42 protein-coding genes, 1 pseudogene and 1 riboswitch are annotated in these 46,334 nt (G+C 67.0%); of the genes and pseudogenes, 23 read left to right on the top strand and 20 right to left on the bottom strand.

Annotated elements, in window-relative coordinates:
- Positions 1-315 precede the first annotated feature (315 nt).
- Together OC159_RS20370 and OC159_RS15500 are read left to right on the top strand one after the other, a co-directional pair.
- Positions 316-402, top strand: a complete 87-nt coding sequence (locus OC159_RS20370) for a small membrane protein YohP (protein WP_456095339.1) — start codon at positions 316-318, stop codon at positions 400-402.
- Positions 403-551: 149 nt separating this feature from the next.
- Positions 552-911: a hypothetical protein gene (locus OC159_RS15500; RefSeq protein ID WP_265502075.1), complete on the top strand. Its 360-nt coding sequence runs from the start codon at positions 552-554 to the stop codon at positions 909-911.
- 218 nt (positions 912-1,129) lie between these two features.
- Here the strand turns inward: OC159_RS15500 and OC159_RS15495 are convergent, their stop codons facing one another.
- The 5 genes and pseudogenes from OC159_RS15495 to OC159_RS15475 form a co-directional block, all read right to left on the bottom strand.
- The gene (locus OC159_RS15495) at positions 1,130-2,170 is read right to left on the bottom strand and encodes an HlyD family secretion protein (protein ID WP_265502074.1); all 1,041 of its coding nucleotides are present in this window, start codon (positions 2,168-2,170) and stop codon (positions 1,130-1,132) included.
- Positions 2,167-3,771 (bottom strand): efflux MFS transporter permease, encoded by a 1,605-nt coding sequence (locus tag OC159_RS15490; protein ID WP_265502073.1) that lies wholly within the window; start codon positions 3,769-3,771, stop codon positions 2,167-2,169. Before OC159_RS15490 ends, OC159_RS15495 begins: the two co-directional genes overlap by 4 nt.
- Entirely contained in the window at positions 3,768-4,196 is a 429-nt protein-coding gene (locus OC159_RS15485) for a MarR family winged helix-turn-helix transcriptional regulator (protein ID WP_265502072.1), read from the bottom strand. The genes OC159_RS15490 and OC159_RS15485 overlap by 4 nt, the downstream gene beginning before the upstream one ends.
- Before the next feature lie 137 nt (positions 4,197-4,333).
- Positions 4,334-5,362: pseudogene (locus tag OC159_RS15480) on the bottom strand (integrase core domain-containing protein).
- Positions 5,363-6,251: 889 nt separating this feature from the next.
- Entirely contained in the window at positions 6,252-6,983 is a 732-nt protein-coding gene (locus OC159_RS15475; RefSeq protein ID WP_265502071.1) for a helix-turn-helix transcriptional regulator, read from the bottom strand.
- Positions 6,984-7,050: 67 nt separating this feature from the next.
- Between OC159_RS15475 and OC159_RS15470 the strand changes: the two genes are divergently transcribed.
- The 5 genes from OC159_RS15470 to OC159_RS15450 all read left to right on the top strand — a co-directional run bounded on the left by OC159_RS15470 (position 7,051) and on the right by OC159_RS15450 (position 11,115).
- Entirely contained in the window at positions 7,051-7,647 is a 597-nt protein-coding gene (locus OC159_RS15470) for a glutathione S-transferase family protein (protein ID WP_265502070.1), read from the top strand.
- Between the two features lie 27 nt (positions 7,648-7,674).
- Positions 7,675-8,121, top strand: a complete 447-nt coding sequence (locus OC159_RS15465; protein WP_265502069.1) for a GFA family protein — start codon at positions 7,675-7,677, stop codon at positions 8,119-8,121.
- Positions 8,122-8,531: 410 nt separating this feature from the next.
- Positions 8,532-9,977: a cytochrome ubiquinol oxidase subunit I gene (locus tag OC159_RS15460; protein WP_265502068.1), complete on the top strand. Its 1,446-nt coding sequence runs from the start codon at positions 8,532-8,534 to the stop codon at positions 9,975-9,977.
- A 2-nt stretch (positions 9,978-9,979) separates the two neighbouring features.
- Positions 9,980-11,011 (top strand): cytochrome d ubiquinol oxidase subunit II, encoded by a 1,032-nt coding sequence (gene cydB, locus OC159_RS15455; protein WP_322626733.1) that lies wholly within the window; start codon positions 9,980-9,982, stop codon positions 11,009-11,011.
- Positions 11,011-11,115, top strand: a complete 105-nt coding sequence (locus tag OC159_RS15450) for a DUF2474 family protein (RefSeq protein WP_265502067.1) — start codon at positions 11,011-11,013, stop codon at positions 11,113-11,115. The genes cydB and OC159_RS15450 overlap by 1 nt, the downstream gene beginning before the upstream one ends.
- Positions 11,116-11,163: 48 nt before the next feature.
- Here OC159_RS15450 and OC159_RS15445 read toward each other — a convergent pair whose 3' ends face one another.
- The 6 genes from OC159_RS15445 to OC159_RS15420 all read right to left on the bottom strand — a co-directional run bounded on the left by OC159_RS15445 (position 11,164) and on the right by OC159_RS15420 (position 18,027).
- A complete protein-coding gene (locus OC159_RS15445) occupies positions 11,164-11,535 on the bottom strand; it encodes a DUF1850 domain-containing protein (RefSeq protein ID WP_407674140.1) in 372 nt (123 codons plus the stop codon).
- Entirely contained in the window at positions 11,535-13,658 is a 2,124-nt protein-coding gene (locus tag OC159_RS15440; RefSeq protein WP_265502066.1) for a TRAP transporter permease, read from the bottom strand. The genes OC159_RS15445 and OC159_RS15440 overlap by 1 nt, the downstream gene beginning before the upstream one ends.
- Positions 13,659-13,713: 55 nt before the next feature.
- The gene (locus OC159_RS15435) at positions 13,714-14,670 is read right to left on the bottom strand and encodes a TAXI family TRAP transporter solute-binding subunit (protein WP_265502065.1); all 957 of its coding nucleotides are present in this window, start codon (positions 14,668-14,670) and stop codon (positions 13,714-13,716) included.
- A gap of 75 nt (positions 14,671-14,745) precedes the next feature.
- Positions 14,746-15,435 carry a thiamine ABC transporter ATP-binding protein gene (locus OC159_RS15430; protein ID WP_265502064.1) on the bottom strand — a complete coding sequence of 230 codons (690 nt, stop codon included), beginning with the start codon at positions 15,433-15,435 and terminating at the stop codon, positions 14,746-14,748.
- Positions 15,428-16,945 carry an ABC transporter permease family protein gene (locus OC159_RS15425; RefSeq protein ID WP_265502076.1) on the bottom strand — a complete coding sequence of 506 codons (1,518 nt, stop codon included), beginning with the start codon at positions 16,943-16,945 and terminating at the stop codon, positions 15,428-15,430. Before OC159_RS15425 ends, OC159_RS15430 begins: the two co-directional genes overlap by 8 nt.
- A gap of 104 nt (positions 16,946-17,049) precedes the next feature.
- Positions 17,050-18,027, bottom strand: coding sequence for a thiamine ABC transporter substrate-binding protein (locus OC159_RS15420; protein ID WP_265502063.1), 978 nt, complete (start codon positions 18,025-18,027; stop codon positions 17,050-17,052).
- Between the two features lie 31 nt (positions 18,028-18,058).
- A riboswitch (TPP riboswitch) is annotated at positions 18,059-18,157 on the bottom strand.
- 64 nt (positions 18,158-18,221) lie between these two features.
- Between OC159_RS15420 and mutS the strand changes: the two genes are divergently transcribed.
- A complete protein-coding gene (gene mutS, locus OC159_RS15415; protein ID WP_265502062.1) occupies positions 18,222-20,840 on the top strand; it encodes a DNA mismatch repair protein MutS in 2,619 nt (872 codons plus the stop codon).
- A complete protein-coding gene (gene aroC, locus OC159_RS15410) occupies positions 20,837-21,937 on the top strand; it encodes a chorismate synthase (RefSeq protein WP_265502061.1) in 1,101 nt (366 codons plus the stop codon). The genes mutS and aroC overlap by 4 nt, the downstream gene beginning before the upstream one ends.
- On the opposite strand, the gene OC159_RS15405 is transcribed toward aroC, so the two are convergent.
- The 8 genes from OC159_RS15405 to OC159_RS15370 form a co-directional block, all read right to left on the bottom strand.
- Positions 21,925-22,803, bottom strand: coding sequence for a ribokinase (locus tag OC159_RS15405; protein ID WP_265502060.1), 879 nt, complete (start codon positions 22,801-22,803; stop codon positions 21,925-21,927). The two genes, aroC and OC159_RS15405, sit on opposite strands and share 13 nt — an antisense overlap.
- A 110-nt stretch (positions 22,804-22,913) precedes the next feature.
- Positions 22,914-23,678 (bottom strand): cytochrome c1, encoded by a 765-nt coding sequence (locus OC159_RS15400; protein ID WP_322626734.1) that lies wholly within the window; start codon positions 23,676-23,678, stop codon positions 22,914-22,916.
- Positions 23,679-24,309: 631 nt separating this feature from the next.
- Positions 24,310-25,632, bottom strand: a complete 1,323-nt coding sequence (gene petB, locus OC159_RS15395; protein ID WP_265502059.1) for a cytochrome b — start codon at positions 25,630-25,632, stop codon at positions 24,310-24,312.
- Positions 25,633-25,642: 10 nt separating this feature from the next.
- Entirely contained in the window at positions 25,643-26,206 is a 564-nt protein-coding gene (gene petA / locus OC159_RS15390) for a ubiquinol-cytochrome c reductase iron-sulfur subunit (protein WP_265502058.1), read from the bottom strand.
- 201 nt (positions 26,207-26,407) lie between these two features.
- The gene (gene radC, locus OC159_RS15385) at positions 26,408-27,178 is read right to left on the bottom strand and encodes a RadC family protein (protein ID WP_265502057.1); all 771 of its coding nucleotides are present in this window, start codon (positions 27,176-27,178) and stop codon (positions 26,408-26,410) included.
- Positions 27,179-27,221: 43 nt separating this feature from the next.
- Positions 27,222-28,388 carry a molecular chaperone DnaJ gene (gene dnaJ / locus OC159_RS15380; protein WP_265502056.1) on the bottom strand — a complete coding sequence of 389 codons (1,167 nt, stop codon included), beginning with the start codon at positions 28,386-28,388 and terminating at the stop codon, positions 27,222-27,224.
- A gap of 81 nt (positions 28,389-28,469) precedes the next feature.
- Entirely contained in the window at positions 28,470-30,386 is a 1,917-nt protein-coding gene (gene dnaK / locus OC159_RS15375; protein WP_265502055.1) for a molecular chaperone DnaK, read from the bottom strand.
- Between the two features lie 204 nt (positions 30,387-30,590).
- Entirely contained in the window at positions 30,591-31,412 is an 822-nt protein-coding gene (locus OC159_RS15370) for an ABC transporter permease (RefSeq protein WP_265502054.1), read from the bottom strand.
- Between the two features lie 158 nt (positions 31,413-31,570).
- Between OC159_RS15370 and cysQ the strand changes: the two genes are divergently transcribed.
- The 8 genes from cysQ to OC159_RS15330 all read left to right on the top strand — a co-directional run bounded on the left by cysQ (position 31,571) and on the right by OC159_RS15330 (position 40,437).
- Positions 31,571-32,368, top strand: a complete 798-nt coding sequence (gene cysQ, locus OC159_RS15365) for a 3'(2'),5'-bisphosphate nucleotidase CysQ (RefSeq protein ID WP_265502053.1) — start codon at positions 31,571-31,573, stop codon at positions 32,366-32,368.
- Entirely contained in the window at positions 32,368-33,168 is an 801-nt protein-coding gene (locus tag OC159_RS15360; RefSeq protein ID WP_265502052.1) for a 3-deoxy-manno-octulosonate cytidylyltransferase, read from the top strand. Before cysQ ends, OC159_RS15360 begins: the two co-directional genes overlap by 1 nt.
- Before the next feature lie 174 nt (positions 33,169-33,342).
- Complete coding sequence (locus OC159_RS15355) at positions 33,343-34,239, top strand: UTP--glucose-1-phosphate uridylyltransferase (RefSeq protein WP_265502051.1); 897 nt, start codon at positions 33,343-33,345, stop codon at positions 34,237-34,239.
- 3 nt (positions 34,240-34,242) lie between these two features.
- Positions 34,243-35,229 carry a UDP-glucose 4-epimerase GalE gene (galE, locus tag OC159_RS15350; RefSeq protein WP_265502050.1) on the top strand — a complete coding sequence of 329 codons (987 nt, stop codon included), beginning with the start codon at positions 34,243-34,245 and terminating at the stop codon, positions 35,227-35,229.
- On the top strand, positions 35,226-36,260 hold the full coding sequence (locus OC159_RS15345) for a glycosyltransferase family 2 protein (RefSeq protein WP_265502049.1): 1,035 nt from the start codon (positions 35,226-35,228) through the stop codon (positions 36,258-36,260). Before galE ends, OC159_RS15345 begins: the two co-directional genes overlap by 4 nt.
- 84 nt (positions 36,261-36,344) lie before the next feature.
- On the top strand, positions 36,345-37,373 hold the full coding sequence (locus OC159_RS15340; protein WP_265502048.1) for a glycosyltransferase family 2 protein: 1,029 nt from the start codon (positions 36,345-36,347) through the stop codon (positions 37,371-37,373).
- Positions 37,370-39,055, top strand: coding sequence for a DUF5927 domain-containing protein (locus OC159_RS15335; RefSeq protein WP_265502047.1), 1,686 nt, complete (start codon positions 37,370-37,372; stop codon positions 39,053-39,055). The genes OC159_RS15340 and OC159_RS15335 overlap by 4 nt, the downstream gene beginning before the upstream one ends.
- Positions 39,052-40,437 (top strand): hypothetical protein, encoded by a 1,386-nt coding sequence (locus tag OC159_RS15330; protein WP_265502046.1) that lies wholly within the window; start codon positions 39,052-39,054, stop codon positions 40,435-40,437. The genes OC159_RS15335 and OC159_RS15330 overlap by 4 nt, the downstream gene beginning before the upstream one ends.
- Before the next feature lie 34 nt (positions 40,438-40,471).
- Here OC159_RS15330 and OC159_RS15325 read toward each other — a convergent pair whose 3' ends face one another.
- Complete coding sequence (locus OC159_RS15325; protein ID WP_265502045.1) at positions 40,472-41,860, bottom strand: phosphohexomutase domain-containing protein; 1,389 nt, start codon at positions 41,858-41,860, stop codon at positions 40,472-40,474.
- A 133-nt stretch (positions 41,861-41,993) separates the two neighbouring features.
- Here OC159_RS15325 and OC159_RS15320 point away from each other — a divergent pair, with 133 nt between their 5' ends.
- The 6 genes from OC159_RS15320 to OC159_RS15295 all read left to right on the top strand — a co-directional run bounded on the left by OC159_RS15320 (position 41,994) and on the right by OC159_RS15295 (position 46,203).
- Positions 41,994-42,395, top strand: a complete 402-nt coding sequence (locus OC159_RS15320) for a ketosteroid isomerase-related protein (RefSeq protein ID WP_265502044.1) — start codon at positions 41,994-41,996, stop codon at positions 42,393-42,395.
- Positions 42,392-42,976 carry a GNAT family N-acetyltransferase gene (locus tag OC159_RS15315; RefSeq protein WP_265502043.1) on the top strand — a complete coding sequence of 195 codons (585 nt, stop codon included), beginning with the start codon at positions 42,392-42,394 and terminating at the stop codon, positions 42,974-42,976. Before OC159_RS15320 ends, OC159_RS15315 begins: the two co-directional genes overlap by 4 nt.
- The gene (locus tag OC159_RS15310) at positions 42,973-43,821 is read left to right on the top strand and encodes a carbon-nitrogen hydrolase family protein (protein WP_265502042.1); all 849 of its coding nucleotides are present in this window, start codon (positions 42,973-42,975) and stop codon (positions 43,819-43,821) included. The genes OC159_RS15315 and OC159_RS15310 overlap by 4 nt, the downstream gene beginning before the upstream one ends.
- Positions 43,822-43,899: 78 nt before the next feature.
- Positions 43,900-44,322, top strand: coding sequence for an alternative ribosome rescue aminoacyl-tRNA hydrolase ArfB (arfB, locus tag OC159_RS15305; RefSeq protein WP_265502041.1), 423 nt, complete (start codon positions 43,900-43,902; stop codon positions 44,320-44,322).
- Positions 44,323-44,345: 23 nt separating this feature from the next.
- Complete coding sequence (locus OC159_RS15300) at positions 44,346-44,774, top strand: NUDIX hydrolase (protein WP_265502040.1); 429 nt, start codon at positions 44,346-44,348, stop codon at positions 44,772-44,774.
- Positions 44,761-46,203: an inorganic phosphate transporter gene (locus OC159_RS15295; protein WP_265502039.1), complete on the top strand. Its 1,443-nt coding sequence runs from the start codon at positions 44,761-44,763 to the stop codon at positions 46,201-46,203. The genes OC159_RS15300 and OC159_RS15295 overlap by 14 nt, the downstream gene beginning before the upstream one ends.
- The last annotated feature ends 131 nt before the right edge of the window (positions 46,204-46,334 follow it).

The raw sequence follows: 46,334 nt of genomic DNA, 5'->3' as shown, positions 1-46,334 counted from the left end.
CGATGGTGGCGCGGACATCCGCCCGCAGGCGATCCTCGATCGGATCATACGCGCTTGCGTCACGCAGTAGCGAAAAGGACGAGCTGTCGGTATTCTGCTTCATGGCGTGATCTCCCTGGCGGTTGCCGCCGCCGGTCGGGTGGGTGAGTGTTCACCTGCAGATCACGCCGCCAGCCAATTTCCGCCAGGTCCGAGACAAAACCCAACTTGCGCCACCAAGGCTATGTTGGCGATACGACGGTTTATCCTCGGCCGGGCGACGGGAACTTTCGCTTTGGCAATGGGTTGTCCCGGCTCAACGCCAAGGAGCACGTGATGCTGAAATTCCTCGGAGGCGCCGTCGGCGTGATTTTCATCATCGGCCTTTTAGTCGTCATTGGACTGCTGGCGCTGATCTTCTGAATTCCGCCCTCGACACTCGCATTCTCGCCTGACGGCCAGATGATCGTTTCCAGCTTCCTGTTCGCCTGCCTGTTTGCGCTGATTCATGTTGTCATCGGCTGGATGCGCTTTCTGGACCGGGCGCCGCGCAGCCGCTGGTTGTCGGCGGCGTGGCGGTCGCCTACATCTTCCTGCATGTGCTGCCGGAGCTTGCCACGCACCAGCAGACCTTCTCGACCGCGCTGAACACCACCGAGGCGACGGCCGAAGGGTTTGTCGATTTCCTGTCGCTGGCCAACCTCGTGGTCTTCTACGGGTTGGAGCGGACGATCCGGGCGTTACGAAAACGCACCGACCGGCAAGGGGAATGCGGACTGCCGGAAGCGAGGGAATTCTGGCTGCACATCGGCCCTCTCGCTGTCTGCAACCTGATCATCGGCTATCTGCTTGCACCGGGAGGAATCGGGGCCGGGGCTGCATTTCGTCACGAACGACTTCGGCCTGCGCCAGGATCACCAGGTCCGGTATGACCGGATCGCCCGGTGGATCATCGCGGGGGCGGTGCTGGCCGGCTGGCTGCTGGGGCGGGTTGCCGATCTGCAAGACGAAGGATCGCGATGCCCTTCGCCTTCATTGCCAGGGGCGTCGTCCTGAACGTCCTCAAGGAAGAACTGCCAAAGGAGCGGGAGAGCCGGCTCTGGCCATTCGTTGGCGCGGACGCCGCCTATCGCGTGCTGCTGCTGACGGTTCAAGAGCCTTCGTCGTCCGACGCCCGCACAACCACGGACATGCCCGGACGCAGGCGTTCAAACCCCTCCTGATCGTCGTCGATCGAGATCCGCACCGGCAGGCGCTGCGCGATCTTGGTAAAGTTGCCGCTGGTGTTCGTGCCCGACAGCAGGCTGAACTCGGACGCGGTCGCCGGTGAGAAGGCCTGCACATGGCCGGTAAAGACGCGGTCGCGCAGGGCGTCGACGGTGAAAGACACGGACTGCCCCTCGTCCAGGCCGGCCAAGTTCGTTTCGCGGAAGTTCGCGATCACCCACAGGTCGGTCCCCACATGCGATACCAGCGCGGTGCCGGGGGTGACATACTGGCCCACATGCACCGACACCTGGCCCAACTGACCATCGGCGGGTGCGTGGATCACGGCATTGGCGAGGTCGATCTTGGCCAGTTCCACCGCGGCCTCGGCGCTGGCGATGTCGGCGCGGCGGGCATCCAGCGCCACCCGGGCCGAGCGGATGGATTCCTGCTGGACGTCCAACTGCGCCGCAGCCTGCGTTCGGGCGGATTCGGCCTGCTGCAGGGCCAGCCGCACCTGGTCGGTCGCCGACTGCGAGGTCACCCCGCGATCCAGCAACTGACCCGAACGTGCCGCTTCGGACCGGGCGGTCTCGAGGGACGAGGAAGCCGCGTCAAGCGCCGCCTGGTTGGCCCGCGCCACGGCCTCGGCCGACAGGACCCCTTCTTCGGCCACCTTCATCGCGGCGCGGGCCGCCTGAAGCTGCGCCTCGGCCTGCGCCAGCTTCTGCCGGGGGATGCGGTCGTCGATCCGCGCGATCACGTCGCCGGCCCTGACAGACTGAAAGTCTTGCACCTCGACCGCGGCGACATAGCCCGACACCTGCGGCGCGACCGAAGTGACCTTGCCGCGCAGATAGGCGTTCTCGGTCACCGGTTCGGCGGGCGCAAAGGGCGGCAGGTGCCAGGCGAACAGCAGCAGCAGGACGCCGGCCAGGCCAAGCACAAGCGCAATGGTGGTCGGCAGCAGGTTTTCCTTTTTCATGGCGTCGTCTCGGAGTTGCGGGTGGGGGCCGATCTGGCCAGGAAATCGCGCAGCAGGTGCAGCAGCAGGGCGGCGGCGGCGATCAGCGCCGCAGTCGCGGTCAGCAGATAGGCATCGCCATAGGCGCTGACCCAGGCCTGCGCCGTCGCCTGCCCGACCAGTTGCGATGCGGCCTGCGCGCCGCGCAGGGCCGCGTCGGGAACCTGAGCGGCCAGAGCCGCCGCGCGGCGCGCCAGCGCCTGCACCGTCATCGAGTCGGTGGGTGTCAGTTGCTCGGCCAGGACCTGAAGGTGCAGCGCCTCGCGGTGGGTGGTGAAGGTGGTGAAGAGGCCCGATCCCAAGACGGCTCCGATGCTCTGGGTCGAGATGAAGACGATGACGAAGGACAGCAGGTATTGCGGCCCCTTCGCCAGCGCCGCCATCAGCCCCGCCATCATCGCGGGGGGCATGAACAGCATGCCCGCGAACCCGATCAGCGCCTGGCTGACGATCAGCTGTTCGGGGCGGGTGTCGATGCCGGACTGCGCGTCCATCGTCGCCCCCGCAGCGATCAGCAGCAGCGCCGCAAGGTGAAAGGCGGGGACGCGTTCCGGCTTGATCCAGGCAACGCAGGCCAGGCCGCCCAGAAGGCTGGCCAGTGCGATGACGGCAAACAGCCCCGTCATCTGCCCCGGCGCGACGCCCAGCACCTGGAACATGCGTGGCGCCCCCGCAGCCTGTTCGGACAGGATCAGTCGGAACAGGAACAGCGTCGCGGTCAGGTGCAGGATCGCGGGACTGGCCAGCCAGCGGATGTCCAGAAGCGGCGCCTTTCGGTTCAGCTCGACCATGACGGCCAGCGTCAGCGACGCAACTGCCGCCGCCAGCAGCCAGCCGATCCAGGCGACATCTGTCCAGTTGTAGATCGGTCCCATGATGAAGGCGATGATCATGCCGCCGAAACCGAAGGCAATCAGCAGAAACACCAGGAAGTCCGTGGCCTGGATCACCTTCTGCCGCGGGATCGGGCGCAGCGGCAGCCAGAAGACCAGCATCAGCGACACCAGCGCCATTCCCAGCCCGGTCAGGTGAACCCACAACAGCCCGCCGTCCCCCAGCAGCGCCGGCGCGACCACGCGCGATACTGCGGGCCCCGACATCAGTACCACCATCGTCATCGGCAGCCCCAGCCGCATCTTCCATTGCGGCGACAGAGGCTCCAGCATGTAGAGGAAGGCCAGCGTCGACAGCGGTGCGGCCGCCATTCCCGACAGACCCTGAAGGATCAGCGCCGAGCGGAAGTCGGTCGCCCAGATCGACGCAAAGGCCACTAGCGCATAGATGACGATCCCCAGTTCCGCAAAGCGGCGCAGGCCGAACTGCGTGCGGATCTTGATCAGCATGACGGGCAGCGCGGCGCGCGGGATCGTGTAGGCCGCCAGAAGCCATGCCGCCGAGGTGGACGTGACCCCCAGGTCCCCCGCGATCTGCGGGACGTTTGTCGAAACAAGCCCCTGCTGCAAACCCTGCGACATCCCGACGAACGCCGCCGCCAGCATGTAGGCGGCGGCACGGGGCGCCGGCAGCGGCGGCAGCGGGGCGGGGGCGGCGGGGGCGCTCATGCCCGGTCGAGCCGGCTGACGTTTTGCGCCAGCCGGTCCAGAACGGTTCCGGCCGCCTGCAGATCACCCGCCGGGATATCGGCCAGCAGCTCGCGCCGCAGCCGCTGCGTGAAATCGACGATGGCGCTGTCGCGCCCCCGTTCAGTCAGGAACAGCGCCGACTTGCGGGCATCTCCCTCCAGCGGACGGCGTTCGACGAAGCCGTCGGCGACCAGCGCGTCGACCTGACGCTTCAGCGTCGGCGGTTCGATGTCCAGCAGGGCGGCAAGCTCGGCCTGGGTGGCACCCTCGTTGCGGGCAAGCGTCGTCAGCGCCCGCGCACGAGAGAGCGTCAGCCCAACGGCCTGCGCCTGCCTATCATAGCTGCGCCGCAGATCACGCATCAGGTGCAGCAGCACGTCCAGAAACTGATCTTGTTTCGCCATCGCCCTTAGCCTGTCTTCAGGTTAGTTAGCTAGCTAATGAATGTGGGGAACAGGATCAAGATTGCGTGCGGGATTGCATGCTTGCCATGCAGCCGGCGGTTGGCTTGCTGCGCCCGCCGCCACCAATGCGCAGTTCGTCAGGCCTCGACCACCGGCCGACCAAAGGCTGACAGGTTCACCGGCGTCAGGGAAACCCTCCCCGAATCGTCGGGGGACGACCGTAGATCTCGTCCGGCCATTCTCAGCTTCACGTCGGGTGTGATCCCGCGGATGCCCGTGTCGGGTCGCCCGGTGTTTGTAGCTCCATGGCCATTCGGTGGCGATCTGCTGCACCTCCTCGACGGTTGCATGGATGCAGAGGTCCGGCCATTCATGGCGGACCGTCCGGTTGTAGCGCCTGACGTATGGCGAGCCGGAGCGCCATCGCTCCGGGGGACGGCGAGATGGTTTTGCTGCGGCGTGCCGGGCTGGATGCAGGTCAGGGCGATGCCGTGCTTCTCGGCCCCGGTCATGAGCGTGGCACCGACGTATCCGGAGCCGTTGTTCACCAATCGCCAGCCGCGCCATTCGATGGTCTGGTTCAGCAATCGGACATCCCCTTCGGCAGGTGTGAGGGGAGGTCAGAGACGATCCAGTGGATCGTGGTCTTGACGACCGAAGAAATCGATCTCCATGCCCAGGCCTTGGCGATTGAAATCATCCAGCACGTTCAGCAGCCGGAACCGACGCCCGCCGATCAGCCGGTCCGCGATGAAATCCATCGACCAAACCAGGTCCGGGGCTTCACGAGCCACCAGTTCCCCGGGCTTCTCGCGCTTCAGCCCTCGCCGCGGCGTTCGCCAGCGCGTTCGGACCGATGGCGCCTTGATGGCTCACTCCGCAGGTGCAACTCCAGCTCGAAGTAGATCCTGTGGACCCGCCTGTGGTTCCAGACATGCCCCTTCACGTTCCGCAGGTGGAGGAAGCAGCCGTCGACCCACCCTTCGAGGGCGTTCATCTGGCTCTGCAACCGGTGGTATCCACCGCTCACTCCGGCTCATCATGGAAGTATCATGCCGCCATACTTCGCCCGCCATTTGTGAAACGTCGCGCTACTGATCCCATGCTCGCGACACCGCTCGGGTACAGCCAAAACCGCTCTCGGCCTGATGTGGCAGACCCGTGATCTGGGGTGAAAAACATCCACCTCCGCATTCCCCAGCCAAGGGGCGGATTTCCAAAGCACCAACTGGCCCGCGAACAGCGCCGGGATGTTGTCTGCAATCGGGTGCTCCACCGCATCCCGCGTCCCGACCGTACCAGAGGCACGGTTCGCTAGCAGCTCGGCTTGGCAGCGATTTTTGTGGCGAGGACGTCCAGCACCCCGTGCCCAAGCCGGCCCAAGCCAGTGCCGCGATCCGAGGCTCGTCCACCTGCTGCGGGCAACGATCACAGGCAGGGACAGCGCCTCCGTGACCTCGGCCAAGTCCAGGCCTCGCGTGCCATCGCTCCCCGGCAGCGCCGGCGACCTGCACGTCCAAGGCGTGCGCCAGCTACACCAGGTCGGGCTGGACCGCCCGAGGGCGGTCTTGTCGCGCAGGTTTCAGTGGGCGGTCTTCCTGCCCAGACCCTCGGTCCGGCCGCAGATCGTGCTGCAGGACCTGCACCGGCAGGACTTCGTCTGCGAGTCTATCGATCGCTGCGGTATTCTCGCCCAGATCATCCAAGGCTTCCTGCGTGCCCGCGGCGTCCCGGAAAAGGCCTTCCGGGGTGGCGCAGCAGCACACGAGCCTGATCCTGGTGACCGAAGGTTGAGGTCACGCCGGTTCCCGCCTCCGGCCGTCATTTGGACCCTGCCGATGTGGCCCTTCCCGCTATCGGCATCGGCCCGAACGAACGGCACTCCGATCTTCCATTCCGTGGCGCCCGAAACCGTCTCAGCCGCTGATCGCCGCCCGGACCGCGACCGGCCGCGACGACTACGTGGCATCTTGCTGCCCCGGCGGACCATGTCGATATCCGTCGAGTGTCCCGCCGGCTGATGCGGCACCCGCCTGGGGGTGCAGAACCGCTGGGTCACCCGCCGCGGTCGCCGGTCTTGCCGGTTGCCTGCCCTTGCGCCTCGCAGCGCTGCTGGCGCTGTCGATAGTCGTTCAGCAAGGCCACCCGCCGGGGGCGGAAGCTTTCGCCCGTCTCGTCCGCGCTTTCCATACGGTGGACGTGGAACAGCCGGAAATCCAGGCGCAGGCAGCAGAAAGCCAGAAGCATCAGCGTATTGTCGCTGTAGGATATGCCAAGCGGCCAGATCCGCCGTTCGGATGGGCGACCGTGCAGGTCGCGATAGCGGATATTCAGTTGTCGCTCGTCCCAACATGCACGGCGCAGAAGGTCGAGGTCGATGCCGACCGCCGGTCGTGCGGCGGGCCTGTGCCAGCTGCGCATCACGCAATGGGCCGCCTGACGCGCCTGGCTGTCGGGCAGTGTCGAGATGATGCGCGCCAGCGCGTCCTGGCCCGCCCGCAACAGCATCGGGTCGCCCATCTGTTCCAGCGCACCGACCGACAGCATCAGCGCCTCGATCTCCAGCCGAGAGAAGCTCTGCGGCGGCAGGGCCGGGTCCTCGGTCAGGACATAGCCCAACCCCGCTGCGCCGTCGATCAGCGCCCCGCCCGCGCGCAGCGTCACGATGTCGCGATAAAGCTGGCGCTGAGAGATGCCCGTCTCGGCCGCCAGCCGCAGCGCCGTCACCGGCGCGGGCAGCCGTCGCAACGCATCCATCAGCCGCATCAGGCGATCTGTCCGGGCCATCTGCTGCCGCCACGTTCTGTCAGGAGCACGCGCCCATGATGGCACGACACCACCAAGCGAGGTCTTCATGCCCACCCTGTATCATTCCCCCAACTCCCGCTCGTCGTCCATCGTCGCATTGATCGACGAACTCGGGGCCGATGTCGACATCGTCGAGGTCACGATTCCCCGGCAGGACGGATCCGGCGGCCCGGACCCGCGCAATCCGCATCCGGAAAAGAAGGTCCCCTACCTGGTCGATGGCGACGACCTTATCCGAGAGCGCGGCGCCATCGCGGTCTATCTCAGCGACATGTTCCCGGCGGCCGGAATGGGTCCCCTGCCGGGCACGCCAGGCCGGGGGGAATACCTGTCGTGGCTGTTCTATTACCAGGGCGTGATGGAGCCGGTGATCCTGCTGCACTGGGCGCAGATCGAGCATCCGGCGCTGCAGGCCAGCCTGCGGGACTTCGCGGCCGTGACGGCCCGGCTGTCCGAGGCGCTGCAGTCCCGGGCCTTCCTTCTGGGCGAGCGGTATTCCGCGGCGGACCTGCTCTGCGCCAGCCCGTTCATCTGGTTTCCCGACCTGACGCCCGATGACCAGGCGATCAAGGACTGGGTCCAGCGCTGCCGCGAGCGTCCGGCAACGGTGCGCATCGCCGAAAGCGACGCCCGCGCCCGCTGATCCCCACCTGCCGAAAGGAGAACGCCCGTGACCGACACGTCTTCGACCCTGACCGGGCACTGCCTCTGCGGGGCGGTCGCCCTCACCGTGCAGCAGGCAAGCCGCGACATCGAGGTCTGCCACTGCGAAATGTGCCGCAAATGGAGCGGCGGCCCGCTGTTCTGCCTTCACACGGTGGCCGAAGGCGATGTCGGCGTCACCGGAGAAGAGCATGTGGTTCGCTACCGATCCTCGGACTGGGCGGAGCGCGCCTTCTGCGGCAGGTGCGGCAGCAACCTGTGGTATCAGCTTCTTCCGGCGGGGACGCGCACGGTGACGGCGGGCCTGTTCGACCTGCCGCAGGACTTCGCCGTCACCCAGCAGATCTTCGTCGACGAACGTCCCCACTGGGCGCGCCTGGCCGGCGAGACGGTCGAGAAGACCGGCCCCCAGATCCATGCAGAGGCGGAGGCCGCCGGTTTGGTCACGAAGTGATGGTGCTTCGCTCGCAGTCCCGCAGCCCGCTTGGGGCGGGACTGCGGATTGCCGAACGCCTCCTGCTTCCGGTCAAGCATGTGCCATGATGCGGAAGCGGTCTTTCGTCACGCCGAGTTCTGCAAAAACGGCGCCACGAAGAATGCTCGCATGTCCGCTTGAGGTCATGGTCCCCCTTTGCCGGAGGGCATCGACCGACGGCAGATCCTTGCGGGACTGGGTCGGGATGGGTGCAGGTCCGGCTGCGTTGTTTGCGTCCCCTGCGACGACGCGGCGCTTGTCATCGGGGCGGGCGGCTGCCTACCTTGTGGCCACGAGGGAGATGTCCGGGCCGGTGCGACAGGTGATCGCGGCGGCCTTGCCAGAACCGGTCGTGTCCGTCGGGCGCGACCTGCCGCGAAAGGTCCGAGATGTTCGACACCGCCGATGCCGTCCTGCTGGCCCGCATCCAGTTTGCCTTTACCGTCAGCTTCCACTTCCTGTTCCCGGCCTTCACGATCGGCCTTGCCAGTTTCCTGGCGGTGCTGAACGGGCTGTGGCTTTGGACCAAGGACAGCAAGTACCTGGACCTGTTTCGCTACTGGGTGAAGATCTTCGCCCTGGCCTTCGCCATGGGCGTCGTGTCGGGCATCGTGATGTCCTATCAGTTCGGCACCAACTGGTCGGTCTTCTCGGACCGGGCCGGGCCGGTGATCGGCGCGCCCATGGCCTACGAGGTGCTGTCGGCCTTCTTCCTGGAAGCCGGCTTCCTGGGCATCATGCTGTTCGGCCGCGACCGGGTCGGCCCGACGCTGCACATGGCGGCCTGCGTGGCGGTGGCCTTGGGGACCGCGTTCTCGGCCTTCTGGATCCTCAGCGTGAACAGCTGGATGCACACGCCCGCGGGCTTCGAGATCGACGCCGAGACGGGACAGTTCCTGCCCACGAACTTCTGGGAAGTGATCTTCAACCCCTCGTTCCCCTATCGCCTGATGCACACGGTCACCGCGGCCTATCTGACCACGGCCTTCATCGTCGGCGGTGTGGCGGCGCTGCACCTGCTGCGGCACCGGCACCGCCGCGACAAGGTCAGCCCGGCGACGCGGACGATGTTTTCCATGGCCATGTGGATGGCCACGATCTTCGCCCCGGTGCAGATCTTCCTGGGCGACCTGCACGGGCTGAACACGCTGGAACACCAGCCCGCCAAGGTCATGGCGATGGAGGGGCACTTCGAAAGCCATCCCGACGGCGCGCCGCTTTACCTGTTCGGGCTGCCGAACCAGGACGAACAACGGCTGGACTACGCCGTGGGCATCCCCAAGCTCAGCTCGCTGATCCTGAAGCATGACCTGAACGCGCCGCTTGACGGGTTGAATACCATTCCGCGCGAAGATCAGCCCCCCGTCGCCATCGTCTTCTGGTCGTTCCGGATCATGGTGGCCCTGGGTTTTGCGATGCTGGGGATCGGGGCGTGGTCGCTGTGGGCGCGGGTGCGGGGGCGGCTGGACGACGGCCCGATGCTGCACCGCGCGGCGCTGGTCATGGCACCGTCGGGACTGATCGCGGTGCTGGCCGGGTGGATCACGACCGAGGTCGGTCGCCAGCCCTTCACCGTCTATGGCTTCCTGCGCACCGCAGACAGCGCCGCGCCGCTGGACGCGGCTGCGGTCGGCAGCAGCCTGATCGCCTTCATCGTGGTTTATTTCGCCGTCTTCGGTGCGGGCACCTATTATATCCTGCGCCTGATGAACCGCGCGCCGTCCAGCGCCGAGCCGCGGCTGAAGGACGTCACCGACAGTCCGATCCGCACGGCGGGCATCACGCCCGCCCCGCAGCAGGCCGCCCGCCACCGCAACGCCCATCCCGGAGAGTGACCATGCCCCTGACAGAAGGCATTTCCTTCGACCTGACCGTGATCTGGGCCTTCCTGATCGCCTTCGCGGTGCTGGTCTATGTCATCCTTGACGGCTTCGACCTGGGCCTTGGCATGCTGTTTGCGGCCGAAGCCGACACCCCTGACCGCGACGTGATGATGAACTCGGTCGCGCCGGTCTGGGACGGGAACGAGACCTGGCTGGTCCTGGGCGGCGGCGGGCTGTTCGCTGCCTTTCCGCTGGCCTATTCGCTGATCCTGCCGGCGCTCTACGCGCCGATCATCGCCATGCTGCTGGCGCTGATCTTTCGCGGCGTCGCGTTCGAGTTCCGCTGGCGCACGACCCGCTGGCGGCCGGTCTGGGACCTGGCCTTCATCGGCGGATCGGCCCTTGCGGCGTTGTCGCAGGGCATCGCCCTGGGGGGGCTGCTGCAGGGCATCGACATCGATAAGACTGCCCGGGAATATTCGGGCGGCTGGTGGGACTGGCTGACGCCCTTCACGCTGATGGTGGGTGTGGCAGTCATGGTCGGCTACATGCTGCTGGGAGCGACATGGCTGGTCATGAAGACGAGCGGCCCGCTGCAGGACCGGATGCGGGCGCGGGCCTGGGTGCTGGGGCTGGCGACGGTGGGCTTCATCGGCGTGGTCAGCCTGTGGACGCCGTTCCTGCAGGACGGGTACTACAGCCGCTGGTTCGGCGGCTTGCGCATCGTGCTGGCGGCGGGCGTCGCGGCGGCGGTGCTGGCGCTGGCCTTTGGCATGTTCCGCACGCTGCGGGTCAATCACCACGACTATTGGCCGTTCATCTTTGCTCTGGGGATGTTCGTGCTGTCCTTCGCGGGCCTCGGCTTCTCGATGTTCCCCTATATCGTGCCGACCGAGGTCACGATCTGGGAAGCCGCCGCCCCAAGAGCCAGCCAGATCTTCATGCTGGTCGGCGCCTCGGTCCTGATCCCGATCATCCTGGCCTACACGGCCTATTCCTACTGGGTCTTCCGCGGCAAGGTCGACCCGTCCGAAGGGTACCACTGATGCGGCAAGGCCTGGTTCGGCTTGCCTGGTTCGTCGGCATCTGGGTCGCCAGCGTCGCCGTCATCGGAACGGTGGCTTGGCTGATCCGGCTGTGGATCGTCTGATCCACGAGGCAACGGCCGGACCAGGCCGTTGCCGATGGGCGCCTTACCTCACTCTGGCGTGGCGCAATCCGCCGCGACCCACAGGCGCAGCGGCCCCTGATCCTCGGGCAGGCGGTGGCAGGCTCCAGCCGCGCACAGTCGCCAGCCCCGGCCGGTCGCCCCCGATGCGGCCAGGACGACCTGCCGCTGCGGCGGCACATTGGGGGTGAACCACCAGGCGCCGTCGCGAAAGGTGGCGTCCGGCGGCGGCTCCATCCCCGCGCCCGAGCCGCTGACCCGCGCCTCGACCGGTGCCATCCCCGCATCCGAGACGTGCCAGCGTTCCCACCACGCGGTGCGTTCGACCGAATGGGTCCAGTCCAGTGTGAACCCCCCTGCGGCCAGCGACAGCAGGGTGGCCCCGGCCCCGACGCAGAGCATCAGGCCGCAGCCCCCGCCCGCCGCGTGCGCAGGCCGTGGACGACCAGGAAGACGGCTGCCAGGGCAAATCCTGCCTCATCCGTCCAGGGCATCGCCAGGATCAGCGAGACGCCGGCCGCGAAGGCCAACATGCGCTCGACCAGCGTGGTGCGGTCCCAGAGGTACCCCACCACCGCCACGCCCCACAGCCCGACGCCCAGGACCGTCTTCAGCAGGATAAAGGCAACCTCGACCGGGTAACCCCAGGCCTGGGCGACCGGTCCGCCATCTTGAAGCATCAGCGACGGTGTATAGACGGCCATGAACGGGATGATGAATCCCGCCGCCGCCAGCCGGATCGCCTGCATCGAGATCTTGAGCCCAGAGGTCTTGGCGATCGGTCCCGCCGCAAAGCAGGCCAGCGCCACCGGCGGCGTCAGGTCGGCCATGATCCCGAAGTAAAAGACGAACATGTGGCTGACCAGCAGCGGCACCCCCAGTTCAAGCAGGGCGGGCCCGGCCAGGGACGAGGTGATGATGTAGTTCGGGATCGTCGGGATCCCCATGCCCAGCACCAGGCAGGTCAGCATGGTCAGGACCAGCGACAGGAACAGGTTGTTTTCGCCAATCGCGATGATCGCGCCGATGAAGGTGGACGCGATGCCGGTCAGGGTCAGCGTGCCGATGACGATGCCGACGATGGCGCAGGCCATGCCCACGGGCAGGGCGTTCCGCGCGCCCTGTGCCAGCGCATCGCGGACGATGCCGATGGTCGGGCGCGCGCCCCTGAAGGCGGCGCAGGCCAGCACCAGCGCGGCAATGACGATGACCAGCAGGTTGATGCCGTATCTGAGGAACGACGCGCAAAGCAGGCCAAGCGCCACCCAGAACACCACGCGGAAGGCATAGGGGCCGATCATCGCCGCCAGCGGGGCGCCCAGGATCAGCACCGTGACCAGCGCCAGCCCCATCGTGCCCGCAAAGATCGGCGTGTAGCCCGCGAACAGCAGGTAGACCAGCGCCGCCAGCGGCAGGACCAGCGGCCATTGCGCGCGGACGGCGGCCCAGGGGTTGGGCAGGCTGGTGCGCGGCAGGCCCTTCAGGTCGTCGCGCCCGGCCTGCAGCCAGACCATCCAGAAGACGACGCCGAAATAGAGAAGCGCCGGGATGATCGCGGCCTTGACCACGGCGGCATAGGGGACGTTCAGCGTCTCGGCCATGATGAAGGCAACGGCGCCCATTACCGGCGGCATGATCTGCCCGCCCATGGATGCCGTGGCCTCGACGCCCCCTGCGAAGGCCGACTTGAAGCCCGACTTCTTCATCATCGGGATGGTGAACTGCCCCGAGGCCACGACATTGGCCACCCCCGAGCCCGAGATCGTGCCCATCAGGGCCGAGGACAGCACCGCGACCTGCGCCGGCCCGCCCCGGACCCCGCCGACCATGCCAAGTGCGAAATCGTTGAACAGGTTCAGCATCCCCGCGCGTTCCAGGAAGGCCGCGAACACCACGAAGATGAAGATATAGGCGCTGCTGACATAGATCGGGCTGCCATAGATGCCTTCGGTCCCGAAGGCGAAATGCTCGACGATCTGTTCATAGCCATAGCCGCGGTGGATGAAGGGCGGGGGCAGGTGCTGGCCCAGGAAGCAATAGGCCAGGAAGATCCCGGCGATCACCGCCAGCGGCCAGCCCATCAGGCGGCGCGCGCCCTCGAAGACCAGCACGACCAGGATCGTGCCCATGACCAGGTCGGTCCCGGTCAGGAAGCCGGTGCGGCGGATCAGGTCCTCGTATTCGATCCAGTTGTAGATGCCGGTGGAAAAGCCCAGGATGCCCAGGGCCCAGAAGAACGCCTGGCCTCCGCGCGTCCGCGCGACCAGGTTGCCGACCAGCCCGAAGCCCAGAAGCAGCAGGAAGCCCACGTGCATGGCCCGCACCACCTGGCTGGGAAGCGTGCCATAGCCCGCCGCCCAGAGCTGGAACAGCGAAAAGGCGACCGCCAGCCAGAAGGCCACGCGGCCCATCGGGCCGTCGCCGAAGCCGGGGGGCAGGCCTTCGCTGACCTCGGCCTCGGCGTTGGGGTCCAGGCGGTTCTGGTCGGACGGGACAGGCCCGCCTGCGGTGGGGGATGCGGACATGCGCGTGGCTCCTGCCGGTCAGGGCCCGCGCCGCAGGGGGCGCGGGCCGGGGTACTTATTCCAGGATGCCGGCTTCGCGATAGTACCGCTCGGCCCCAGGATGCAGCGGGATCGACAGGCCGTCCAGCGCCGTTTCGGGCGTGATCCCTGCGGCCGCCGCATGGGCGGACCGCATGCGGTCGAGGTTCTCGAACAAGAGCTTGGTCATCTGGTAGGCGGTTTCCTCGGACACGCCCTCATGCGTGATCAGCATGTTGCCTACGGCTGCGGTGGGCACGTCCTGGTCCTGGCCATCATAGGTCCCGGCGCGGATGACGGCGGGGACGAAGGGCGCGCCGATGGCGGTCACGACCTCTTCGGGGATCGCGACGATGTCGATGTCATGCGTCGTCGACAGGTCCTTGATGAAGGCCACGCCCAGGCCCGACGATTGCAGCGTCGCCTGGAGCTGACGGTTCTTGATCAGCTCGCCCGATTCCGCGAAGGGCAGGTATTCGACCTTGCCTAGGTCGTCATAGCTCATCCCGGCGGCGGCAAAGATCGCCCGCGCGTTCAGTTCCGTCCCCGAGGCCGGGGCGCCCACCGACAGCGTCTTGCCCTTCAGATCCTCCAGCGTCGTGACCCCGGCCGAGGCATCGGCGACGATCTGAATGTAGTTCGGATAGATCGCCGCGATGGCGCGCAGCTCCTCCAGCGGGCGGGGAAAGCCCGCCTCCTCGTTGCCCTCCCACGCAGCCTGAACGCTGTCGCCCAGGGCGAAGGCGATCTCTCCGCGGCCCTGCGCCAGCAGGTTCAGGTTCTCGACCGAGGCCTTGGTGGCCTGCACCTGCGTCCGGGCCCCCTCGATCCCGTCGGCATAAATCTCGGACAGCGCGACCCCCAGGGGGTAATAGACGCCCGAGGTGCCGCCGGTCAGCACGTTGATGAAATCCTGCGCCTGTGCCTGCGGAGCCGAAAGCAGGGCGCCGCCGAGAACGGCCGCCGGAATGGCGGCTGCGATGCGGTGGAACATGCGGTATCCTCCCATGATGTTCTGGGGGCAGACTAGCAACAAATCGCGGCTTGGGAACCTTGCGCTTGGTGCAACTCAGCCCAGGTAGGCCCGCAGCCCCGGCGGCGGATCGTCCAGAAGCGGGCCGGTCGGACGGGGGGCATGGGCGCGGCCATCCTCGACCAGCACGGTCTGGGGGGCGAAGGCCCGGGCGTCGGCGGGGTCGTGGGTGACCATCAGCACGGTGGCGCCGGTGTCGGCGACGATGGCTGACAGCAGGTCCAGCATCTCGGACTTGAGGGCGGGGCCGAGCGCCGCGAAGGGTTCGTCCAGCAGCAGCAGCGGCCGGGCGCGCAGCAGCACGCGGGCCAGTGCCACGCGGCTTTGCTGGCCGCCCGACAGCGCGCCGGGCCGTCGGGCGGCGGTGCCGGACAGCCCAACCTGCGCCAGCACCTGGGCCACGCGGTCCTTCTGCGCCCAGTCCAGCCGCAGGTCGGGTCGCAGCCCCATGCCGACGTTCTGCGCCACCGTCAGGTGGGGAAACAGGTTGTGGTGCTGGAACAGCATCGACACCGGCCGCCGCCCCGGCACCATACCGGTGATGTCCTGACCGTCCCAGGCCAGCCGCCCCCGGTCCGGCGCGAGGAACCCGCCCACCAGCGACAGAAGCGTCGACTTGCCCGACCCCGAGGCGCCGATGACCGCGTAACGCCCCTGCGGCAGCGTGAAATCGGCCGCCAGGGCAAAATCGCCCTGCCGCAGCAGGATGTCCCTGAACTCAAGCATCCATACGCCCCCCGCGGTCGAACAGCCAGAACAGCGCAAAGCTGAGCGCCATCAGAAGGACCGACGCCGCCGCGGCATCCTCCATCCGATAGCTGTTCATCAACTGATAGAGCTTCAGCGGCAAAGTCGGCTGGTCGCCGGCGAAGAGCGTGATCACGCCCAGGTCCCCCATGGCCAGCGCCGCCGCCAGCCCGCCCGCAAAGCCCAACGGGCGCGCCAGCCGGGGCAGGACCAAGAGGCGCAGCCGGGCCAAGCCCTTCAGGTCCAGCGAGGCCGCCAGCTGGCCGTAATCTGCCTGCAGCGCCTGCGCCGCGGGGATCAGCGCCCGAAGCCCGAAGGGCAGGGCCATCGCGGCGTTGATCGCGACCGTCACCGGCAGGGCCATCTGCTGCGGCGTCGCCAGGTCGCGTAACAGGATGAAAAGCCCGGTCCCCAACACCAGGGGCGAGGCGACCAGCGGCAGCATCCCTGCAGCCTCGACCCACCGCCCGGCACCGCGCGCGACGGCCAGCGCCAGCACAAGGCAGGCGGTGATGGTCAGCGCGGCCGAGGTCACGGCCATCACGATGGATCGCAGCGCGGCGGACCAGACGTCCGCAGGCAGCGCGCCCACGCGCGGCAAGCCCGAGGCGGTGACCGACAGCAGCGGGGCCAGCAGGAACCCGGCCGCCAGGGCGATGACCAGCGCATCCGCGCCGCGCCGCCAGCCGCCGGGGCCGGGCGGCGCGCCCGTGGCGTCCATGCCCGTGCCGAAGCCCGCCGGCACCGCGATCCGGCGCGCCAGCAGTAGCGCCCCGACGGAAAGCGCGATCTGCACCAGCCCCAACGTCGCCGCCCGGCCAAGGTCGAAGTCGAACCGGAACGCCTGATAGATCGCCAGCTCGACCGTCGTGGCGCCCGGACCGCCGCCCAGTGCCAACGCGACGGTGAAGCTGGTCAGGCAGACCAGAAAGACCGCCAGCCACACGCCGGGAAGGACGTTGCGCAGCATCGGGCGCTCCAGGTGGCGGGCGATGTCGCGGGGGCCAAAGTCCAGGCTGGCGGCCAGGCGAAAGCGTTCGGCCGGGACGGCCTGCCAGCCCTGCAGGATCAGCCGCACCGACAGCGGCAGGTTGAAGAAGACATGCGCCAGGATGACGCCCTGCCAGCCATAGATCGACATCTCGGGCAGGCCGATGCCGCGCAGGCTGTCGTTGACGAGGCCATTGCGGCCGAAGATCGCGATCAGGCCCATGATGGCCACGATCACCGGCAGGATGAAGGGCGCGCCCAGCAGCGTGACCAGCAGCCCCCGCCCCCGAAATCGCCGCCGCGCCAGCGCCCGCGCCACTGGCACCGCGAGAGCCGCCGAAAGCGTCGCCGACAGCGCCGCCTGCCACAATGTAAAGCGCAGGGCGCGCCAGTCCCATTCCGTCAGCACCGAAAGCCCGCCCGCGGCCCAGGCCACCGCCCCCAGCGTGCCAAGGATCAGTGCCGTCAACAGGGCCGCGACGGCATGGCCGGCCCCCATCCCAAAGCCGTGCCGCCGATCGCCGGCCCTCTGCGCGGTCCTGGCAGCGGGCGGGGGGCGATGGTGGGTCGATGCCGCACCGATCCGCCGAGGCAGGTTCATCGTCACCCCGCGAAGGCGCGCAGCCATTCGTCCAGCGCGGGCTGGCGCAGGGCTTCGGCCTCGTCCTCGGAATAAAACAGCGTCTTGTCGGGGCGGGGCAGGTTGCGCATGACCTCGGGCCAGTCCTCGACCGGCAGCCTGGCGGGCAGCGACCAGTTGGCCAGCGGGATCGTCTGCTGGAACTCGGGCGTCAGGATCCAGTCCATGAACTGCTGCGCCAGTTCCGGCTGGTCGGTCGAGGCGACCTGTGCGGCCAGTTCGGCCATGAAGTAGTGGCCCTCGGGGAAGATGGCCGCCTTCTTGGTCGGGTCATCCTCGGCCGCGATGTGATAGGCGGGCGAGGTGGTGTAGGACAGCACCATGTCGGCCTCTCCCTCGGTGAACAGGCCATAGCTTTCCGACCAGCCGCGCGTCACCGTCAGCACCTTGGGCGCCAGCTTGGCCCAGGCTTCGGGCGCATCGTCGCCATAGACCTGCTTGACCCACAACAGCAGCGCCAGACCCGAGATCGAGCTGCGCGGGTCCTGGATCACGATCTTCAGGTCGTCGGGTGCCTCCAGCAAGTCAGCAAAGCTGGCGGGCGGGTTGTCCAGCCGCGTCTCGTCATAGACGAAGGCGGTTTCGCCCCAGTTGTAGGGCAGGAAGATGTCGTCGGTCCATTCGACCGGCAGCGACATGTCGGTCGTGTCCTGCCTGTGCGGCGCAAAGAGGCCCGAGGCCCGGGCGCGGGCCGTCACGTCGGTGTTCAGGCCGAAGACGACGTCGGCCGGGGTGCCCTCTCCCTCCATCAGGATGCGGGGCAGGATGTCGCCGGTCACGAATTGCAGGTCGCAGTCGCAGAAGGCCTCGAAGCCTTCCTCGATCTTGGGGCCGGGGCCCCATTCGCTGGCGATGTAGTCGCTGGCATAGATGGTCAGGACACGGTCCTGCGCCAGTGCGGGTGATGCCAGAAGCAGTGCGGGGATCAGGAACGTTTTCAAGCGTCCTCCTTTCGTCACGGGGTTCGAAAGAAAGGACATCTCGCACCTTCCCTCCGCCGGTGGTCAGCCGGATCAGGTTCAACGGGTCCGCTTTCGCGTCTCAGCCGGTCAGGCACCCCGAGGTGCCCCTGAATGTAGTGGTTTCGCCGCGCCGCGCAAGCCGCTAGAACCACGGCCAACACAAGGGACAGGACATGACCGACCAGCCCACACCGATGATGGCGCAGTATCTGGCGATCCGGGATGCGAACCCCGGCGCGCTGCTGTTCTATCGCATGGGCGACTTCTACGAGATGTTCTTCGACGACGCCGTGCAGGCGGCCGCCGCGCTGGACATCGCGCTGACCAAGCGCGGCACGCATGAGGGTCAGCCGATCCCGATGTGCGGCGTCCCTGTCCATGCCGCCGAAAGCTATCTGCTGACGCTGATCCGCAAGGGGTTCCGCGTGGCCATCGCGGAACAGATGGAGGACCCGGCCGAGGCCAGGAAGCGCGGGTCGAAGTCGGTCGTGGCCCGCGACGTCGTGCGCTTGGTCACCCCCGGCACCCTGACCGAGGAGTCGCTCTTGGAGGCGCGGCGCCACAACTATCTCGCGGCCTTTGTGCAGATCCGTGACGAGGGGGCGCTGGCCTGGGTCGACATCTCGACCGGGGCGTTCCAGGTGATGGAATGCCCGCTGCCGCGTCTGGCGCCGGAACTGGCGCGGCTGGCCCCGCGAGAGGTCCTGACCTGCGTGGCAGGGCTGGAGGACCTGGTCGCAGATGCCGGCGCTGCGTTGACCGACCTGCATGCCGGCGCCTTCGACAGCGGGACCGGCGCGCGGCGGTTGTGCACGCTTTTCGGGGTCGAGACGCTGGACGGCTTTGGCAGCTTCACGCGTGCCGAACTGGCCGCGATGGGCGGCATCGTCGACTATCTGGAGATGACGCAGAAGGGCAAGCTGCCGCTGCTGCGCCCGCCCATGCGCGAACGCGCGGGCGGGACGATGCAGATCGATGCCGCCACCCGCCGCAACCTGGAACTGACGCAGGCGCTGTCAGGCGGGCGCGAGGGTTCGCTGCTTGCCGCCATCGACCGCACGGTGACGGCGCCCGGCGCGCGCCTGCTGGAACGCCGCATCAGCGCGCCGTCGCGCGACCTGGCGTTGATCCAGGCGCGGCAGGATGCGGTCGCGGCGCTGGTCGGTTATCCGCGGCTGATGGCCGACCTGCGGACGGCGCTGTCGCGCGTGCCCGACATGGACCGCGCGCTGTCGCGACTGGCGCTGGACCGGGGCGGGCCGCGCGACCTGGCGGCGATTCGGGCGGGGCTGACGCAAGGGGCGGCCATCGCGGACCGCTTGCCGGCCGACGCGCCGGCGGTCCTGCGCGAGGCGGCCGCCGATCTGTTGGGCCATGATCCGCTGATCGACCTGCTGGACGACGCGCTGGTGGCCGAGCCGCCTTTGCTGGCCCGCGACGGCGGTTTCGTGGCCGAGGGGCATGACGACGACCTGGATCAGACCCGCCGCCTGCGCGACGAAGGGCGCGGCGTCATTGCCGGGATGCAGGCGGATTATGCTGCGCTGGTGGGCGTGAGCAGCCTGAAGATCAAGCACAACAACGTGCTGGGATACTTCATCGAAACCACCGCCACCCATGCCGAGCGCATGCTGGCGATGCCCGACCGCTTCATTCACCGCCAGACCACCGCGAACCAGATCCGCTTCACCACGGTCGAGCTGTCAGAACTGGAGACCCGCATCCTGAACGCCCGTGACCGCGCGCTGGAGATCGAGCGCGGCGTCTTCGACCGCCTGCGCGCCGCCGTCCTGGACCGCGCCCCGCAGATCGGCCAGGCGGCGCGGGCGCTGGCCGAAGTCGATCTGGCCACGGGCTTTGCCGATATCGCGGCGGGCGAGGGCTGGGTGCGGCCCCGCGTGGACGACAGCCGCGCATTCGTGATCGAGGGCGGGCGTCATCCGGTCGTGGAGCGCGCGCTGAAGCGCAAGTCCGACAGCTTTGTCGCCAACGACTGCCAGCTGACGGAAGGCGCGACGCCCGCGATCTGGCTGCTGACCGGCCCGAACATGGCAGGGAAGTCCACCTTCCTGCGCCAGAACGCGCTGATCGCGGTGTTGGCGCAGGCCGGAGCCTTTGTGCCCGCGCGGTCGGCGCATGTCGGGCTGGTCAGCCAGCTCTTTTCGCGCGTCGGCGCCGCCGACGACCTGGCGCGGGGCCGGTCCACCTTCATGGTCGAGATGGTCGAGACGGCGGCGATCCTCAATCAGGCGGACGACCGGGCGCTGGTGATCCTGGACGAGATCGGGCGCGGGACATCCACTTGGGATGGGCTGTCGATTGCCTGGGCGGTGATGGAGCATCTGCATGCCGCCAACCGCTGCCGCGCACTGTTCGCGACCCATTACCACGAGATGACCGCCCTGACCGCCAAGCTGGACGGTGTCGAAAACGCCACCGTCGCCGTGCGTGAATGGGAAGGCGAGGTGATCTTTCTGCACGAGGTCAGGAAGGGCGCCGCCGACCGCAGCTATGGCGTGCAGGTCGCCCGCCTTGCGGGGCTGCCTGCGGCGGTGGTGGACCGCGCCCGGGCGGTGCTGGATGCGCTGGAATCGGGCGAACGGCAGGGCAGCGCGCGTCCGGCCGCGCTGATCGATGACCTGCCGCTGTTCCGCGCCGTGCCGCCGGCGCCCGCCAAGGCCTCGGCTCTGGACGCGCGGCTGAAAGCGGTGCATCCCGATACGCTCAGCCCGCGCGAGGCGCTGGAGCTGGTCTACGAACTGAAAGCCCTGACCGAGGAGACGCGCCCATGAGCTTCAACACCTTCGGCCGCGCGTTCCGCTTCACCACCTGGGGCGAAAGCCATGGGCCGGCGCTTGGCGCCACCGTGGACGGCGTGCCCCCCGGCGTGCCGCTGACCGAGGCGTTCATCCAGACCTTCCTGGACCGCCGCCGCCCCGGCACCAGCAAGCACACCACGCAGCGGCGCGAACCCGACCAGGTCCGCATCCTGTCGGGCGTCTTCGAGGGCGTGACCACCGGCACGTCAATCCAGCTGATGATCGAGAACACAGACCAGCGATCGAAAGACTACGGCGACATCGCCACCAGCTTTCGCCCCGGTCATGCGGACATCACCTATCACCTGAAATACGGGGTGCGCGATTATCGCGGCGGTGGCCGGTCCAGCGCACGCGAAACGGCGGCGCGGGTCGCGGCAGGTGCGGTCGCGCAGGCGGTGCTGGGGGCACTGGTGCCGGATCTGCGCATCACCGGATACATGGTGCAGATGGGGGCGATGCAGCTGGACCGGTCGCGTCTGGACCTCTCGGCCATCGACGGCAACCCGTTCTTTCTGCCCGATGCGGGCGCGGTCGAGGCGTGGTCGGATTACCTGGACGGCATCCGCAAGGACCAGAACAGCGTCGGCGCCGCCGTCGAAGTGCTGGTTGCGGGCTGTCCGGCAGGCTTGGGCGCGCCGGTTTATGCGAAGCTGGACACCGATCTGGCGGCGGCGATGATGTCGATCAACGCCGTCAAGGCGGTCGAGATCGGCGAGGGCATGGCCTCGGCCGCGCTGACCGGCGTGGCGAACGCAGACGAGATCCGCATGGGGCCGGACGGGCCCGAGTTCCTGTCGAACCACGCGGGCGGGATTCTGGGCGGCATTTCGACCGGGCAGGACATCGTGGTGCGGTTCGCGATCAAGCCGACCAGTTCGATCACCACGCCGCGCCGGTCGATCAATGTGCGGGGCGAAGAGATCGACGTCATCACCAAGGGCCGCCACGACCCCTGCGTCGGCATCCGTGCCGTGCCCGTGGCCGAGGCCATGGCGGCCTGCGTGATCCTGGATCACCTGCTGATGGACCGGGCGCAGACTGGCGGGGTGCGCGGTCAGATCGGCTGATCTGCCAGGAAGGCTTCGACCTCGGCCCGCGACGGTATCGCGTCGCCCGCGCCGGGCCGCGTGACCTGCAGGGCGGCGGCGGCCGAGGCGAGGCGCAGGGCCTTGGCCACGTCCTGTCCTTCGTCCAGGGCCGCGGCGAAGAACCCTGCGAAGGTGTCGCCCGCGCCGGTCGTGTCGACGGGCTCGACCTTGAAGGACAACTGCCGGCAGGTCTGGTCGGTGTGCAGATCGCGATATTCCGCGCCCTCGGCCCCCTTGGTGATCAGCAGTCCCTGAACCGGCAGGTCGCCGTGGATGCCCGCGAACAGCTGCTCTGCCTCGCCCGCGTTCACTGCCAGGATCGAGACATGCGGCAGGATGGCCCGCACGGCATCCAGGTCGAAGGGCGCGGCGGAATAGACGACGCGCGCGCCCCGTGACTGCGCTGCCTGCGCGGCGGCGACCTGGCCGTTCGTCTCGTTCTGGATCAGCAGCGTGTCGCCGTGATCGATCGTCGCAAGGGTTCCGGCAAGCGCATCCTCGTCGATGGCGCGGTTGGCGCCGGGGTGGATGACGATGGCGTTCTCTGCATCGGCATCCACGAGGATGATCGCGTGGCCGGTCACCTGATCGGCCAACCGCGCGATGTGGTCGGTTCCGACCCCGGCCGCGGCCAGCCGCTCGACCACCCAATCGTCAGTTGTCCCCAGCGCGCCCAGGTGATGCGTCACCGCCCCTGCGCGTGCGGTCGCGATGGACTGGTTCGCGCCCTTGCCGCCCAGTCCCATCGAGAAATCCAGCGCCGCCAGCGTCTCTCCGGGCCTTGGAAGGCTTTGCATCCGATAGACGTGATCGATGTTGATCGAGCCCAGGTTCCAGATCGCCATGCTTGCCCCCATTCCAGTCGCGCCATGTGACCGGCTGCCCCGGTCGATGTCCAGCCATGAATAAACGCGCCCCCAAGGGGGGCGCGTTCGTCAGACCATTCGTGCAACGGTCAGTGCTTGCGCTTGGTCTTGTGCGGCGCCCACAGGCGCTTGTTCGTCAGGTAGAGCAGCACCGTCAGAGCAAGAAGGAACAGCACCGCCACCAGGCCTACGGACTTGCGGTCCATCAGCTTCGGCTCGGCCGTCCACATCAGGAACGCGGCCACGTCGGTTGCCATCTGGTCAACGGTCGCCGGCGTCCCGTCCTCGTAGGTGACCAGGTCGTCCGACAGCGGGGGCGGCATGCTGATCCAGCCGCCGGGGAAGGCGCTGTTGCCGTAGAGCAGCGTGCCGGCCTGTTCCTGCGTCTCGCCGGTATAGCCGGCCAGGATCGCATGGATGTATTCCGGTCCGCCCATGCCGTTCACCAGCTGGCTGATGCCAGTACCGTAGGGGCCATGGAAGCCCGCGCGAGCCTTGGCCATCAGCGACAGGTCGGGACCCATGCCGGCGCCCGACACTTCGGGGAAGTTGTCGGTCAGCAGGCGCGCACGCTCTTCGCCGATCTCGCTATCGAAGACGGGCAGAAGATCGGTCGCATAAGCGCGGACCTGATCTTCCGGCAGCCCCGGACCCCCTTCGTCTGCCAGCGTGCGGATCGGAACGAACTTCATGCCATGGCACGCCGAGCAGACCTCGGTATAGACCTGAAGGCCGCGCTGCAGCTGGAACTGGTCGAAGCTTCCGAAGGGGCCTTCAAAGCTGAAGGCGATATCCTCGATATGGCCGGCACCATGATCGCCTTCCGCGGCATGTTCGTCGGTATGCTCCTCGATGTATTCCTCGGCGCCTTCTTCGCCCAGAATATCGGTGGCATGCTCCTCGATCGGTTCGGTGCCGGTGGTGGTCGGAACGGGGGCCGAGGTTTCGTTGCCTTCGGGCAGCGCAACGGCATCGACGCCGCCATCGCCGGCCGACGGCTGTTGCCCGGCGGGGTTCTGCGGCAGGTTGCCGGCTTCGGTTTCGGGTTCCTGCGCATCGGAATGCGCAGGCGGCATGTCCTGTGGTGCCTCGGTCGGGGCCGTGGGCGCGGCCTCCTCGGCTTCGTCGCCCGCAGGCGCGGCTTCCGCATCGGCGGCAGGCGCTTCCTCGAGTTGCGGGGCTTCGGACTGGGCGGCGTCAGGCTCTGCCGGGGCCTCCTCTGCAGGCGCTTCCGCTGCGGGAGCTTCCGCCGCAGCGGCTTCCTCTGCCGGCGTTTCCTCGGGCGCCGCTTCGGCTGCCGGAGCAGCTTCGGCGGGCGCCTCGGCGGCCGGTGCGGCTTCGTCGGTCGCGAAGGGCTGGACCGTCGGGGAGGACGGCGGAACCGCGGGGGCCGTTTCCTGCGCCAGCGCAAAGCCGGTCGCAGAGAGCGTCAGGGCCGCAACGGCCGTGAGCGTCTTGGTTCTCAGGGTCATTCTACGGCTCTCCTTACTCGGCCATGCGCGTCGGCGATTCGTAATGCGCCAGGTGGTCTTCCTCGATCGTCGCAGGCATCGGCTCGGGCTTTTCGATGACACCCAGGATCGGCAGGATGACGAGGAAATAGGCGAACCAGTAGGCCGCGGCCACAAGCGCGATGTAGGGATAGATCCCCTCGGTCGGCATGGCGCCCACCCAGGTCAGGATGACGAAGTCGGCGGCCAAGAGCCAGAACCACCATCTGAACATCGGGCGATAGCGGCCTGACCGGACGCGAGACGTGTCGAGCCACGGCACCAGCGCCATCACGATGATCGCGCCGAACATCGCCAGCACGCCGAAGAACTTGGCGTCGATGATGCCGAAGGACAGCCAGTTGACCAGCTGCACCAGCCACACTTCGCTGTCGAAGGCGCGCAGGATGGCGTAGAAGGGCAGGAAGTACCATTCGGGCACGATGTGCGCCGGCGTCGCCAGGGCGTTCGCCTGGACGTAGTTGTCGGGGTGGCCCAGATAGTTCGGCATGAAGCCGACGACCGCGAAGAACACCACCAGGATCAGCGCCAGGGCGAACAGGTCCTTCAGCACGAAATAGGGCCAGAAGGGCAGGGTGTCTGCTTCGGCATCTGCCTTGCTGGTGCGGCGCACCTCGACCCCGGTTGGGTTGTTGTTGCCGGTGGAGTGGAACGCCCAGATGTGGACGATCACCAGGCCTGCGATGATGAACGGCAGCAGGTAATGCAGCGAGAAGAAACGGTTCAGCGTCGCGTTGCCGACGGCCGGTCCGCCCAGAAGCCAAGTCTGGATCGTCTCGCCCACGCCGGGAATCGCGCCGAAGAGGCCGGTGATCACGGTCGCACCCCAGAAGGACATCTGGCCCCAGGGCAGCACGTATCCCATGAAGGCGGTCGCCATCATCAGGATGTAGATCAGCATGCCGATGATCCAGGTCACCTCTCGCGGCGCCTTGTAGCTGCCGTAGTAGAGGTTGCGGAAGATGTGGAGATACACCGCGACGAAGAACAGCGACGCGCCGTTCGCGTGCAGGTAGCGCAGCATGTAGCCGCCGTTCACGTTGCGCATGATATGCTCGACGCTGGCGAAGGCCATGTCGACATGCGGGGTGTAGTGCATCACCAGGACGATGCCGGTGACGATCTGCAGCGCCAGGCAGAAGACCAGCACGATGCCCCAGATCCACATCCAGTTGAGGTTCTTGGGCGTGGGGATCATCAGCGTGTCGTACAGGACGCCGGCCACCGGCAGGCGGCGGTGCAGCCAACGTTCGAAGCCCGACTTGGGCTCGTAGTGGTCATGGGGAATTCCGGCCATGATGCCCTCCTCAGCCCAGCTGGATGGTGGTTTCGTTCAGGAACGACGCCACGGGAATATGCATGTTCTGGGGCGCGGGGCCCCGGCGGATACGGCCGGCCGTGTCGTAGTGGCTGCCGTGGCAGGGGCAGAACCAGCCGCCGAAGTCACCGGCACCGTCGCCGATGGGCACGCAGCCCAGGTGGGTGCAGACGCCGATCTGGACCAGCCACTCGCCGGCTTCGTCCAGGGTGCGGTTTTCGTCGGTGGCGGGCTGGGCGCCCTGCAGGTTCGGGTTCTGGGCCGTCGGGTCGGTCAGCTCGCTCACCTCGACCGCGCGGCCGGCCTCGATCTCCTCGGGGGTGCGGCGGCGGATGAACACGGGCTTGCCCAGGAACAGGACGGTGATCTGCGTGCCCGGCGTGACGCCGCTGACGTCGACCTGGATCGAGGCCAGCGCCTGGACGTCGGCCGAAGGGTTCATCTGATTCACAAGCGTCCAGGCGGCGGCACCGGCGGCCACCGTGCCTGCGCCCGCCGTGGCATAGTAGAGGAAATCCCTCCGGGTGCCTACGTGGTCATCTGCGTGGGACACGGGTCATACTCCAATTCAGGCCGAAAGTCAGGCCGATACGACATTCCGGGCCGCGTCCGAACGCAGCCTTCGCGGGGGCGGTTCTAGCGGCCAATTCCCTGTCAGTCCAGATGATAACCCCGGTCCTGCCTGTGCAATTCGACGCATCTGTCCGATTTGCGCAACGCCCCTGCGACGGGACGCCGCAGCCGCGGGATGGCGCTAAAGGAGGCCTTCCGACCTGAAGCTGAGCTCGCGTGACTTGCCGATGATCAGGTGATCGTGGATCGTGATCCCCATGCTGTCCGCGGCCTGGGCGATCCGGGCGGTCATGGTGATGTCGCTGTCCGACGGCGTGGGATCGCCCGAGGGATGGTTGTGCACCAGGATCAAAGCCGAGGCGTTCAGTTCCAGCGCCCGGCGGATGATCTCTCGGGGATAGACGGGGACGTGGTCGACGGTGCCTCGGGCCTGTTCCTCGTCCGCGATCAGCACGTTCTTGCGGTCGAGGTAGAGGACGCGGAACTCCTCGATCTCGCGATGGGCCATGGCGGTATGGCAATAATCCAGCAGCGACTGCCAGCTGGACAGGACCGGCCGGTGCATGATGCGCGCCCGTGCCATGCGCTGCGCCGCCGCCTCGACGATCTTCAGTTCGGTCACGACAGCCGGACCGACACCGTCGACCGCCTGCAGGCGGGCCGGCGGGGCGGTCAGGACGCGGTTGAAGTCGCCGAAGGTCTCGATCAGGCGCCGGGCCAGCGGCTTGACGTCCTGGCGCGGGATGGCACGGAACAGGACCAGTTCCAGCAGCTCGTAATCCGGCATGGCGGTCGCCCCGCCCTGAAGGAACCGGTCACGCAGGCGGGCGCGGTGGTCTGCCAGATAGGAGGGCGCGGATTTTCCCGCACGCACCGGCGCGACGGTCACGTCATCGGCGGCAGGCGTGAACAGGGGCAGCGGCATTTCGCCAAAGGCGCGATTCGGGTCCATGCCTGAAGCATGGGCCCGAAGTCGTAAAGGAAGCGTTAACCGGTCAGCGGGTCATGCCGTCCCAGAAGCTTTTGACCTTGTCGAAGAAGCCGTCCGATTGCGGGCTGTTGTCGGCCTTCACGGCCTCGAACTCTCGCAGCAGCTCTCGCTGGCGGGCCGTGAGGTTGACTGGCGTCTCGACCGTCAGCTCGATCAGCATGTCGCCGAAATCGCCGCCCGCCCCCGGACCGTGCCGAAGGGGCGGCATGCCCTTGCCGCGCAGGCGCATCTGCCGCCCGGTCTGGCTTCCGGCCGTCACCTTCACCCGCGCCCGCCCGCCGTCGATGGTCGGAACCTCGACCTCTCCTCCAAGGGCCGCGGTCGCCATGCTGACCGGCACCTGGCAGGCCAGCATCTTGCCGTCGCGCAGGAAGATCGCGTGCTCCTGCACCTCGATGAAGATATAGAGGTCGCCGGCGGGTCCGCCGCGCAACCCGGCCTCGCCCTCTCCGGCAAGGCGGATGCGGGTGCCGGTCTCGACGCCGGCGGGAATGTTCACCGACAGCGCACGCTCGCGTTCGACCCGTCCGGCGCCGTGGCAGGACTTGCAGGGGTTCTTGACGATCTGGCCCGCCCCGCCGCAGGTCGGGCAGGTGCGTTCGACGGTGAAGAAGCCCTGCTGGGCGCGGACCTTGCCCATGCCCGCGCAGGTCGGGCAGGCGGCGGGCTGGGTCGCACCCTCGGCCCCGGTGCCTTCGCATTCGCCGCAGGCGACTGAGCCGCGCACGGTGATAGGCTTTTGCACGCCGACATAGGCATCTTCCAGGCTGACGCTGAGGTTGTAACGCAGGTCCTGGCCGCGTTGGGCGCGCGCCCGACCGCCCCCGCCGCCGCGGCGGCCCATCATGTCACCGAACAGATCCTCGAACACGTCCGCGAAGGCCGCGCCGAAGTCGCCCGGATGGCCGCCGGGGCCGCCGCGCGCACCCCCGAAGCCGCCGCCACCTTCGAAAGCGGCATGGCCGAAGCGGTCATAGGCGGCCTTCTTCTGGTCGTCCTTCAGGCAATCATAGGCCTCGTTCACTTCCTTGAAGCGCGTTTCGGCCGTCGAATCGTCCTGGTTGCGGTCGGGGTGAAGCTCTTTCGCCTTGCTGCGATAGGCCTTCTTGATCTCGTCGGTCGAGGCACCGCGTGTGACCCCGAGCACTTCGTAATAGCAACGCTTGCTCATGTGTCGTCCCATTCAGCTGCCCCAAAGAACAGGCCGGCCCGCACGAACGGCAGGCCGGCCCTTTCAGGGTAGCGGCCTCGATCAGCCGCGCTTCTTGTCGTCGCCCAGGTCCTCGAAGTCGGCATCGACGATGTCGTCGTCCACGTCGCGGGGCGAATCGCCTGCGTCCTGTCCGGCTTCGTCATTGCCCTGCTGAGCCTTGTAGATCGCCTCACCCAGGCGCATGGACGCGTCCATCACGTTCTGGATGCCCGAGCGGATCTTGCCCGCATCCTCGGCCTTGAGCGATTCCTCAAGCGCGCCGACGGCCAGTTCGATCGCCTCGACGGTCGAGCTGTCGACCTTGTCGCCATGCTCGTCCAGCGACTTCCTGGTCGAGTGGATCAGGCTTTCGGCCTGGTTCTTGGCCTCGACCAGCTCGCGGCGACCCTTGTCGGATTCCGCGTTCTGTTCGGCATCCTTCACCATCCGTTCGATATCCTCGTCGGACAGGCCGCCCGAGGCCTGGATGGTGATGTTCTGCTCTTTGCCGGTGCCCTTGTCCTTGGCGCTGACCGAAACGATGCCGTTGGCGTCGATGTCGAAGGTCACCTCGATCTGCGGCATGCCGCGCGGCGAGGGCGGGATGTCCTCCAGGTTGAACTGGCCCAGCATCTTGTTGTCCGCAGCCATTTCGCGCTCGCCCTGGAAGACGCGGATGGTCACCGCGTTCTGGTTGTCCTCGGCGGTCGAGAAGATCTGGCTCTTCTTGGTCGGGATCGTGGTGTTGCGGTCGATCAGGCGGGTGAAGACACCGCCCAGCGTCTCGATCCCCAGCGACAGCGGCGTCACGTCCAGCAGCACGACGTCCTTGACGTCACCCTGCAGCACGCCGGCCTGAATCGCCGCGCCCAGCGCCACGACCTCGTCGGGGTTCACGCCCTTGTGGGGCTCTTTCCCGAAGAACTCGGTCACTTCGGCCACGACCTTGGGCATGCGGGTCATGCCGCCGACCAGAACCACCTCGTCGATGTCGCCCTTGGAGCAGCCGGCATCCTTCAGCGCGTCCTGGACGGGCTTCATGGTGCGCTTGATCAGGTCGGCGACCAGGCTTTCCAGCTTGGCTCGGGTCAGCTTGACGACCAGGTGCAGCGGGGTGCCGCTGTTCTTGTCCATGCTGATGAAGGGCTGGTTGATCTCGGTCTGGCTGGACGACGACAGCTCGATCTTGGCCTTTTCGGCGGCCTCTTTCAGGCGCTGCAGGGCCATCTTGTCCTTGGACAGATCGACGCCATGCTCTTTCCTGAACTCGTCGGCCAGGTAGCTGACGATGCGCATGTCGAAGTCTTCGCCGCCCAGGAACGTATCCCCGTTCGTCGATTTCACCTCGAAGAGGCCGTCGTCGATTTCCAGAATGGTGATGTCGAAGGTCCCGCCGCCGAGGTCATAGACCGCGATCGTCTTGGTTTCCTTCTTGTCCAGGCCATAGGCCAGGGCCGCCGCGGTCGGCTCGTTGATGATGCGCAGGACTTCCAGGCCCGCGATCTTGCCCGCGTCCTTGGTCGCCTGGCGCTGTGCGTCGTTGAAATAGGCCGGAACGGTGATCACGGCCTGGGTCACGGTCTCACCCAGGTAGGATTCGGCGGTTTCCTTCATCTTTTGCAGGATCATCGCGCTGACCTGCGCCGGAGAGTACTTCTCGCCCTTCACCTCGACCCAGGCGTCGCCGTTGCCACCGTCAGTGATGTTGTAGGGGACCAGCTTGCGGTCCTTCTCGACGGCCTCGTCGCCCATGCGACGGCCGATCAGGCGCTTGACGGCGAAGACGGTGTTCGTGGGGTTGGTCACGGCCTGGCGCTTGGCGGGCTGGCCGACCAGACGCTCTCCATCCGTGAATCCGACGATCGAGGGCGTCGTGCGGGCGCCTTCGCTGTTCTCGATGACCTTGGGCTGGCTGCCGTCCATGATCGCGACGCAGCTGTTCGTGGTGCCGAGGTCGATGCCGATGACTTTGGACATGTTCATATAACCTTTCTTGCGGCGATATTTGGGGCGTCGGGTCCGTTACGGCCCCCGCGGCCCGATCCCTTCTGCTCGAATTCAGCCCGGAACCTCCGGACCGCTTCGGGGGTGTATATAGGGATGCAATTCAGGCCCGCAAGTCGCCTGCAAGGGCAAATCAGGCGCATTTGCCCCTGTTTCACACCTGTTCCCTGCAGTGGATCAGTGGGCCGCGCTCCAGCTGACGGATTCGTACTTGCGGGTGGTGAAGTTGATCAGCAGCGCCACCATGAAGCACGCGAGCGTCACCCACAGCGGATAGAGGAGCCACGTCTTGTGGGGCGAGTAGTTGATGAAGAGGAAGCCCCGCTCCTGGTCGATCAGGTGGAACAGCGGGTTCCAGATGAACCAGGGCAGCATGAAGTTCGGCAGGGTGTTGGCCACGAACATCTTGCCCGAGGCGAACATGTTCACGCGGGAATAGAAGGTCGTCAACGTCCGGGACAGCGCCGGCGACCAGGGTTTTATCCCAAGGAAGATCATGCCCACGGCAATGCCGCTGAACCAGGACAGCAGCAGCAGTGCCATCGCGCCGACGGGATCGTGGATGGTGATCGGCTCGAACGCGAGGTGGTAGACGGACAGGATCACCACGCAGCTGATCATCTGTCGGTAAAGCATGGCGCAGGCGGCGCCCGAGATCAGGATGGCCGCGTTCAGCGGCTCGTGCTTCACCATGCCGGCAGATATGGAGTGGCTGCCGGACACCGCCCCCGCCGTCTGGACATGCGTCATGAAAACGAAGATGCCGGACATGATGTAGAGCATGAAGTCGCCGCGGATGGGCGAGGTCCTGACGCCGATCAGCAGATAGAGCGTCATCAGCACCACCATGATGACGGCGCTTTGAAGGATGATGGCCCCCAGGCCGACAAGCGCGTTCCGATGCGAGTTGCGCAGATTGTATACCGTCTGGTGATAGATCAGCGCCAGGGTCGTCCCCGCCGCCTGGAGCATGTTCGAGTTTCGACGTTGCTTGAACATGTCGCGATGCCTTCCCGCGTGGGATACAGGACTGCCGCAGGCTTTGGCCAGCGATCAGCCCGGCGCTTGCCGATGGACCTTGCGGCGATCATAAGGAGGCAAGCACCCCCGTTCAATCCGCCAGCGGGCCGCGTCCGGTGGCAGGGAAAGGAAAGTGAATGCAATTCGACCGTTTGACCATCGAGATGCGGCGGCTGGCCCTGCAGGCGGGCGAGCGGATCATGGAGATCTACGGGACCGATGACTTCGCGACCCGCAGCAAGGCCGACGATTCGCCCGTCACCGCCGCCGACGAGGCCGCCGATGCCCTGATCTCGGCCGGGCTGCGCGAGGCGTTCCCCGACATCGCGCTGGTGACCGAGGAGCAGGCCGAGACGCACGGACAGACCCTGCGCACCTTCCTGATCGTCGATCCGCTGGACGGCACCAAGGAATTCGTGCAGCGACGCGGCGATTTCACCGTGAACATCGCCTATGTCGAAGACGGCGTGCCGGTGCGCGGTGTCGTCTATGCGCCCGCGAAGAAGCGGCTTTTCTACACCACCGCCGACGGCCGATCCGTCGAGGAGAAGGCGCCGTTCGGCGACAGCCCCGGCGAGGTCAGCCCGATCGGCGTGAACGCGATGCCCGACAACCGCGCGCTGATGGTCGTGGCATCGAAGTCGCACCGCGACGCCGCCACCGACGCCTATATCGACCGCTATGGCGTGCGCGACATGACTAGCGCCGGCAGCTCGCTCAAGTTCTGCCTTGTCGCGACCGGAGAGGCGGATCTCTATCCGCGTCTGGGGCGCACGATGGAATGGGACACGGCGGCGGGCGACGCCGTCCTGCGCGGCGCCGGTGGAGAGGTCGTGCGCTTCGACGACCACAGCCCGCTGGCCTACGGCAAGCCCGGCTTCGAGAACCCGTTCTTCATCGCCTACGCGCCCGGCGTGTTGCTGGTGAAGGACTGATGTCTGTCGTCATCGTCATTCCGGCCCGCTTCGCCTCGACGCGCTATCCGGGCAAGCCGCTGGTCGAATTGCGCGGCGCGGGAGGAGAGGCGCGGAGCCTCATCCGCCGCAGCTGGGACGCCGCAATGTCGGTCCGGGATATCGACCGGGTGATCGTCGCCACCGACGACGCCGCGATCCGCGACCATGCCGAAGGTTTCGGCGCCGAGGTCGCGATGACCAGCCCCGATTGCCGCAATGGCACCGAGCGCTGCGCCGAGGCGGTGGCGACTCTGGCGACCGCGCCCGAGATCGTCGTGAACCTGCAGGGGGATGCGCCGCTGACCCCCGCCTGGTTCGTCGAGGACCTTGTCGCGGGCCTTCGGGCCGATCCGCAGGCAGAGGTGGCCACGCCCGTGCTGCGCTGCTCGGGTCGGATGCGCGATGACCTGATCGCCGACCGCCGTGCCGGGCGGGTCGGCGGAACGACGGCGGTCTTCGGCCGCGACGGGCGGGCGCTTTATTTCTCGAAGGAGGTGATCCCATTCGTGCCGGGGGAGGTGGCGCCGGATGCGCCGAGCCCCGTCTTCCACCATGTCGGAGTCTATGCCTATCGTCCCGCCGCGCTGGCCGAATATTCGTCCTGGCCGGAAGGCGTCCTGGAAAAGCTGGAAGGGCTGGAGCAGCTGCGTTTCCTTGAACACGGCCGCCACATGCTCTGCGTTGAGGTCGAGGCGAGGGGCCGGCAGTTCTGGGAACTTAACAACCCCGAAGATGTTCCGCGTCTTGAGCGGATGATGACAGAGATGAAGCTTCGCTGACATCTTCTGCGGCAGGAGGGGAATGTCGTGGAATATTTGCATAATATGATGAAGTGTTCGCTTGGCGGTAATCTGCCAAGAAGGTAACCTGTCCATTGTAGTTCGTGCTGTTGCATGTAGGCATCGGCGGCAATCGGGGCGGAAGATCCGCCAGAAGCATCAGAGGTATTCGTCATGGGTCGCAAGGTCACAAAAGCCATCTTTCCGGTCGCCGGCCTCGGGACGCGGTTCTTGCCTGCCACCAAAAGCATCCCGAAGGAAATCCTGTCGCTGGTCGACAAGCCGCTGATCCAGTACGCCATCGACGAGGCCCGCGCCGCGGGCATCAAGGAATTCATCTTCGTGACCTCGCGCGGCAAAGGCGCGCTCGAGGACTATTTCGATCACGCGCACGAGTTGGAATCGAACCTGAAGAAGGCCGGCAAGGACAAGCTGCTGGACATCCTGCGCCAGACCAACATGGACTCGGGCGCCATCGCCTACATTCGCCAGCACAAGGCCCTGGGTCTGGGCCACGCCGTCTGGTGTGCCCGCCGCCTGCTGTCGGATGACGAGCCCTTCGCGGTCGTGCTGACCGACGACGTCATCCAGGGCGAGCCTCCCTGCCTGCAGCAGATGATCGAGGCTTATGGCGAGACCGGCGGCAGCATGGTCGCCACGATGGAAGTGCCCTCGGACAAGGTTTCGGCCTATGGCGTCCTGGACGTGGCCGAGGACATGGGCGCCATCGTGCGCGCCAAGGGCATGGTCGAAAAGCCGAAGGCCGGCACGCAGCCGTCGAACCTCGCGGTGATTGGTCGCTACATCCTTGCGCCGACGGTCATGAGGAACCTCAACAAGCTCAAGCAGGGTGCCGGCGGAGAGATCCAGTTGACCGACGCCATCGCCGAAGAGATCGAGGAGGGGCGCGACGTCTTTGGCCTGCGCTTCCGCGGCCAGCGTTTCGATTGCGGTTCGAAAGCGGGCTTCCTGCAGGCCACCGTCGCCTTCGGGTTGGAGCGTGACGAGCTGAAGGACGAGTTCTCGGAATACCTGCACCAGGTCATGGCGATGCGGAAGGCTGCCGAATAATTCATGGCTGACAAGGTATTGGTCACGGGCGGCGCGGGCTATATCGGCTCGCACGCCTGTAAGGCGCTGGCGCGGGCGGGATACCTGCCGGTGACGCTGGACAACTTCTCGACCGGCTGGCGCGACGCCGTCAAGTTCGGGCCCGTGGTCGACGCCGACCTGTTGGACCGCGCGGCCCTGGATGCCGCCTTTGCCGAGCACGAGCCGGTGGCGGTGCTGCACTTCGCGGCCCTGTCGCAGGTCGGCGAGGCGATGGCCGAGCCGGGGAGATACTGGCGCAACAATGTCTTGGGCTCCCTGAACCTGATCGAGGCCGCGGTGGCGGCGGGCTGCAAGGACTTCGTCTTCAGCTCGACCTGCGCGACCTATGGCGACCGTGACGGCGAGGTGCTGGACGAGGACACCTTGCAGGCGCCCCTGAACGCCTATGGCGCCAGCAAGCGCGCGATCGAGGATATGCTGGTCGACTTCCGGGCCTCGCACGGTTTGCGCCACGTGATCTTCCGGTATTTCAACGTCGCGGGTGCCGATCCCGACGGTGAGGTGGGCGAGTTCCACCGACCAGAGACGCACCTGATCCCGCTGATCCTGGACGCTGTGGATGGCAAGCGCGACGCGCTGACGATCCACGGCACCGATTATCCGACGCCGGACGGGACCTGCATCCGCGACTATGTCCACGTGATGGACCTTGTCGATGCGCATGTGAAGGGTCTCAAATGGCTGCGGGCCGACAAGGGCAGCCGGGTCTTCTGTTTGGGGACCGGCGACGGGTTTTCGGTCCGAGAGGTCGTCGACGCGACCCGGCACGTCACCAACCGGCAGGTGCCGATGGTCGATGGTCCGCGCCGCGGTGGCGATGCCGTCAAGCTGGTCTGCGGCAGCCAGCGCGCCAAGGACGAACTGGGATGGAGCGCCGACCGCTCCAACATGAAGCAGATGATCGCCGATGCGTGGCGGTGGCATCAAAGCGGTGACTATCGCCAGTGACGCCCGGTGCGGCGTGGCAAGCCTTTCGGCTGCGCTGGCAACGCCGGCGGCTGATCTGGCGCGCCGCCCGCGCCGGCCTGCGCCTGTGGCCCGTCGCCGACCGGACCGCCGCGATCCGCAAGGACGACGTCCTGGCGGTCATGGTGCTGCGAAACGAGATCGAGCATCTGCCCGGTTTTCTGGACCACTACCGCCGCCTGGGGGTGGCGCATGTCCTGGCGGTGGATAACGGTAGCACCGACGGCTCTGACACCTTGCTGGCAGATCAGCCTGACGTGTCTCTCTGGCAGTGTGGTGACAGCTATCGCGCATCCCGGTTCGGGCTGGATTGGGCGGGCGCGCTTCTGTTGCGCTACGGGCGCGGCCACTGGTGTCTGACCGTCGATGCCGACGAGCTGCTGGTCTATCCGTTCCACGACACCCGCCCGCTGCCGGAGCTTGTCGCGCATCTGGACCGGATCGGGCAGCCGGGCCTGGGCGCCCTGATGCTGGATCTCTATCCCTCGGGGCCGCTTGGGACGGCCGACGCGGACGGCGGCGCGTCGCTGGCCGAACGGTTGCCCTGGTTCGATGCCGGTCCCTACCGGGCGCAGCGGCAGATGCCGCGAAACAACCTATGGGTGCAAGGCGGCGTGCGGGACCGGGTGTTCTTCGCCGGCGCCCCGCGCCGCGCGCCGACGCTGAACAAGCTGCCGCTGATGAAATGGCACCGGCGGCAGGTCTATCTGAACTCGACGCATTCCATCCTGCCGCCGCGGCTGAACCGGATCTATGACGGTCCTGGGGATGCGCGGCTGTCGGGGGTCTTGCTGCACGGGAAGTTTCTGCCCGGCATCGTCGACAAGTCGCACGAGGAGCTGCGCCGCCGCCAGCATTTCGCCGATCCGTCGGCCTATGCCGCCTATCACCGGGCGGTCGCGGCGGGGCCGTTGCTGCGCGATGACCGTTCCGCCAGGTACGAAGGCTGGCGACAACTGGTCGCCTTGGGCCTGATGGGCACAGGTGGCTGGCGGGACAAGGACACGCGCTGATTGCACTTGCCAACGCGGTTCGCCCGGCACATTGGTTGGTATCATGACGTCCCTTGTCCGGAACCTTCTCTGCGGGTGGCCTGCATGAAGCACCGCCTGCGGAGCATCATCCCCGACCGGCTGCGCCGCCGGACCCAGAGGCAGTACCTGATCGGGCGCGCCTTCAACCGCCGCCGCGCCCTGCGTTCGACCGTGGACAGGACGGCGCAGATCCGCAAGGGCGACATCCTGGCCTTCGTCACCCTGCGAAACGAGCGGGTGCGCCTGCCGCATTTCCTGGACCATTACCGCAAGATGGGGGTCGATCACTTCCTGGTCGTGAACAACGACAGCGACGACGGCAGCGGCAATTATCTGGCGCAGCAGTCCGACGTATCGCTGTGGTGGACCGGCGCCAGCTACAAGCGGTCGCGCTTCGGCATGGACTGGATGAACCGGCTGCTGATGAGATACGGCTGCGGTCACTGGTGCCTGACCGTCGACGCGGACGAATTCCTGATCTATCCCCATTGCGACACCCGGCCGCTGCCTGCGCTGACCGACTGGCTGGACACCTCGGGTCGCCGCAGCTTTCCGGCGATGCTGCTGGACATGTACCCGCGCGGCAACATCGAGGACCAGCCGTATTCCGAGGGCGTCGACCCGTTCTTGATCGCGCGCTGGTTCGATCCAGCGAATTACACGATCCGCAAGAACCCCTTCTTTGGCAACCTGTGGATCCAGGGCGGCCCACGGACGCGCACCTTCTTTGCCGCCGACCCGCTGTCGGGGCCGGCGCTGAACAAGATCCCCCTGGTCAAGTGGGACCGGCGCTATGCCTATGTCAGTTCCACCCACATGCTGCTGCCGCGCCACCTGAACCTCGTCTATGACGAGAACGGCGGCGAGCGGGTGTCGGGCTGCCTGCTGCATGCCAAGTTCCTGTCGACCTTCGCCGACAAGTCGGCCGAAGAGCTGGACCGCCGGCAGCACTATGCCAACAGCAAGGAATATCAGGCCTATCACGCCGGTCTGCGGCGGGGCACGAACCTCTGGTGCAGCGAATCGAGGGAATACCAGGACTGGCGCCAGCTCGAGGATCTGGGGCTGATCTCTCGGGGGCACTGGGCATGACCGGGCAGGTGCGGCTGGGGGTGGTGCTGCTTTGCCATGCGCAGCTGGACATGGCCGCGCGAATGGCACGGGTGTGGGCAAAGGGCGGTGCGCGCGTCGCCATCCATGTCGATGCCAAGGTTTCTGGGCCCGCCACCGAACGAATGAAGGCAGCCCTGGCCGACCTGCCCGCCATCGTCTGGTCGCCGCGCCACGGCTGCGACTGGGGCCGGTTCAGCCTCGTGCGCGCCACGCAGGACGCAGCGGAGGCGCTTCTGGACAGCTTTCCCGACGTGACGCATGTCTATTTGGCATCGGGCGCCTGCCTGCCCCTGCGGCCAGTCCGCGACCTGGTCGCCTATCTGGCGCAGGACCCTGACCGCGATCACATCGAAAGCGTCAGCGCCCATGACGTCGGCTGGACCGTCGGAGGGCTCAACGAAGAGCGGTTCTCGCTCTATTTTCCGCTGGACTGGCGCAAGCGCCGGTGGCTGTTCGACCGGCTGGTCGACTGGCAGCGCAAGCTGCGGGTGCATCGCCGCCTGCCTAGGGGACTGACGCCGCACCTGGGGTCGCAATGGTGGTGCATGACCGCCACCACCCTGCGCGCCATCCTTCAGGACCCCCGGCGGGCCGAGTTCGACCGATTCTTCCGCTACACCTGGATCCCCGACGAAAGCTATTTCCAGACGCTGGTCCGGCGCCACGCGATCCGCATCGAGAGCCATTCGCTGACGCTGGCCACGTTCGATCATGGCGGGCGGCCCTACCAGCTTTATGACGACCATGCGCTGATGCTCGAAGAATCGCGCTGCTTCGTGGCTCGCAAGGTGTGGCACAAGGCCGGACACCTCCTGGACCACTTTCCAAGGCCGCCCCACGCGCAGCCCGACCTGAGCCCGCCGCAACCCCAGAGGATCGAGCGGCTGATCAACCGCACGGTGCGGCGGCGCCTGCTGGGGCGGCCGGGACTCTACATGCAGAGCCGCTTTCCGCGAAAGGATGCCGAAAACGGCAAGACTTCGGCGCCCTACGCGGTCTTCCAGGGCTTCTCGGACGTCTTTCCCGATTTTGAACGCTGGCTGGCCGACATCGTCCATGCCGATGTCCACGGCCACCTTCTGGGACCCGAGATGGTCGAATTCGCGGGCCGTCCCATGGTCGGACGCGGCGCCATCTCGACCAGCACGCTGGTGCGCGACCACGATCCTCGGGGGTTCCTGACCGCGCTGATCCGGATCGCGCCGCGGATGCAGGTGTTCCAGTTCAGTCCGCGTGACAATCAGGCGCTGAACTGGTTCATCGCGACCGATCCGAACGCGCATATCCACGTCATCGCCGGGGCCTGGATGCTTCCGCTGCTGGAGTGCGACATGCCGTTCGACGACATCCGCCGGGTCACGGCGCTTCTGCAGCGGGCAGAGCTTCAGCACCTGGAGGTGCTGAACTCGGTCTGGGTCAAGGCGCGGGTGCAGGTGCACGAGCTGACCGATTTCCTGGCCCGGCCGCAGGGGCTTCTGCTACAGGCGCTGCAGCATCTGCCGGTCGCGGGGCCGCATGATACCCTGCCGCGGATGCGCAACCTGGACGGGCTGACCGACCTTCTGCGCCGGCTGCGCAATTCCGGTCTGCGCCCGCGCCTGTCCGAGGATGGGTTGCCGCTTCCCGAAATCACCCTTTCCGAAAGGACCGCCGCCGAATGATCGAACCGTTCCGCAGCTTCGTCATCTTCGCCGAGATGCGCACGGGGTCGAACCTGCTCGAGGCGACGCTGAACGCCCAGAAAGGGATCACCTGCTTTGGCGAGGCGTTCAATCCCTACATGATGGGCTGGCCCGACAAGGACGAATTGCAGGGCATCACGCGTACGGAACGCGAGGCCGACCCGATGCGGTTGCTGAGACGGCTGTTCGACAAGCCGGGCCACCTGCCGGGGTTCCGGTATTTCCATGACCACGACCCGCGCGTCGTCGACGCGATCCTGAACGACCGCAGCTGCGCCAAGATCGTGCTGACCCGCAACCCGCTGGACAGCTATGTCTCGACCTGCCTTGCGCGTCAGACGAACCAGTGGAAGCTGAACGAGACGGAAACGCCCATTCCCGCGTCCATCACCTATGACGGCCCCGAGTTCCGTGACATGCTGGCCGCGGTCGAGCGATTTCAGCTGCGGGTGATGCACCGGCTTCAGGTTACCGGGCAGTCGGCCTTCTGGCTGGGTTACGAAGACCTGCGCAACGCCGACGTGATGACCGGGCTGGTCCACTGGCTGGGCCGCACCGACATCGCGCGGATCGAACCCGCGACCGATCAGGTGCCCCAGAACCCCCGAGAGCTGGCGCAGAAGGTCGCGAACTTCGACCAGATGCAGCAGGACCTGCACCGGATCGACCCGTTCATGCTGCGCCGCATCCCGAATTTCGAACCGCGTCGCGGACCGGCGGTGCCCAGCTTCCGTGCGGTCGATGCGGGGAACGGGCTCCTCTGCATGCCGGTGCCGGGCGGGCCTGACCTGAAGGACTGGATGGCGGGGCTGGGCGACACCCAGGGCGACTTCACGCAGACCACCCTGCGGCAGTGGAAACGCCAGCATCCCGGCCATCGCAGTTTCGCCGTGCTGCGCCACCCGCTTCATCGCGCCTGGACCGCCTTCCGCCACCTGCTGGAGCGTGCGAAGCCCGAACTGCGCCAACTGCTGCGGGACGTGCACCGTGTGGACCTGCCCGACGATCCGGCGCTGGCGGACCTGCCGCAGTCGCGGCAGGTCGAGCTTTTCGCCCAGTTCCTGGCCTTCCTGCGCCGCAACCTGAACGGCCAGACGACCCTGCCGACGCTTGCGGCATGGGCCAGCCAGTCCGAGGTGATCGCCGGGTTCTCGCGCTTCTCGACGCCTGACATGCTGATCCGCGAGGATCGTCTGGCCGAAGACATGCCCATTCTGGCCGGCGCTGCCGGGATCGTCGGGGCAGGCGCCCCAAGGGCGCAGGCGATGCCGAATTTCCTGCTGGAAAAGTCGCTGATCGACGCCGCCCGGGCGGCCTATCTGCGCGACTACGTGGCCTTCGGCTTTACCGATCCGTCCTGAGGAGGGCCGCGCCCGAAGGCGCGGCCACGGGGCGTCAGCCCTTCAAAATCGCGGCCAGTTCGGCCTTCTTCTCGGCCACCAGAGCCGCGTCGCCGTCCGATTCGACATTCAGGCGCACGACAGGCTCGGTGTTCGACTTGCGCAGGTTGAAGCGCCACTTGCCGAAGTTCAGCGACACGCCGTCAAGATCGTCGCGGCTTTCGGCCTTGTCCTCGTAGGTCTCGATCAGCCGGGCAATGGCCGCGTCGGGATCGTCGATCGTATAGTTCGTCTCGCCCGAGGAAGGATAGAGCCGCATCCGCTCCTCCAGCAGCTCTGCCAGGGTCTGGCCCTTGCGGGACAGCAGTTCGATCATCAACAGCCACGGGATCATCCCGCTGTCGCAGTAATAGAAGTCGCGGAAGTAATGGTGCGCCGACATCTCGCCACCATAGATCGCGCCCACATCGCGCATCTTGCGCTTGATGAAGGCGTGGCCGGTCTTGCTGACCACGGCTTCGCCGCCGGCTTCCTCGATCATGGCGCGGGTGTTCATGATGACGCGGGGGTCATGCACGATCTTCTCGCCCGGCGATTTCTCCAGGAAGGCCGCGCCCAGAAGGCCGACGATGTATTCGCCGGGGATGAAGCGTCCGTTCTCGTCGAAGAAGAAGCAGCGGTCGAAATCGCCGTCCCAGGCCACGCCCAGATCGGCCTTCTCCTCGATCATCTTGGCGACGGTGGGGGGCTGGTTTTCGTCCAGCAGCGGGTTCGGGATGCCGTTCGGAAAGCTGCTGTCCACGTTGTGGTGCATGCGCACAAAGGTCAGCGGCGCACCGCGACGTTCCAGTTCGGCGGCGATGGCGTCGAAGGTCGGGCCGGCGGTGCCGTTGCCCGCGTTCACCACGATCTTCATCGGGCGGAGCGCGGCCACGTCCACGAAATCGGCCATTCGCGATGCGTATTCGGCGCGGGCATGGCTGAAGTCGGTGACGCTGCCCTTGGTCGCGGGCGCGAAGTCGCCGCCCGTCGCCAGTTCGACGATGGGGGGCAGTTCGGTCGCCGGGTCCAGCGGCGCCGAGCCGCGTCCCACGATCTTCATGCCGTTGTAAGTGATCGGGTTGTGCGACGCCGTGACCTCGATCCCGCCATCGGTGTCCTGGTTGCCGGTGTGGAAATAGACCTCCTCGGTGCCCGCCAGACCCAGGTCCAGCACATCGGCGCCGCCATCGGTCAGCCCCTCGATCAGCGCCGCCGCCAGTTCCGGGCTGCTTTCGCGGCTGTCGCGGCCCACCACCACGCGCTTCGCATCGCGGGCCTGGGCGAAGGCGCGGCCGATGCGGTAGGCGACATCGGGGTCCAGGTTCTTGCCCAGTTCGCCCCGCACGTCATACGCCTTGAAGCAGGTGATCTCGCGCCTGCCCAGCTGATCCTGTCCGGTCATTCGGTCCTCCCCGATGCTGATGTGCCCAAGCGCTAACAGGTTCGGCCCCGGATTCAAGCGCCTGCAACCTTGGGCGCAGGTGACTGGCCGCGGGAATCGCGCTAATCAGCGACCAAACGCCAAGGAGACATAGATGAACACCAAGGCCTTGATCGCCGCCTATTACGACGCCTTCAATGCCGGCGACACCGCCCGGATGCTGGAGTTCCTGCACCCCGAGGTCGAGCATCACGTGAACGAGGGCAAGGTCCGCAAGGGCCGCGACCTGTTCGCCCAGTTCAATACCCACATGACCGAAAACTACAGGGAAGAACTGACGGACATGGTGATCTTCACCAACGAAGCCGGCAACCGCGCCGCCGCCGAATTCGTGGTCAACGGCACATACCTGAAGACGGACGAGGGCCTGCCCGAGGCGCGGGGACAAAGATACATCCTGCCGGCCGGCGCGTTCTTCACCATCCGCGACGGCCTGATCGCCCGCGTCACGACCTATTACAATCTTGCGGACTGGACCGCGCAGGTCAACGCATGAGCGTCACGACCCGCGTCCTGACCGGTGACGACCTGGCGGCGGCGCTGGACGATGTGGCCCGCCTGCGCATCGCCGTCTTCAGGGCCTGGCCCTATCTCTACGACGGCGACCAGGCTTATGAGCGCGACTATCTTCGCGCCTATCAGTCGCCGGGGGCCGTCGTGGTCGTGGCCGAGGATGCGGGCCGGATCGTCGGCGCCTCGACCGGGGCACCGATGGCGGACCATGCGGCCGATTTCGGCGCCGCCTTCGCCGACCGGCCCGAACCCCTGTCCGAGATCTTCTATTGCGCCGAATCGGTGCTGCTGCCCGACTATCGCGGGCACGGTCTGGGGCACGCCTTCTTCGACGCCCGCGAAGCGCATGCCCGCAGCCTGGGTGCCCGCTACACCGCGTTCTGCAGCGTCATCCGACCGGCCGACCATCCGGCGCGGCCTGCTGATTACCGCCCGCTGGACGGGTTCTGGCGCAAGCGCGGATACGCGCCGCTTCCGGGCGTCGTCGCGCATTATTCCTGGCGCGACCTCGGCGCGGCCGAGGAAACCGACAAGCCCCTGCAGTTCTGGATGAGGTCGCTGTGAAGATCGCCTCTGCCGCCTATCCGATCGACTGGTTCGAAGACTTCGACGCCTATCGCGCCAAGCTGACCCGCTGGGTGGAAACGGCCGAAGCCGACCTGCTGGTCTTTCCCGAATATGCAGCGATGGAGTTGGCCTCGCTTGGCGGTGGCGACATCGCGGGCGACCTCGAGGCAAGCCTGCACGAAGTCGCCCGCCACGCCCCGGCGGTCGAGGCGCTGCACCTGGACCTGGCGGCGCGGCACGACTGCCATATCCTGGCGGCCTCGGCGCCGGTTTTCACCGGGCCGCGGCCGGTGAACCGCGCGGTGCTCTACGGGCCCCACGGCCGCATCGGCCACCAGGACAAGCAGATCATGACCCGGTTCGAGCGCGAGGACTGGGACGTTGTCGGCAAGCCGGGACTGAGGGTCTTCGACACGGTGCTTGGCCGCATCGGCATCCTGATCTGCTATGACAGCGAATTCCCGCTGCTGGGCCGTGCCCTGGTCGAGGCCGGGGCCGAGCTGCTGCTGGTTCCCAGCTGCACCGATACGGTCGCGGGGTTTCACCGCGTCCGCATCGGCGCGATGGCGCGGGCGCTGGAAAGCCAGTGCGTCGTCGTGCAGGCGCCGACCGTAGGCGACTGCGCCTGGATGCCGGCGCTGGACGAGAACCGGGGCCGCGCCTCGATCTATGGGCCCCCTGACGGGTTCTGGCCCGAAACCGGCATCATCGCCGAGGGCGAGATGAACCAGCCGGGCTGGGTTCGTGCCCAGATCGACCTGAACCGTGTCCGCGACAGCCGCCGCGATGGCGCAGTGCTGCCATTTGCGCATTGGCCGGAACAGATGCGGTGCCTCTCCTGACGTCAGCCTGTCGTAGTTAAGCCAAAATTAACCGATTTCCGCTTTAATCGGTCACACCTTGCGCCCTATCTTGCGGGAATGCTGCATGTGACCGACGCGATCATCATTCAGGAATGGGAGCTGTCCGAACAGTTCACCCGGTCCCAGGGGCCGGGCGGGCAGAACGTCAACAAGGTCGAAACCGCGGTCGAGCTGCGCTTCGAGGCGGCGCGGTCTCCCAACCTGCCCGATCCGGTCAAGCGGCGCCTGCAGAGGTTGGCCGGACGACGCTGGACGCAGGACGGCGCCATCGTGATGCTGGTGCAGGACACGCGAAGCCAGGCTCGCAACCGGGAACTGGCGCGTGAACGATTGGTGGAACTCATTCGGCGCGCAATGGTTGCACCCAAGAGGAGGATCGCGACACGGCCCACGCTCGGCAGCCAGAAACGGCGGCTGAAGGCAAAGGCGGTGCGCGGTGAAGTAAAGACGCTTCGGGGCAGGGTGGACGACAGCGAATGAAGACGTGGCGCAGGTCATTGCAGATGATGCTGGGGCGCCGGCCGACGGCGATGCAGGTTGGCGCGATCTGCCGCAAGACCGCGACTGGACAGGTCCTTCTGGTCACCAGCCGCGACACTGGCCGGTGGGTGATCCCGAAGGGCTGGCCGATGAAGGGGCGCAGCCTGGCCGGGGCCGCCGCGCAGGAGGCCTGGGAAGAGGCCGGCATTCGCGGCAACGTCGAGGCGCAGGAGCTTGGCCGGTTCGACTATGAAAAGGGTCAGGACGCAGGTTTCTCGGTCCCGGTCGAGGTGCGGGTCTTCGCCCTCGATGTCGAGGACGAGGCCGACGAATTTCCCGAACGCAGTCAGCGCAAGCGACAATGGTTCGATCCGGCCGACGCCGCCACGCTGGTGGTCGAGCCGGGGCTCAAGCGGATCCTGATCGGCCTGCGCGACCATGCCGCGCACTGAAGGCCCGGGGTTCGACACGCTCCACAAGGACCTCGACCGCCTCAGCCATACCGAAATCGCGCAGATGCACGCCTTTCGTCCTGTTTGGCGGCTGGGGTTGTCGGTGCTGGGTCTTGTAGGCGCCCTGATGCTGGTGCTGGCCTTGTCGGGGGCGGCGCCGGGGCTTGTGGCGGTCGGATCAGGACTGGTCGTGGCGGCTTGGCTCGGAATGGCGATTGGCGCGAACGACGTCGCGAACTCGTTGGGGCCCGCGGTGGGCGCCGGGGCGATCCGCATTCTTCCGGGGCTTGTCCTGGTGGCCGTTGCTGGTATTGCGGGGGCGGTGCTGGCCGGTGATGCGGTCACGGCGCGCCTCGCCGGCGGCATCGTGAAACTGGTGCCGCTGGTCGACGGGACGCAGGCATCAATGGCGATGCTGGCGGCCCTGGTCGGCGCGGCGTCGTGGATCACGCTGGCGACGGGTGTCGGGCTTCCTGTCAGCACATCCCATTCCATCGTCGGCGGCATCACCGGGGCGGGGGCCGTGACGCTGGGGATCGGCGGCGTGGCCTGGGGCACGGTGGCGATGATTGCATCCGTCTGGGTGGTGACACCGGTGCTGGCGGGCGCCATTGCGGCCGGGCTGCTGGTCCTGCTGCGCACGCAGGTGGTGGATGCCGCAGACCGAGGGGCGGCGGCGCTGCGCTGGCTTCCGGCAATGGTGGCGCTGATGTGCGGCCTCTTTGCCGCTTATGTGACATTGCTGGTCGTGCAGTCGCCGCTCCAGCTTTGGGTCGAGCTTTCGGCGGCGGCCGCCGCGTCGGTGGTCGGGTTACTGGTCACCCGGCGGCGCGTCCTGCGGGAACTGGCCGAGCATCCGCGCAAGCCCAGCATCAAGCGTCTTCTGCGCCCGGCCCTGCTGGCCGGAGTCGTCATCCTTGGCTTTGCCCACGGAGCGAATGATGTCGGAAACATCGCCGGCCCGCTATCCGTGATCCTGCAGGAGCGCGGCGGCGGAGCCGTTGGACCGGTGCCGACACTGGTCCTCCTTGGCGGCGGGCTGTCCATTGCCGCCGGTACGCTGTTCTTCGGACGCCGGCTGGTGAACATGGTCGGCAGCGGCATCACCAAGCTGAACGCCGGGCGCGCCTTCTGCGTGTCGCTGGCAACGGCAGTGACGGTGCTGGGGGCGTCGCACCTGGGGCTTCCGGTTTCGACCACGCATGTGGCGGTGGGCGGCGTCTTCGGGGTGGGCTTCGCCCGCGAATGGCTGGACCGTCGCCGCAATCGCCCGCCAGCCGACATGCCCGTCGAGGAAACGCAGCGGCGCATCCTCGTGCGCCGCAGCCACGTCATGACGATCACGCTGGCCTGGCTGGTGACGCTTCCGACCACGGCGACGCTTGGCGCAGTGACTTGCGCGCTGATCTTCTGGTTGACAGGGATCTAGGACCTGACAGGCCGCTGAAACAGTCGGCTCTCGAGGCGGTTTGCAGAACATGATCCGTTGCCTGGAAGAGGACGGCGGGGGTCATCATGCGCGGAGCGGACGGATAGAGCCGGTCGCTGTTCAGCTATCGA

Source organism: Paracoccus beibuensis (assembly GCF_026162625.1).
Classification (GTDB): Bacteria; Pseudomonadota; Alphaproteobacteria; order Rhodobacterales; family Rhodobacteraceae; genus Paracoccus; species Paracoccus beibuensis.
The sequence above is the reverse complement of the archived record's forward strand: the minus strand, read 5'-3'. Positions and strand labels throughout refer to the sequence as shown.

Excerpts from the sequence above, each read along its gene's own strand:
- OC159_RS20370 (WP_456095339.1), top strand. The coding sequence starts at position 316 with ATGCTGAAATTCCTCGGAGGCGCCGTCGGCGTGATTTTCATCATCGGC.
- OC159_RS15495 (WP_265502074.1), bottom strand. The coding sequence starts at position 2,170 with ATGAAAAAGGAAAACCTGCTGCCGACCACCATTGCGCTTGTGCTTGGC.
- OC159_RS15490 (WP_265502073.1), bottom strand. The coding sequence starts at position 3,771 with ATGAGCGCCCCCGCCGCCCCCGCCCCGCTGCCGCCGCTGCCGGCGCCC.
- OC159_RS15485 (WP_265502072.1), bottom strand. The coding sequence starts at position 4,196 with ATGGCGAAACAAGATCAGTTTCTGGACGTGCTGCTGCACCTGATGCGT.
- OC159_RS15475 (WP_265502071.1), bottom strand. The coding sequence starts at position 6,983 with ATGGCCCGGACAGATCGCCTGATGCGGCTGATGGATGCGTTGCGACGG.
- OC159_RS15470 (WP_265502070.1), top strand. The coding sequence starts at position 7,051 with ATGCCCACCCTGTATCATTCCCCCAACTCCCGCTCGTCGTCCATCGTC.
- OC159_RS15460 (WP_265502068.1), top strand. The coding sequence starts at position 8,532 with ATGTTCGACACCGCCGATGCCGTCCTGCTGGCCCGCATCCAGTTTGCC.
- cydB (WP_322626733.1), top strand. The coding sequence starts at position 9,980 with ATGCCCCTGACAGAAGGCATTTCCTTCGACCTGACCGTGATCTGGGCC.
- OC159_RS15450 (WP_265502067.1), top strand. The coding sequence starts at position 11,011 with ATGCGGCAAGGCCTGGTTCGGCTTGCCTGGTTCGTCGGCATCTGGGTC.
- OC159_RS15445 (WP_407674140.1), bottom strand. The coding sequence starts at position 11,535 with ATGCTCTGCGTCGGGGCCGGGGCCACCCTGCTGTCGCTGGCCGCAGGG.
- OC159_RS15440 (WP_265502066.1), bottom strand. The coding sequence starts at position 13,658 with ATGTCCGCATCCCCCACCGCAGGCGGGCCTGTCCCGTCCGACCAGAAC.
- OC159_RS15435 (WP_265502065.1), bottom strand. The coding sequence starts at position 14,670 with ATGTTCCACCGCATCGCAGCCGCCATTCCGGCGGCCGTTCTCGGCGGC.
- OC159_RS15430 (WP_265502064.1), bottom strand. The coding sequence starts at position 15,435 with ATGCTTGAGTTCAGGGACATCCTGCTGCGGCAGGGCGATTTTGCCCTG.
- OC159_RS15425 (WP_265502076.1), bottom strand. The coding sequence starts at position 16,945 with ATGGGGGCCGGCCATGCCGTCGCGGCCCTGTTGACGGCACTGATCCTT.
- mutS (WP_265502062.1), top strand. The coding sequence starts at position 18,222 with ATGACCGACCAGCCCACACCGATGATGGCGCAGTATCTGGCGATCCGG.
- aroC (WP_265502061.1), top strand. The coding sequence starts at position 20,837 with ATGAGCTTCAACACCTTCGGCCGCGCGTTCCGCTTCACCACCTGGGGC.
- OC159_RS15405 (WP_265502060.1), bottom strand. The coding sequence starts at position 22,803 with ATGGCGATCTGGAACCTGGGCTCGATCAACATCGATCACGTCTATCGG.
- petB (WP_265502059.1), bottom strand. The coding sequence starts at position 25,632 with ATGGCCGGAATTCCCCATGACCACTACGAGCCCAAGTCGGGCTTCGAA.
- radC (WP_265502057.1), bottom strand. The coding sequence starts at position 27,178 with ATGGACCCGAATCGCGCCTTTGGCGAAATGCCGCTGCCCCTGTTCACG.
- dnaJ (WP_265502056.1), bottom strand. The coding sequence starts at position 28,388 with ATGAGCAAGCGTTGCTATTACGAAGTGCTCGGGGTCACACGCGGTGCC.
- dnaK (WP_265502055.1), bottom strand. The coding sequence starts at position 30,386 with ATGTCCAAAGTCATCGGCATCGACCTCGGCACCACGAACAGCTGCGTC.
- OC159_RS15370 (WP_265502054.1), bottom strand. The coding sequence starts at position 31,412 with ATGTTCAAGCAACGTCGAAACTCGAACATGCTCCAGGCGGCGGGGACG.
- cysQ (WP_265502053.1), top strand. The coding sequence starts at position 31,571 with ATGCAATTCGACCGTTTGACCATCGAGATGCGGCGGCTGGCCCTGCAG.
- OC159_RS15360 (WP_265502052.1), top strand. The coding sequence starts at position 32,368 with ATGTCTGTCGTCATCGTCATTCCGGCCCGCTTCGCCTCGACGCGCTAT.
- OC159_RS15355 (WP_265502051.1), top strand. The coding sequence starts at position 33,343 with ATGGGTCGCAAGGTCACAAAAGCCATCTTTCCGGTCGCCGGCCTCGGG.
- galE (WP_265502050.1), top strand. The coding sequence starts at position 34,243 with ATGGCTGACAAGGTATTGGTCACGGGCGGCGCGGGCTATATCGGCTCG.
- OC159_RS15340 (WP_265502048.1), top strand. The coding sequence starts at position 36,345 with ATGAAGCACCGCCTGCGGAGCATCATCCCCGACCGGCTGCGCCGCCGG.
- OC159_RS15335 (WP_265502047.1), top strand. The coding sequence starts at position 37,370 with ATGACCGGGCAGGTGCGGCTGGGGGTGGTGCTGCTTTGCCATGCGCAG.
- OC159_RS15330 (WP_265502046.1), top strand. The coding sequence starts at position 39,052 with ATGATCGAACCGTTCCGCAGCTTCGTCATCTTCGCCGAGATGCGCACG.
- OC159_RS15325 (WP_265502045.1), bottom strand. The coding sequence starts at position 41,860 with ATGACCGGACAGGATCAGCTGGGCAGGCGCGAGATCACCTGCTTCAAG.
- OC159_RS15320 (WP_265502044.1), top strand. The coding sequence starts at position 41,994 with ATGAACACCAAGGCCTTGATCGCCGCCTATTACGACGCCTTCAATGCC.
- OC159_RS15315 (WP_265502043.1), top strand. The coding sequence starts at position 42,392 with ATGAGCGTCACGACCCGCGTCCTGACCGGTGACGACCTGGCGGCGGCG.
- arfB (WP_265502041.1), top strand. The coding sequence starts at position 43,900 with ATGCTGCATGTGACCGACGCGATCATCATTCAGGAATGGGAGCTGTCC.
- OC159_RS15300 (WP_265502040.1), top strand. The coding sequence starts at position 44,346 with ATGATGCTGGGGCGCCGGCCGACGGCGATGCAGGTTGGCGCGATCTGC.
- OC159_RS15295 (WP_265502039.1), top strand. The coding sequence starts at position 44,761 with ATGCCGCGCACTGAAGGCCCGGGGTTCGACACGCTCCACAAGGACCTC.